68 protein-coding genes, 1 pseudogene and 1 CRISPR repeat array (1 of these 70 cut by a window edge) are annotated in these 52,771 nt (G+C 64.1%); of the genes and pseudogenes, 37 read left to right on the forward strand and 32 right to left on the reverse strand.

Going from position 1 to position 52,771, the window contains the following annotated elements:
* Positions 1 to 113 precede the first annotated feature (113 nt).
* A complete protein-coding gene (locus KQ310_RS02290; protein ID WP_259720174.1) occupies positions 114 to 461 on the forward strand; it encodes an alpha-ketoglutarate-dependent dioxygenase AlkB in 348 nt (115 codons plus the stop codon).
* Positions 462 to 750: 289 nt separating this feature from the next.
* Positions 751 to 1,829: direct repeats of the CRISPR family, unit length 36 nt; unit sequence GTTTCCAATCAATAGGTGTCGCCAACGAGTGGCGAC.
* Positions 1,830 to 2,008: 179 nt separating this feature from the next.
* Here the strand turns inward: KQ310_RS02290 and cas2 are convergent.
* The 3 genes from cas2 to csx18 are packed head-to-tail and all read right to left on the reverse strand — an operon-like array spanning position 2,009 to position 3,551.
* Positions 2,009 to 2,272: a CRISPR-associated endonuclease Cas2 gene (gene cas2 / locus KQ310_RS02295; protein ID WP_259720175.1), complete on the reverse strand. Its 264-nt coding sequence runs from the start codon at positions 2,270 to 2,272 to the stop codon at positions 2,009 to 2,011.
* 26 nt (positions 2,273 to 2,298) lie between these two features.
* Positions 2,299 to 3,294, reverse strand: coding sequence for a CRISPR-associated endonuclease Cas1 (gene cas1, locus KQ310_RS02300; protein ID WP_259720176.1), 996 nt, complete (start codon positions 3,292 to 3,294; stop codon positions 2,299 to 2,301).
* A complete protein-coding gene (csx18, locus tag KQ310_RS02305; RefSeq protein ID WP_259720177.1) occupies positions 3,291 to 3,551 on the reverse strand; it encodes a CRISPR-associated protein Csx18 in 261 nt (86 codons plus the stop codon). The genes cas1 and csx18 overlap by 4 nt, the downstream gene beginning before the upstream one ends.
* Before the next feature lie 43 nt (positions 3,552 to 3,594).
* On the opposite strand from csx18, the gene KQ310_RS02310 reads away from it, so the two are divergent.
* The 3 genes and pseudogenes from KQ310_RS02310 to KQ310_RS02320 all read left to right on the forward strand — a co-directional run.
* The gene (locus KQ310_RS02310) at positions 3,595 to 3,915 is read left to right on the forward strand and encodes a CHAT domain-containing protein (protein WP_259720178.1); all 321 of its coding nucleotides are present in this window, start codon (positions 3,595 to 3,597) and stop codon (positions 3,913 to 3,915) included.
* Positions 3,916 to 3,967: 52 nt separating this feature from the next.
* Positions 3,968 to 4,201, forward strand: a complete 234-nt coding sequence (locus KQ310_RS02315; RefSeq protein WP_259720179.1) for a hypothetical protein — start codon at positions 3,968 to 3,970, stop codon at positions 4,199 to 4,201.
* A gap of 1,629 nt (positions 4,202 to 5,830) precedes the next feature.
* Positions 5,831 to 6,694 (forward strand): annotated as a pseudogene (locus KQ310_RS02320) (transposase); the annotation flags it as partial.
* 219 nt (positions 6,695 to 6,913) lie between these two features.
* Here KQ310_RS02320 and KQ310_RS02325 read toward each other — a convergent pair.
* Positions 6,914 to 7,321 carry a hypothetical protein gene (locus KQ310_RS02325; RefSeq protein WP_259720180.1) on the reverse strand — a complete coding sequence of 136 codons (408 nt, stop codon included), beginning with the start codon at positions 7,319 to 7,321 and terminating at the stop codon, positions 6,914 to 6,916.
* A gap of 438 nt (positions 7,322 to 7,759) precedes the next feature.
* Here KQ310_RS02325 and KQ310_RS02330 point away from each other — a divergent pair, with 438 nt between their 5' ends.
* Both KQ310_RS02330 and KQ310_RS02335 read left to right on the forward strand, forming a co-directional pair.
* Positions 7,760 to 8,020: a type II toxin-antitoxin system Phd/YefM family antitoxin gene (locus KQ310_RS02330; protein WP_259720237.1), complete on the forward strand. Its 261-nt coding sequence runs from the start codon at positions 7,760 to 7,762 to the stop codon at positions 8,018 to 8,020.
* Between the two features lie 8 nt (positions 8,021 to 8,028).
* Positions 8,029 to 8,430: a type II toxin-antitoxin system VapC family toxin gene (locus KQ310_RS02335; RefSeq protein ID WP_259720181.1), complete on the forward strand. Its 402-nt coding sequence runs from the start codon at positions 8,029 to 8,031 to the stop codon at positions 8,428 to 8,430.
* A 172-nt stretch (positions 8,431 to 8,602) separates the two neighbouring features.
* Here KQ310_RS02335 and KQ310_RS02340 read toward each other — a convergent pair whose 3' ends face one another.
* Positions 8,603 to 9,193, reverse strand: coding sequence for a hypothetical protein (locus KQ310_RS02340; protein ID WP_259720182.1), 591 nt, complete (start codon positions 9,191 to 9,193; stop codon positions 8,603 to 8,605).
* Positions 9,194 to 9,389: 196 nt separating this feature from the next.
* On the opposite strand from KQ310_RS02340, the gene KQ310_RS02345 reads away from it, so the two are divergent.
* The 8 genes from KQ310_RS02345 to KQ310_RS02380 all read left to right on the forward strand — a co-directional run bounded on the left by KQ310_RS02345 (position 9,390) and on the right by KQ310_RS02380 (position 12,626).
* On the forward strand, positions 9,390 to 9,542 hold the full coding sequence (locus tag KQ310_RS02345; RefSeq protein WP_259720183.1) for a hypothetical protein: 153 nt from the start codon (positions 9,390 to 9,392) through the stop codon (positions 9,540 to 9,542).
* A 12-nt stretch (positions 9,543 to 9,554) separates the two neighbouring features.
* Complete coding sequence (locus KQ310_RS02350) at positions 9,555 to 9,857, forward strand: transposase (RefSeq protein ID WP_311134685.1); 303 nt, start codon at positions 9,555 to 9,557, stop codon at positions 9,855 to 9,857.
* 3 nt (positions 9,858 to 9,860) lie between these two features.
* Positions 9,861 to 10,562 carry a hypothetical protein gene (locus KQ310_RS02355; protein ID WP_259720185.1) on the forward strand — a complete coding sequence of 234 codons (702 nt, stop codon included), beginning with the start codon at positions 9,861 to 9,863 and terminating at the stop codon, positions 10,560 to 10,562.
* A 38-nt stretch (positions 10,563 to 10,600) separates the two neighbouring features.
* Positions 10,601 to 10,798, forward strand: coding sequence for a nucleotidyltransferase family protein (locus KQ310_RS02360; protein ID WP_259720186.1), 198 nt, complete (start codon positions 10,601 to 10,603; stop codon positions 10,796 to 10,798).
* A 180-nt stretch (positions 10,799 to 10,978) separates the two neighbouring features.
* Entirely contained in the window at positions 10,979 to 11,593 is a 615-nt protein-coding gene (locus KQ310_RS02365) for an ISAs1 family transposase (RefSeq protein WP_259720187.1), read from the forward strand.
* Positions 11,594 to 11,598: 5 nt separating this feature from the next.
* Positions 11,599 to 12,135, forward strand: coding sequence for an ISAs1 family transposase (locus KQ310_RS02370; protein WP_259720188.1), 537 nt, complete (start codon positions 11,599 to 11,601; stop codon positions 12,133 to 12,135).
* Positions 12,136 to 12,187: 52 nt separating this feature from the next.
* Positions 12,188 to 12,352: a DUF86 domain-containing protein gene (locus KQ310_RS02375; protein WP_259720238.1), complete on the forward strand. Its 165-nt coding sequence runs from the start codon at positions 12,188 to 12,190 to the stop codon at positions 12,350 to 12,352.
* Positions 12,353 to 12,458: 106 nt separating this feature from the next.
* Complete coding sequence (locus tag KQ310_RS02380) at positions 12,459 to 12,626, forward strand: 2-oxoisovalerate dehydrogenase E1 subunit beta (RefSeq protein ID WP_259720189.1); 168 nt, start codon at positions 12,459 to 12,461, stop codon at positions 12,624 to 12,626.
* Between the two features lie 813 nt (positions 12,627 to 13,439).
* Here the strand turns inward: KQ310_RS02380 and KQ310_RS02385 are convergent.
* Complete coding sequence (locus KQ310_RS02385) at positions 13,440 to 13,670, reverse strand: hypothetical protein (RefSeq protein ID WP_259720190.1); 231 nt, start codon at positions 13,668 to 13,670, stop codon at positions 13,440 to 13,442.
* Between KQ310_RS02385 and KQ310_RS02390 the strand changes: the two genes are divergently transcribed.
* Positions 13,669 to 13,953, forward strand: coding sequence for a type II toxin-antitoxin system HicB family antitoxin (locus KQ310_RS02390; RefSeq protein ID WP_259720191.1), 285 nt, complete (start codon positions 13,669 to 13,671; stop codon positions 13,951 to 13,953). The genes KQ310_RS02385 and KQ310_RS02390 overlap by 2 nt on opposite strands.
* A gap of 34 nt (positions 13,954 to 13,987) precedes the next feature.
* On the opposite strand, the gene KQ310_RS02395 is transcribed toward KQ310_RS02390, so the two are convergent.
* A complete protein-coding gene (locus tag KQ310_RS02395; protein ID WP_259720192.1) occupies positions 13,988 to 14,113 on the reverse strand; it encodes a hypothetical protein in 126 nt (41 codons plus the stop codon).
* A gap of 191 nt (positions 14,114 to 14,304) precedes the next feature.
* Between KQ310_RS02395 and KQ310_RS02400 the strand changes: the two genes are divergently transcribed.
* Positions 14,305 to 15,534, forward strand: coding sequence for a S9 family peptidase (locus KQ310_RS02400; RefSeq protein WP_259720193.1), 1,230 nt, complete (start codon positions 14,305 to 14,307; stop codon positions 15,532 to 15,534).
* 163 nt (positions 15,535 to 15,697) lie between these two features.
* Positions 15,698 to 16,222: a dCTP deaminase gene (gene dcd / locus KQ310_RS02405; RefSeq protein ID WP_259720194.1), complete on the forward strand. Its 525-nt coding sequence runs from the start codon at positions 15,698 to 15,700 to the stop codon at positions 16,220 to 16,222.
* A gap of 49 nt (positions 16,223 to 16,271) precedes the next feature.
* On the opposite strand, the gene KQ310_RS02410 is transcribed toward dcd, so the two are convergent.
* Entirely contained in the window at positions 16,272 to 16,547 is a 276-nt protein-coding gene (locus KQ310_RS02410; protein ID WP_259720195.1) for a hypothetical protein, read from the reverse strand.
* Positions 16,548 to 16,685: 138 nt separating this feature from the next.
* Between KQ310_RS02410 and KQ310_RS02415 the strand changes: the two genes are divergently transcribed.
* The 3 genes from KQ310_RS02415 (at position 16,686) to KQ310_RS02425 (ending at position 21,559) form a co-directional block, all read left to right on the forward strand.
* Positions 16,686 to 18,164, forward strand: coding sequence for a glycosyl hydrolase family 57 (locus tag KQ310_RS02415; RefSeq protein WP_259720196.1), 1,479 nt, complete (start codon positions 16,686 to 16,688; stop codon positions 18,162 to 18,164).
* Between the two features lie 26 nt (positions 18,165 to 18,190).
* Entirely contained in the window at positions 18,191 to 21,019 is a 2,829-nt protein-coding gene (locus KQ310_RS15810; protein WP_311134686.1) for a cyclic nucleotide-binding domain-containing protein, read from the forward strand.
* Positions 21,020 to 21,154: 135 nt separating this feature from the next.
* Positions 21,155 to 21,559 (forward strand): molecular chaperone DnaJ, encoded by a 405-nt coding sequence (locus KQ310_RS02425; RefSeq protein WP_259720197.1) that lies wholly within the window; start codon positions 21,155 to 21,157, stop codon positions 21,557 to 21,559.
* Positions 21,560 to 21,605: 46 nt separating this feature from the next.
* Here the strand turns inward: KQ310_RS02425 and KQ310_RS02430 are convergent, their stop codons facing one another.
* The 7 genes from KQ310_RS02430 to KQ310_RS02460 form a co-directional block, all read right to left on the reverse strand.
* Positions 21,606 to 21,884 carry a DUF427 domain-containing protein gene (locus KQ310_RS02430; protein ID WP_259720198.1) on the reverse strand — a complete coding sequence of 93 codons (279 nt, stop codon included), beginning with the start codon at positions 21,882 to 21,884 and terminating at the stop codon, positions 21,606 to 21,608.
* 296 nt (positions 21,885 to 22,180) lie between these two features.
* Entirely contained in the window at positions 22,181 to 22,324 is a 144-nt protein-coding gene (locus tag KQ310_RS02435; protein ID WP_197149257.1) for a chlorophyll a/b-binding protein, read from the reverse strand.
* Between the two features lie 921 nt (positions 22,325 to 23,245).
* A complete protein-coding gene (locus KQ310_RS02440) occupies positions 23,246 to 23,494 on the reverse strand; it encodes a thioredoxin family protein (RefSeq protein ID WP_259720199.1) in 249 nt (82 codons plus the stop codon).
* A gap of 130 nt (positions 23,495 to 23,624) precedes the next feature.
* The gene (locus KQ310_RS02445; protein ID WP_259720200.1) at positions 23,625 to 24,686 is read right to left on the reverse strand and encodes a permease; all 1,062 of its coding nucleotides are present in this window, start codon (positions 24,684 to 24,686) and stop codon (positions 23,625 to 23,627) included.
* The gene (locus tag KQ310_RS02450) at positions 24,683 to 25,003 is read right to left on the reverse strand and encodes a helix-turn-helix transcriptional regulator (RefSeq protein WP_259720201.1); all 321 of its coding nucleotides are present in this window, start codon (positions 25,001 to 25,003) and stop codon (positions 24,683 to 24,685) included. The genes KQ310_RS02445 and KQ310_RS02450 overlap by 4 nt, the downstream gene beginning before the upstream one ends.
* 298 nt (positions 25,004 to 25,301) lie before the next feature.
* Complete coding sequence (locus KQ310_RS02455) at positions 25,302 to 25,718, reverse strand: type II toxin-antitoxin system VapC family toxin (protein ID WP_259720202.1); 417 nt, start codon at positions 25,716 to 25,718, stop codon at positions 25,302 to 25,304.
* A 2-nt stretch (positions 25,719 to 25,720) separates the two neighbouring features.
* The gene (locus KQ310_RS02460; protein WP_259720203.1) at positions 25,721 to 25,999 is read right to left on the reverse strand and encodes a FitA-like ribbon-helix-helix domain-containing protein; all 279 of its coding nucleotides are present in this window, start codon (positions 25,997 to 25,999) and stop codon (positions 25,721 to 25,723) included.
* A 108-nt stretch (positions 26,000 to 26,107) separates the two neighbouring features.
* Between KQ310_RS02460 and KQ310_RS02465 the strand changes: the two genes are divergently transcribed.
* From KQ310_RS02465 to KQ310_RS02500, 8 genes are all read left to right on the forward strand, one after another.
* Complete coding sequence (locus tag KQ310_RS02465) at positions 26,108 to 26,404, forward strand: hypothetical protein (protein ID WP_259720204.1); 297 nt, start codon at positions 26,108 to 26,110, stop codon at positions 26,402 to 26,404.
* A gap of 24 nt (positions 26,405 to 26,428) precedes the next feature.
* Positions 26,429 to 27,568, forward strand: a complete 1,140-nt coding sequence (locus KQ310_RS02470) for a DNA methyltransferase (RefSeq protein ID WP_259720205.1) — start codon at positions 26,429 to 26,431, stop codon at positions 27,566 to 27,568.
* Entirely contained in the window at positions 27,537 to 28,871 is a 1,335-nt protein-coding gene (locus KQ310_RS02475) for a type IIL restriction-modification enzyme MmeI (protein ID WP_259720206.1), read from the forward strand. The genes KQ310_RS02470 and KQ310_RS02475 overlap by 32 nt, the downstream gene beginning before the upstream one ends.
* Before the next feature lie 28 nt (positions 28,872 to 28,899).
* Complete coding sequence (locus KQ310_RS02480; RefSeq protein WP_259720207.1) at positions 28,900 to 29,217, forward strand: hypothetical protein; 318 nt, start codon at positions 28,900 to 28,902, stop codon at positions 29,215 to 29,217.
* The gene (locus KQ310_RS02485; RefSeq protein ID WP_259720208.1) at positions 29,214 to 29,549 is read left to right on the forward strand and encodes a hypothetical protein; all 336 of its coding nucleotides are present in this window, start codon (positions 29,214 to 29,216) and stop codon (positions 29,547 to 29,549) included. Before KQ310_RS02480 ends, KQ310_RS02485 begins: the two co-directional genes overlap by 4 nt.
* A gap of 84 nt (positions 29,550 to 29,633) precedes the next feature.
* Entirely contained in the window at positions 29,634 to 30,680 is a 1,047-nt protein-coding gene (locus KQ310_RS02490) for an ArsJ-associated glyceraldehyde-3-phosphate dehydrogenase (protein ID WP_259720209.1), read from the forward strand.
* Complete coding sequence (arsJ, locus tag KQ310_RS02495) at positions 30,677 to 31,957, forward strand: organoarsenical effux MFS transporter ArsJ (RefSeq protein WP_259720210.1); 1,281 nt, start codon at positions 30,677 to 30,679, stop codon at positions 31,955 to 31,957. The genes KQ310_RS02490 and arsJ overlap by 4 nt, the downstream gene beginning before the upstream one ends.
* A complete protein-coding gene (locus KQ310_RS02500) occupies positions 31,954 to 32,250 on the forward strand; it encodes a hypothetical protein (protein ID WP_259720211.1) in 297 nt (98 codons plus the stop codon). Before arsJ ends, KQ310_RS02500 begins: the two co-directional genes overlap by 4 nt.
* A 21-nt stretch (positions 32,251 to 32,271) precedes the next feature.
* Here KQ310_RS02500 and KQ310_RS02505 read toward each other — a convergent pair whose 3' ends face one another.
* A complete protein-coding gene (locus KQ310_RS02505) occupies positions 32,272 to 32,487 on the reverse strand; it encodes a chlorophyll a/b-binding protein (protein ID WP_259720212.1) in 216 nt (71 codons plus the stop codon).
* A gap of 89 nt (positions 32,488 to 32,576) precedes the next feature.
* On the opposite strand from KQ310_RS02505, the gene KQ310_RS02510 reads away from it, so the two are divergent.
* Positions 32,577 to 33,716, forward strand: coding sequence for an SLC13 family permease (locus tag KQ310_RS02510; protein ID WP_399237457.1), 1,140 nt, complete (start codon positions 32,577 to 32,579; stop codon positions 33,714 to 33,716).
* Entirely contained in the window at positions 33,656 to 33,907 is a 252-nt protein-coding gene (locus KQ310_RS15925) for a hypothetical protein (RefSeq protein WP_399237459.1), read from the forward strand. The genes KQ310_RS02510 and KQ310_RS15925 overlap by 61 nt, the downstream gene beginning before the upstream one ends.
* Before the next feature lie 13 nt (positions 33,908 to 33,920).
* Here KQ310_RS15925 and KQ310_RS02515 read toward each other — a convergent pair whose 3' ends face one another.
* The 3 genes from KQ310_RS02515 to KQ310_RS02525 are packed head-to-tail and all read right to left on the reverse strand — an operon-like array spanning position 33,921 to position 36,037.
* The gene (locus tag KQ310_RS02515) at positions 33,921 to 34,148 is read right to left on the reverse strand and encodes a hypothetical protein (protein ID WP_259720213.1); all 228 of its coding nucleotides are present in this window, start codon (positions 34,146 to 34,148) and stop codon (positions 33,921 to 33,923) included.
* Between the two features lie 11 nt (positions 34,149 to 34,159).
* The gene (locus tag KQ310_RS02520) at positions 34,160 to 35,494 is read right to left on the reverse strand and encodes a sodium-dependent transporter (RefSeq protein WP_259720214.1); all 1,335 of its coding nucleotides are present in this window, start codon (positions 35,492 to 35,494) and stop codon (positions 34,160 to 34,162) included.
* Between the two features lie 3 nt (positions 35,495 to 35,497).
* Positions 35,498 to 36,037, reverse strand: coding sequence for a DUF368 domain-containing protein (locus tag KQ310_RS02525; RefSeq protein ID WP_259720215.1), 540 nt, complete (start codon positions 36,035 to 36,037; stop codon positions 35,498 to 35,500).
* A gap of 128 nt (positions 36,038 to 36,165) precedes the next feature.
* Between KQ310_RS02525 and KQ310_RS02530 the strand changes: the two genes are divergently transcribed.
* From KQ310_RS02530 to KQ310_RS02540, 3 genes are all read left to right on the forward strand, one after another.
* Positions 36,166 to 36,603 carry a hypothetical protein gene (locus tag KQ310_RS02530; RefSeq protein ID WP_259720216.1) on the forward strand — a complete coding sequence of 146 codons (438 nt, stop codon included), beginning with the start codon at positions 36,166 to 36,168 and terminating at the stop codon, positions 36,601 to 36,603.
* Positions 36,604 to 36,687: 84 nt separating this feature from the next.
* Positions 36,688 to 37,938, forward strand: coding sequence for a 1-deoxy-D-xylulose-5-phosphate reductoisomerase (locus tag KQ310_RS02535; protein WP_259720217.1), 1,251 nt, complete (start codon positions 36,688 to 36,690; stop codon positions 37,936 to 37,938).
* Positions 37,939 to 37,981: 43 nt separating this feature from the next.
* The gene (locus KQ310_RS02540) at positions 37,982 to 38,335 is read left to right on the forward strand and encodes a ferredoxin (protein WP_259720218.1); all 354 of its coding nucleotides are present in this window, start codon (positions 37,982 to 37,984) and stop codon (positions 38,333 to 38,335) included.
* Here the strand turns inward: KQ310_RS02540 and KQ310_RS02545 are convergent.
* The 5 genes from KQ310_RS02545 to KQ310_RS02565 all read right to left on the reverse strand — a co-directional run bounded on the left by KQ310_RS02545 (position 38,316) and on the right by KQ310_RS02565 (position 43,085).
* A complete protein-coding gene (locus tag KQ310_RS02545) occupies positions 38,316 to 39,455 on the reverse strand; it encodes a YheT family hydrolase (protein ID WP_259720219.1) in 1,140 nt (379 codons plus the stop codon). The two genes, KQ310_RS02540 and KQ310_RS02545, sit on opposite strands and share 20 nt — an antisense overlap.
* Positions 39,456 to 39,568: 113 nt before the next feature.
* Entirely contained in the window at positions 39,569 to 41,065 is a 1,497-nt protein-coding gene (locus tag KQ310_RS02550) for an NAD(P)(+) transhydrogenase (Re/Si-specific) subunit beta (RefSeq protein WP_259720220.1), read from the reverse strand.
* Positions 41,065 to 41,355, reverse strand: a complete 291-nt coding sequence (locus KQ310_RS02555) for an NAD(P) transhydrogenase subunit alpha (protein ID WP_197154600.1) — start codon at positions 41,353 to 41,355, stop codon at positions 41,065 to 41,067. Before KQ310_RS02555 ends, KQ310_RS02550 begins: the two co-directional genes overlap by 1 nt.
* Positions 41,352 to 42,683 carry a Re/Si-specific NAD(P)(+) transhydrogenase subunit alpha gene (locus tag KQ310_RS02560; RefSeq protein ID WP_259720221.1) on the reverse strand — a complete coding sequence of 444 codons (1,332 nt, stop codon included), beginning with the start codon at positions 42,681 to 42,683 and terminating at the stop codon, positions 41,352 to 41,354. Before KQ310_RS02560 ends, KQ310_RS02555 begins: the two co-directional genes overlap by 4 nt.
* Positions 42,684 to 42,914: 231 nt before the next feature.
* Positions 42,915 to 43,085, reverse strand: a complete 171-nt coding sequence (locus tag KQ310_RS02565; protein ID WP_259720222.1) for a hypothetical protein — start codon at positions 43,083 to 43,085, stop codon at positions 42,915 to 42,917.
* A 310-nt stretch (positions 43,086 to 43,395) separates the two neighbouring features.
* On the opposite strand from KQ310_RS02565, the gene KQ310_RS02570 reads away from it, so the two are divergent.
* The 3 genes from KQ310_RS02570 (at position 43,396) to KQ310_RS02580 (ending at position 46,738) form a co-directional block, all read left to right on the forward strand.
* Positions 43,396 to 44,850 (forward strand): DEAD/DEAH box helicase, encoded by a 1,455-nt coding sequence (locus KQ310_RS02570; protein WP_259720223.1) that lies wholly within the window; start codon positions 43,396 to 43,398, stop codon positions 44,848 to 44,850.
* Between the two features lie 109 nt (positions 44,851 to 44,959).
* The gene (locus KQ310_RS02575) at positions 44,960 to 45,196 is read left to right on the forward strand and encodes a hypothetical protein (RefSeq protein WP_259720224.1); all 237 of its coding nucleotides are present in this window, start codon (positions 44,960 to 44,962) and stop codon (positions 45,194 to 45,196) included.
* Between the two features lie 102 nt (positions 45,197 to 45,298).
* Complete coding sequence (locus KQ310_RS02580) at positions 45,299 to 46,738, forward strand: FAD-dependent oxidoreductase (protein WP_259720225.1); 1,440 nt, start codon at positions 45,299 to 45,301, stop codon at positions 46,736 to 46,738.
* A gap of 58 nt (positions 46,739 to 46,796) precedes the next feature.
* Here KQ310_RS02580 and infA read toward each other — a convergent pair whose 3' ends face one another.
* Positions 46,797 to 47,066, reverse strand: a complete 270-nt coding sequence (gene infA / locus KQ310_RS02585) for a translation initiation factor IF-1 (protein ID WP_015108791.1) — start codon at positions 47,064 to 47,066, stop codon at positions 46,797 to 46,799.
* Between the two features lie 200 nt (positions 47,067 to 47,266).
* On the opposite strand from infA, the gene KQ310_RS02590 reads away from it, so the two are divergent.
* Positions 47,267 to 48,001, forward strand: a complete 735-nt coding sequence (locus KQ310_RS02590; protein ID WP_259720240.1) for a pseudouridine synthase — start codon at positions 47,267 to 47,269, stop codon at positions 47,999 to 48,001.
* Between the two features lie 75 nt (positions 48,002 to 48,076).
* On the opposite strand, the gene KQ310_RS02595 is transcribed toward KQ310_RS02590, so the two are convergent.
* From KQ310_RS02595 to KQ310_RS02625, 7 genes are all read right to left on the reverse strand, one after another.
* A complete protein-coding gene (locus KQ310_RS02595; RefSeq protein ID WP_259720226.1) occupies positions 48,077 to 48,292 on the reverse strand; it encodes a hypothetical protein in 216 nt (71 codons plus the stop codon).
* Between the two features lie 226 nt (positions 48,293 to 48,518).
* Positions 48,519 to 48,854 carry a hypothetical protein gene (locus KQ310_RS02600; protein WP_311134687.1) on the reverse strand — a complete coding sequence of 112 codons (336 nt, stop codon included), beginning with the start codon at positions 48,852 to 48,854 and terminating at the stop codon, positions 48,519 to 48,521.
* 26 nt (positions 48,855 to 48,880) lie between these two features.
* Positions 48,881 to 49,738 carry a fatty acid desaturase gene (locus KQ310_RS02605; protein ID WP_259720227.1) on the reverse strand — a complete coding sequence of 286 codons (858 nt, stop codon included), beginning with the start codon at positions 49,736 to 49,738 and terminating at the stop codon, positions 48,881 to 48,883.
* Entirely contained in the window at positions 49,735 to 50,688 is a 954-nt protein-coding gene (locus tag KQ310_RS02610) for an orange carotenoid-binding protein (RefSeq protein ID WP_259720228.1), read from the reverse strand. Before KQ310_RS02610 ends, KQ310_RS02605 begins: the two co-directional genes overlap by 4 nt.
* Positions 50,689 to 51,212: 524 nt before the next feature.
* Positions 51,213 to 52,175 carry an NAD(P)H-binding protein gene (locus KQ310_RS02615; RefSeq protein WP_259720229.1) on the reverse strand — a complete coding sequence of 321 codons (963 nt, stop codon included), beginning with the start codon at positions 52,173 to 52,175 and terminating at the stop codon, positions 51,213 to 51,215.
* A gap of 50 nt (positions 52,176 to 52,225) precedes the next feature.
* The gene (gene petM / locus KQ310_RS02620; RefSeq protein WP_197154579.1) at positions 52,226 to 52,324 is read right to left on the reverse strand and encodes a cytochrome b6-f complex subunit PetM; all 99 of its coding nucleotides are present in this window, start codon (positions 52,322 to 52,324) and stop codon (positions 52,226 to 52,228) included.
* Positions 52,325 to 52,350: 26 nt separating this feature from the next.
* A protein-coding gene (locus KQ310_RS02625; RefSeq protein ID WP_259720230.1) for a N2,N2-dimethylguanosine tRNA methyltransferase crosses the window boundary here: on the reverse strand, positions 52,351 to 52,771 show its final stretch. The gene runs 830 nt beyond the window's last position; the window shows 421 of its 1,251 coding nt (coding positions 831–1,251); its start codon lies beyond the right edge, outside the window — the gene reads right to left on this strand; its stop codon occupies positions 52,351 to 52,353.

Consider the following 52,771-nt stretch of genomic DNA (forward strand, 5'->3'; position numbering starts at 1 on the left):
CCTTGAGAAAGCTGATTAGGTCGAGATCGATTGCGGGAAGAGCGGTTTCGGGCACAGGAAGAGCGCGATTCCACCGACCTCAACCCATGCTGGCAGCCCCGGCCAGAGAGCTTGTGACACACTTTGAATCAGCCCTGGGGCTGGAGGCCAGGCCCCTGTTCGCCCAGCGCTGGGAGGAGGGCTGGGCGAAGCCGCTGCAGCAGTGGCGCGACAAACTCCTAGCGCCAATCGCCTCCCTCAGCCTCGGCGCAGCCCGCAGCTTTCGGCTCAAGCCGAAGACCCCCGGACTCCATCACGGCGACCCTCTGGCCTATGAACTGGGCGATGGGGATCTTCTGTCGATGGATCCCCCCACCCAGGCGGGGTGGCTCCACCAGGTTCCGCCGCGTCTGCGGGTGAAAGAGGAGCGGATCAACCTCACGTTTCGCGTCATCCGTCCGGAGGCGATCCGCCATGTATGACCGGCTGATCCCTGCCGTGATCAACACGTTTTCGCGTTCAGGAGAGTGCGAGCGCGACTTCCTTCTTCGCCAGCGTGATGCCGATATCCGCCTGCGTGAAAACTATGCAACCTCGGCTCCGGTGGCCTCAGAGCCCTATGGCAAGTCGATCCTCCGCACGGCCTATCTTCTGCGCTACCTCGGGCACTACACGCTGCAGCTCGGGGATCTCCTGAGCGATCTGGAGGGTACCGCCGCCGCCAATGTGCTCGCCCTTCCGGAGCTGCGCCTGGCGGCGCTGTGCGGTGGCCCCTGTCCGGAGGCAATCGCGCTGGCGAGTGGCGACAACACAAGCGATGTCCTTCTTCGACTCCTTCTTTAACAGGTTTCCAATCAATAGGTGTCGCCAACGAGTGGCGACTTGTGCAAGGAAAAATTGCTCCAGGTGTGTTCTGTAGGGGTTTCCAATCAATAGGTGTCGCCAACGAGTGGCGACTTGGCAAAGAACTACATCAAGAAGTTCCCGTCGTCGTTTCCAATCAATAGGTGTCGCCAACGAGTGGCGACGGGACTTAACATCCCTTTGTCCCATTGCTAGATCATAGAGTTTCCAATCAATAGGTGTCGCCAACGAGTGGCGACGTGGAAAATTGAACCACTCTTTCATCGAGCGCGTTGTTTCCAATCAATAGGTGTCGCCAACGAGTGGCGACAGTAAATCCATGACCGTGTCTACCGCTCAGCTCGCATTGGTAGTTTCCAATCAATAGGTGTCGCCAACGAGTGGCGACTGGATTCAATCACTAGCGAGTACTCAAAGGTCTTTGGCCAGTTTCCAATCAATAGGTGTCGCCAACGAGTGGCGACTTAGCCACGAGGAGGTGCTAGCTAACACGTTCCAAGTTTCCAATCAATAGGTGTCGCCAACGAGTGGCGACCCTTGATCCTAACAGATTGTCGTTGAGGCTGTGAGTAGTCGTTTCCAATCAATAGGTGTCGCCAACGAGTGGCGACTGGGTAGGAACTTGGACCAGTTCTTTTTCTTGTCTGCAGTGTTTCCAATCAATAGGTGTCGCCAACGAGTGGCGACTTAGGGTGCTGTGTGTGGGGCGTGGGTGTGTGTACAGTTTCCAATCAATAGGTGTCGCCAACGAGTGGCGACCTTTCCTAGTGCCAATGAATATTGTTACATCCTTAATGCAAACGTTTCCAATCAATAGGTGTCGCCAACGAGTGGCGACACTTGTCCCACCGTGGAGTAATCCATGTCTATCCAGTTTCCAATCAATAGGTGTCGCCAACGAGTGGCGACCCTGGCTAGACCATTGGCTAAGAAATTCACTGAGCGTTTCAGTTTCCAATCAATAGGTGTCGCCAACGAGTGGCGACTACGGCTCCGAAAAGCCTTGCGGCGCATGGTCGGCGTGAGCCGTTTGCGCGCAGCCCTATTCTGCCAAGCAGAAACCGTTCTGCCACTCTGTGTAAAATCTCGAAACCCATTGCGCCGCAGGGCAGCGCGCAGCCCCACGCCACCACTTGGGTTTTGAGGTCTCGTCAGTGCTGCGCGCTTACAGAATCGTGTCGCTCCATGTGGAGCTGGATGGTGTCTTTCCGAGCTGCACGACCTGTTGCAGACTTGAATCACGCAATGGCCACAGGCGAATGCTGTCCTGTTCATCATTAACGATTCGTCGGAGCCGATGCACCAGCACCTTTATTTCCTCCTCTCGGAGCCGGCACTCGAACACGCTCCACTGCACCCTCACGCCATAGCCTTCCAACAGGCTGGCAATCTTGCGTCGCCGTCGATTGCTGGGGCTGTCGTAGGCCACGATCCAGAGCTTATCTCTCAGGCCCTTCATCGTCGTCTGGGAACGGTGAGGCCCTGGCTTAGGTCGTAGACGAATCGCACAAAGGCTCGTGCCAGGCGATCCAACAACTCCCATCGAGGCCCTGCATGATCATCAGATAGCCGCACCGATTCAGACATGTAGGTGGACCAGCATCGCAGCCACAGCCGTCGCCCTTCCTCATTCAGGAAGATGCCGCTATCGCGAGCCTCGAAATGCTCCTCGACCCGAATCCTGCGCGTCCGGATCAGCCAGACATTGAATGGATCCACCAGTAACGTACGCAGCGGTTCGATCAGATCCGAAACCAGGGCCGCATGCCTCGGCGACCCGCTATGCAGAACTCCTTCGTAGGGATCCAGCCCCTGTAATTCGATCTGGGTGAGTTGGGCATTCCACAGCAGGGAGTACCCGAATCCACAAAGGGCATCAAACGGGGTGGTAGGAGGCCGGCGATGGCGCCCTTCGAACAGATATCCATTGACTCGTATCAGTCCTCCGAGAGCATCGAAGTACTCCGCTGCAGCATTGCCTTCCAGTCCCATCAGTCGTTCAAGACTCCGGGCCTTCGGCAGCTGTTGCAGATGCCACTGCAGCCGATCGATCGCCCCACTGATCCGTGCGTCTCTCTGCCTGCGGGTCAGTCGCTGCAGAAGAGTACGGCCATTGGCGACCTTACCCACCAGAAGGCTTGCTGCTGCCTGGAGTCGGTCGGACTCCCTGAGCAGCGCCTGATAGCGAGCGCGATGGCGATACCCCGCCTCCACCGGCTGCAACCGTCCATGGCACCAGCCATGCCGGCTCAGATAGGCAATCACCACCCCACGGGTCAGGCAGGCCCGGATCAACGGTGTTGTGAGCTGAAGGTTTCCCATCACCAGGATCTGATCGAGCATCGGCAGGCGGATCCGCTCCAGTTCCTCGCCCGCGCAGCGAACCACCACCTGCTCTCCCTCCACCCCTGCCGTTCCATGGGAGCGCAGCAAATAGAGGGTCCGCATCATGGTTCCCTTGACCCAGAGAGCTGCCGGTCGCCGCGCGGCGCCGGCCGCACCACGCGCCATGGGCGTTGCCGGCTGTGCTGTAACCAGCGAAGGACCCCTTCACCTGAGAGGCCTCCCAGGAAGGTGCTCAGGGTCAGCAGGAGGGTGAGCGTGATCACAGTTGCCAGCCCCAGGGGGGCAATCAGCAGGAGGGTGAGGCTGATCAGGCCATTCACCCCTGCCACCACCGCATGCACCAGCAGAGAAGGTCGGGTCATCCGCGCCGGAGAATCAAAGACCCAGGCTCAGGCCTGCATCGCGTTGCTGAGCAAGCCATCCTGCGAACGTCCGCTGTCGGATCGATCTCCTGCTGGGCTCGATCCCTGGATTTCAAGCATCCCTATTGGCGTTGCGATGGTTGGATGCTGGGGCTTCCGGCCATGGCGCACGGGGAGAGTCAGCATAAAAAAGCCCCGGGCGCGCTACTACAGGCTGCTCAAGGCCGGCAAAGGCAGGCAGGAGGCGCTGGTGCAGGTGCAGGAGGAGTTCCGCAGCACTCCCAAGCACAAGGAATGGAAGGATTACAAATACTGGGCGGCCTGGCAGCTAAGCGGTGCCAGGTCACCGATTCAGGGATTGTGATGGACACCTTCTGTGGTCAGCACCAGCTGGTTGTGGAGACGCCTTCATCAAGATGACGCCGCCACTGAAGCATCAACACAGTAACCCGAAGAACAGTGCCTTTGACAAGGCATGGAGAGATCGTATCGGCTGCTTCCATGCAGGCAAAATTAGGGACTCACTTGACGAGTCGAAGCAGTCCACCGAGCATCTTTTGGAGGTGGAGGGAACGATGAAATCTTGCTATTGGCAATGGAAAGCTAGTTCAATTGATGGCTTAAATCAGGAAGCTGCTAAAAGCTCTTGAAATGACTTGGAGCGAGGCTACGGCACGACTTGATGTAAGTGAAATTACTCCATTCAAGGCATGGCTATCGCACGGGGACAGCGGTATAATATGGTAGCTTATCGGACAACTTTATGGCTGGACTTCTGACGCAGTTCATTAAACTAGTCTTGTCGTGGGTGACGATTGCAAAGCATATATTGGCAGTTAACTTGCCTTTGGTGGCAGAGAAGATAGCATCGTCGAATTCCTTGGCCTTAGATTCATTGCCCCACCATGGCATCCGCCCCGATCCCCTTGCTTGACCAGCAGCGAAGAGAGCGGGAGCCTCATTATAGGAAACAGTTTTTATGGTTACGTCGTACTTCTCGCCACTGTATGTTTCGACAATAAAAGCTGACGCGGGTTGCTGCTGGACAAAAATGACGGTGAAGACACCAAGCATTGAAACAAAGAATGTTTTGTTGTCGGCAAGACTCTTGCTGCCAATTCTCCGAAAAGCGCACCAGGTCCCCACGGAAATGCTCCCAGTAAGTCACAGTTAAAAAGACTATCGCAGCTGGAAGAACAGAAGTCGCATCGATCCGCGAACCATGTCACAAAGGGTTACCTTTCAACGCATCAAAAGCTACGCAAAAGAGCCAATGTAGGCATGGTTAAGATCCAGGGATCGACTTTTTGTGACCTTGCAAGCTTACTTTATGTAGCCGAGCGCATCTCTGCGCTCCGAGGAGTAAGTGTTAATGGGTTCGATATCAATCGCTTTTCAACTACCTGCCAATCAGTGCATCCATGACCGTGGTTATGCTGCCGACATTTCGAAGTGACCTCCCGTCACGAAAGAGGACTCCGCGACACAGGACTGATGACAAGACGTAATAGGGTGAATTTGGCTCTATCGGTACCTTCTTGGTGGCTGACATAGTCGATACCAATCGCTTGTCAGAATCATAGAAACTTACATTGTTATAGAAGTACTCGGGTCCTTGGCATTTTAGTTTAAAGTCTTCCAGGTAGTAACTGATCCTCTTGCTGCCCATTGGCACGGGAGACTTGGAATAGGTGATTAGGGATCCCTTCCAGGACTTATCGGCTTCATTCCAGGCGAGGCCGGAATTATTCCAGGCTATTCCCCCCCCAGAGTTTGTGGCATAGATCCAGGTCTGGTTAGTCTGCGCCGCTGCAGGCGTTGGAAGCAGCCCGGCCAAAGCCAGCAAACCCACCAAGCTGTAGAGCATCCTGCTTCTTTATCAACTCAGCGCAACCTTAGTGAAATAAGACCTGCATTATCTGTCGTACTCACTACGGTTCGTCGGTGTCGCACGCACCTATTTCCCCCTCGCCCTCTACCGGCTAACGAACGGTCCCAGCTACTGATTTAACTCCATCTGGCACTATACTCCTCCCCTCTCTCTCCAGTTCCCCGAAGTGCTGGGTCGCTTCTGCTTCTTTTAGCCAGGCCGCGAATTCGAATCAATTCCTCATCGGCTTCGAAGCCAGGCCTTCGCCCGCTACTCGCTGCGGCTCTTAGGGCGACTCTGGAAAACCCCACCAACCTGCGCGACAATGGCCTTGTGATCGGTGACGCGGACAGGCTTCATGGGCGCCAAGCAGTTTGGTTTTGGTGATTACGAGCAGTCCATGGCCTAAAAGCGCACCCGGCGCGAGCGCTTTCTGTCTGAGATGGAGGCGGTTGTGCCGTAGAAAGCACTGATTGATCTGATCGAACCCCACTACCCCAGGACCAGCAGCAAGGGTGGCCGGCCGCCCTATCCGCTGGAAACCATGCTGCGGATCCATCTGCTGCTGCAGTGGTATGACCTGAGCGATTCGGCGATGAAGGATGCGCTGCTTGAGGTGGCGACCATGCGCCGCTTTGCCGGTATCGCCCTGATCACCGATCAGATCCCCGATGAGACCACGATCATCGCGGCTCCAAGCTCCACGTTTACGAGGGCGAAGCCCGAGTGTGCCGGAGGCACCAGAATAAGAAGCGGGAGAGGAATCCTGAGATGCACCAGACCAGCAAGGGCAAGCAATGGCACTTTGGGATGTAGCCGTAGGCCCGCGAAGCGGTAGGTCCACATAGGGGTGGTCAGCGTGAGCGGCCTCATTCACTCGGTGGAATCGACCTTCGCCAATGTTCATGACCTCACCCCAGCCGCTGAACTCCTGCACGGTGAAGAGATAGTGGTCTGCGCAGATGCGGGATACCAGGGGATTGAGAAGCGACCCGAGATGGAAGGCAGGGGTATCGGCTTCCGTACTGCCATGCGTCCCGGAATGCGCCGCGCGTTACCGGATACACCCGAGGGGAGGGTGGATGACCTGATCGAGACGGCAAAGGCTCACTTCCGCGCCAAGGTGGAGCATCCGTTCCGCGTGATCAAACGGCAGTTCGGCTTTCAGAAGACCCGGCTGCGGGGCATGCTCAAGAACCGCTGCAAGGTGAATGTGCTGGCAGGCCTCTACAACCTAGTCATGGCGCGCCATGAGTTGCTATGCAAGACATGATTGGGGGAGTGGTGTGCCCATTTGGGCCATACACCACCCCAAATGGGCACGATTAAGCGTCCATAAAGATGAAATCAAGCTCATGGATGCCCAATCCACCTTCAAATAGTGCATCCCGAACAAACCGCGGCTCCAGACCCTCTTTTAGGGCTCGTTGTCAAGAGGTTCCCTGGGGGTGGGCAGATGCCGTTGTCGAGCGGCTCGTGAAACTGGGCAGAGTCAGAACAGAGTGAATTCGACTTCCTCGCCCCAGGGTTCGTTGTCGGAATTCCTGGTTTCCCAGATCAGGGTTTTGCCGTCGAAGGATTTGATCTTTCGCTGTGTCTTCACGACATACTCATTGTCCCAGCTGCCGCTCCAGCGACTGCCGGGATGAAACGAGGATCCCGTGTACACAATCGACAGGGCACTTTGAATCCTTGCGGGATGCCATACGTACAGAGTCTTTCGGCCTGGGAGGTCGATGATCTTCACCCCGCAGACCTCCCCTGGCGCATCGCCGCACTTCGCAAGCATCGCCCCGCTGGGTGGGCGCTCGCCGGAAAAAGGGTCTTGGCCGTCTCTGCATTGGGCGAACCCAGGAAGTGTCAGCCCAGCAGCAACAAGCCCGATCAGAAGTCTTCTCATGAGGTGCTGGGTGGTGAGATTGGCAACCGCCCAATCTAGGTGACATGCCCCCCCTGTCAGGAAGGTTGTCGCCTGTACTCTTTAACCCTGCGGGGGCTTGAGATGATGATCAGTGCGGCGTTACATCGAGGCTGACAAGGCTGACATCCCTGGTGGCTGGCATGGTGCCGCCCATGCAAACCGTGACGCGCTTAGCCATCCCTGATGGGATGCCAGTGGTTGTCTGGCGCAAGGCCCGGAAGATCAGCCACGCCACTGCGCAACGGCTGATGAGAGCCGCCGGCATCGAACCCTGTCGCGGGGGGATCTCCGGCAGCCGCAGTCCCGTGGCGTTCCTATCCACTAATCAGGTTCGAATGCTGGACGCCATAAGCCCGCCTGCATAGCTGATTTAAGGATTAGTCGACTAAGCTGGTTGAGGCATCTGTACCGGTGGCCATGCGTCAGGTGAACATGCACGAGGCCAAGACGCACCTTTCCCGCCTGGTGGAGGAAGCGGCGGCAGGTGAGTCGTTTGTAATCTGCAAGGCCGGCCGGCCGATGGTGCGCGTCACCCCCCTCGATGAGGGCACCGCCGCACCGGCGCAACCACGCCGACTGGGCCTGCTGCGGGGACAGTGCACCGTGCCCGACGACTTCGATCAGATGGCTGCCGGCGAGCTCGCCGATCTGTTTGAAGGATCTGGGCAAGGCGGCTGAGCGGCGCCATGCATCTCCTGCTTGATACCCATCTGGTGGTGTGGGCCATGGGATCTCCCGAGCGGTTGCCCGCTGGCCTGACCGAGATGCTGGAAGACCCGCTCAACACCCCGGTGTTCAGCGTGGCCAGTCTGTGGGAACTGGTGATCAAGCAGGCCCTGGGGCGGCCTGATTTCAACGTGCAGCCCGCGGTGCTGCGCAGGGCCCTGCTGGATGGGGACTGGCAGGAGTTGGCGATCGAAGCCCGCCATGCCCTGGCGGTGGCCCAGCTGCCGCCCCTGCACCGCGATCCTTTCGATCGGCTGTTGCTTGCCCAGGCTGCTTCCGAGGGGCTGCTGCTGATCACGGCAGATACCCAGTTGGCGAGTTATCCGGGGCCGGTCCGGTTCATGGCCGCTACCGCGATGTGAATTCACACCGGGCACTGGCCAGATGCAGTTCGGCCAATGGCTCGAGGGTGTGGCTGCGCTCCAGATCAGAGCTGAGCAGGATCACCTGCCCTCCCTGATGGGAGGTCTGAGTGAGCATCTTGTGAATCCACCCCTGCCGATCGTCTTCTGAGCTCCGCTCAGGTTGGTTTGCTCAGGCGGGGGCGATGGTCGCTGGAACCGCAGCAGCGCGTGCAAATGCCTGGGCTGCAGTGGATTGCGACGACCATGGGTAGCTGCGCAGATGAACTTCCAGCGAGTGACCCATGCTCAGCGCCATGCTGCCCGCATCGATTCCGAGCTGGTGGCCCCGCAGGCTGTAGCCGTGCCGGAAGCTGTAGGCCACCGCCCGCTCCCCCCGCTCCACCATCCGCTCCACCAGGGATTTCCAGCCTGCCTGCCGCTTGAGGTAGGTGCCCACCGCATCGGCGGCCCCGGGCCCGTTGCCCAGGGGTGGGAGCTCCAACAATCCGCTCTGCCAGCGCTGCAACAGGTTCCAGTCCATCCGCCGACCGTCCCAGTCCGTCAGCTGCAACGGATGGATCCGCCTTGGCGCCGTCATGCCGCCACCGCTCCGCTTGCGGTAGCTGCACCACCAGATCAGCTCACCGCTACCCGCCTCCCGCCGGACGGAGAGGTGCTTGAGCTCGATCGGCCGCAAGCCCAGCTCCGCAAGCAGTCGCAGCACATCAGCCCAACGTCGTCCCGGCGCATCGGCAGGCAGGGACTCGATCAGCGCAAGCACCTCGAGGTCGCTCAGCGGATCTCCTTTGTGGTGACCCGACGCCGTCTCGGAGGCTGTTGCGCGTAGATCACCCAGTGCCTCTCCACAGCCGCCCGTGAATCTGCCCGGATCCCAGTGACAGCAATGGATCCGGGCGAGAGAATGGGGCATGCAAAGGCCCAAAACCTTCCGCCCCTGGGTTCCGGGACAGACCTCCTTGCTGCCGGCCTCACCGAGTGAATGGCTGTCGGCTGACCATCAGGTGTATTTCCTGCTGGACCTGGTGGATGGGCTGGATCTCTCGGCGATTGTGATCCCTGCTCAGGCCAAGGATCCGCGTGGCGAAAAGGGTTTTGACCCGCGGATGTAGCCGCAGGCTTCCGTGCAGCGGTTGACCCTGTTACTGCTTTACGCCTACTGCATCGGCGTCGTCTCCTCCCGCCGGATCGAGCGATCCTGCTACGAGGATCTGGCCTTCCGGGTGCTCACCGGTAACCAGCAGCCTGACCACAGCCGCATCAGCGAGTTCCGCCGCCGAAACCTTGAGGTGCTCAGCGAGCTGTTTGTGCAGATCCTGCGGCTCTGCCAGACCGCCGGCTTGGTCAGCCTGGGCCATGTGGCGCTTGATGGCACCAAGGTGCAGGCCAATGCCTCCAAGCACAAAGCCATGAGCCATGAGCCATGAGCCATGAGCCATGAGCCGATGGTCAAAGCCGAGGCGCAGCTGGAGAAGGAGATCAAGGAGCTGATGCGCCGGGCCGAGCTCCTCGATGCGCAGGAGGATGGCAAGTACGGCAAGGGCAAGCTGGGCAGTGATCTGCCCGAGGAGTTGCGCCGCCGTCAGGACCGGCTGGAGAAGATCCGTCAGGCCCGTCAAGCGTTGGAAGCAGAAGCCGCCGCCGCCGCTGCCCGTGATCGCGCCAAACAGGCAGGAGAGGCAGAGGCTGCGGCGGCTGATGCCGCTGCCTCAGACGCGGATGCCAGCGAGCAACACAAGCTGCGCGACAAAGCGGTCAAGGCGCAGGAGAAAGCAGAAGCCGCCAAAGATCTGGCGATCGAGAAGGCCAAGGAGGCAGGTCTTGAGCCACAGGGGCTGGAGCCACAGGCAGCTGATGCCATGCCCCATCGCGGCTTGGCCCATCGGGTCGATGGCAGCCCCACGGCCGCTGCGCAGCGGAATTTCACTGATCCAGGCAGCCACATCATGAAGAGCGACGGCAACCTGCTGCAGGGCTACAACTGCCAGGCGGCAGTCGATGGCGACCATCAGGTGATCGTGGCGATGGGCGTCAGCAACCAGTCGCCGGATCCGGAGCACTTGGTGCCCATGCTGGAGCGCACCATCGCCAACACCGCTCAGATACCCAGGACGTTCATCGCTGCCGGGTAGCCTCGGAGGGAAGTTCCCCGGGGCTACCCGGCGGTTCGGTGTCTCGTGGCGACGCCCGCCCCGATAGCGATGTCGACGTGTGGGTGCGGCTTCATCCGCTCACCCCCTACCCCCTGGTGCGCCTCAAGCAGGAGCTGGAAACGTTGCTGAGCACGTCTGTGGATGTGGTCCGGTTGCGCGAGCGCATGAACCCCTTCCTCAAGCAGCGCTTCATTGACGAAGGCCTGCGGCCATGACGAATCAAGGACCCATCTCAAGTTGAAACGGAGGTGGGCAGGGATCTTCTTGATGTGATCTGCATGCAGTTTCTGGCCATTGGAGAAGCTCTCAAACCAGGGCCTATTAGAAGTGTGTCCCAGTAGTGCTGGCCGTCCCCATTCATCTGCGTTGTCCTGCGTGGGAACCGCTCCTCAGCCTTGGGATCCCAGCTCGCAACGCCAGCCACCGCAACCGATCTGATCAGCTTCCTCAAGGCGCTGCCCGATTGCCGCATGCGCCGGGGGATTCGCTTCCCGCAGTGGTGGATGCTGTTGGTGGCGATCCTTGCGATCCTGAGCAACCAGGGTTCGCTGGTGGGCATGGAGCGATTCGCCAAGCGCCACCGTCAGATGCTCAACGAGCTGCTGGGCACTGATTTCGGCAAGTCCCCGTCGGATTCCACCTTTCGGCTGCTGTTGGCTCAGCTCGATGTGGAGGGATTTGAGGGCCTGCTGCAGCAGTGGATGGCAGCCCAGCCTGGCGTGGCAGAAGGATTGAACACCCTGGTCTGCGACGGCAAGACCCTGAGGGGTTCGATCGATGAGAACGCTTCTGGCGCAGCGCGTTTCATCGCCCAGGTGAGCCTCTATTCCAACAGCCTCGGCGTGGCCATTGCCCAGAGCACCTACGCCACTGATGCTGGCGGAGAGATCCAGGCCCTGCGCAAGCTGCTGGATCGTGTTGAGCTCGATGGGGTGCTGGTGCAGGCAGACGCCCTGCATGCAAACCGCCCTTTTTCCTCTATCTCGAACAGCGTGACGCCGACTTCCTGATTGCAGTGAAACACAGTCGTCGCAAGGGTTTTCAGGTGATTAGAGATCGACTGACCTACGGCAGGCGGGTGCCGCTCAAAACCAGCAGGCGAGAGGTGGATCACGGGCGCGACATCACCTGGACCCTGTGCGGCATGCCGGCTCCGGCGTGGGTGGTGGAGAACTGGCCCGGCAGCGCCACGGTGATCGCCGTGCGCAGCAAAGGCATCCGAGAGGGCAAGCCTGTGGATGAAACCCGTTACTACGTCACGAGTTTGCGCGCTGGCTCCAGGGCCTTGCTGCAGCACGTGCGTGATCGCTGGAGCATTGAGAACAGCTGGCACTGGCCTCGCGATACCCAGCTGCGGGAAGACGCCCACCGTTACCGGGAGGAGAACGGCGTTCAGATCCTGGCCACGCTCAGAAGCATGGCCATGAATGCACTGCGGCTGGATGGGTTCTGGTCCATCGCTGAAGGTCTCGCCGCTCTGTCGCACGACATCAAGGGATTGCTGCGGCTACTGGGCTGGCAAGAACCACTGCAGTCACTAGCCTCTGGATAACTTCTAATAGGCCCTGGCTCTCAAACGGTTTGAACGTCACTGGCCTGGTCGTCTGCAGGCTGAATTCCCATCGGTGGATTGGAAGGGTGCCATGGAGTTTCGCGATGTGATCGCCCATCAATACTTCGATCTCGATAGTGCGCAGGTGCTGCTGATCTGTGAGCAATCCCTTCCTGCACTGATCGCGGCTGTTCGGACCTTGCGGCAGAGCCAATGAACAGCCGGCCCTGGGCCGCCAGCTGCTGGGGCATTGATCGCGTAGCTGCAGGCAGGGGTGCAGCATCCCGCCCACCACTGCAAGATTGGTGCCACTGGAGGGCACCATGCAGAACATCCTTTTCGTGCTGGAGGAAGCGGAGGATGGCTCCTACCGGGCCAGCGCAGCAGCCGCTGCGATCCACACCGAGGCCGACACCCTTGAGGAGCTCCACCGGGAGATTCGCGACGCTGTCGTCTGCTATTGCGATCCCGGCCAGGGGCGCCGCCCCTGATCCGCCTCCATCACGTCAGGCAGGAACTGCTGGCCCTGTGAGGATCTACCGCAGGGACGTGGCCAGCTAACTCAGCTGCTCAATCGAAGGGCGGATCGACAGCAAGCACACCTTTGAGGGCTGGGCCTTTGGGCCACTCCCCAGTTCGCGCGGGTCAGATCCGCTGCTGCCAGGTCGCCACCGAACAGCGTGTCCTGCCCACCCGCTTCACGTGTTCGCTGGCGCGGTGACGCCCGTTGCTGGCGGAGGTGTGACGGAGGGTGGCACTTGTCGATCGTGACTCCCTCTCGCGTTGGTTATGCCCATCCCCCTTCCGGTCCACGCCATGGCCTCCTGCCAAAGGCTGCAACACTGTGATCCGCTTTGATCCCCTCAAGCGTCTCCGCACCATTGAGCAGCGAGGTCTGGACTTTCTTGATGCTGAACGCATCTTTGCGGGGCGAACCGTGGAGTTCGAGGACCGCCGGTGCGACTGTGGTGAGGTACGGACCGTCTGACTGGGACTCCTGGAAGGTCGTATGGTCGTGATCGTCTATACCCAGCGTTTCTTTTCGTCAGATCATTTCGATGCGTAAGGCCAATGCAAGAGAGCAACTGCGTTTACGCCACCACTTCTACTGAGGATCCGATCCTGTCGGACCTTCCGCGTGTGGATCCACATGAGATCCTGCCCGAAGAGTATGTCGAGATCCCGGAGATCACCGAAGCTGATCTCGCCCGTGCTGTGATCAAGGGGCCACGCACGCTCGATCAGCCTTAGTAGCTCTGCTTCCCCTCGATAACTACCCGCACCCCACCCCTTTGCTGCTCGCGTCATTGCTTCAGCAGCTCGTCGCGCTCGCGGTCGCTCAGCTGGTCGCCGCCGATGAGGGAGTAGACGCCGTTGCCGTAGGCGGTGATGCCATTGCCGGTGAGCACCTTGCCCACCACCGCTTCCCAGGACTCGCCGGGCCACGTCCTGCGCTGGGGCCGGGCATGGGGGCATCCTGGCTGGGTTGCGACGGGGGTGGCACTGGTGAAGAGGACGTTCTGCCGCCAGGTCATGCTGCTCACCCGTCCATGGGCCAGAGGTGACAAGGTCTCTACGATGATTGGCCTGGAGGTGTCAAAGCCTGTGCGTACTTTCTCAGCAGTGATCGAGCGCTGCCCGGACAAGCGTCTGCTGGTGGGGTACGTCCCGGGCTTTCCGGGTGCTCACAGCCAGGGCGAAACCCTCGACGAGCTTCAGGCCAATCTCCAGGAGGTGATCGCCATGCTCCTGGAAGACGGCGAGCCGACCTTGGAGAGTGATTTCGTGGGTCTGCAGCAGATCATCGTGCCGGCCTGATCGTGGGCACAACGCCGGTCGCTGCACCACGGTTTCAATGCACAACGGCCGCGATATCGCTCCTCCCTTGCTCCGCCATATCGCCAAAGACATCGGCATGACGCTGGTCGTATTCCCTGTCGCTCAGGTCGCCGTTGCCGGTGAGCACCCGGCCCACCATTCGCTTCCCGCGCTCCAGGCCATGTCACGCGCCGGGCGATGGACTGCCTCAGACGCTGGCAAGTGGGGGAGGGGTACGGGGGCATGGAGCCTCCCTGGTCAGAACCGCTGCTGAACGGATGGCACCCCCCTCTGCAGCTCTCTGTTGCCTGATGATCAAGCGCGCGCCTGATCGTCCTCGCTTCGCCTTAGGTGATCCTCCCGATGGGCATCTTCTTTCCAGATCCACTTTTTGAGCGCTTTGCGGTCCGCGCCCTGTCGCACGCGCTCTATGGAGGTGCGGACTTCGGCGAGTGCTTCGTCACGGCGTCGCAGATTGCCAAAGGGGATCCGGACAGCTGGTTTCACGCCTGGACTGCCACCGCTGATCGCGTCTTTGCCATTGCCGACGCCTGCGCTGCGGCCGGTCGCTCGGTGAGTGCCCGTGAGGCCTACCTGCGCGCCAGCAACTATTACCGCACCTCCTACCTGCCGCTCTTCGGTGCGCCCGTGGAGGCCCGGCTGGTGGAGGCTTTCGACCGGGAGGCCGAGGCGTTCGCCCGGGCGGCCGAGCGCATGGTGCCGGCCGTGGAAGCTGTGGAGATCCCCTACGAGGGCACGAGCCTGCCCGGCTACTTCCACCGTGCCGATGATTCGGGCCTGCCGCGCCCCACGCTGATCGCCACCAACGGCTACGACGCCACTGTGCACGAGGCGCACTTTGCCCATGCCGTGGCCGCCGTCCGCCGCGGCTACCACTGCCTCACCTTCGACGGCCCCGGCCAGGGCCGGCCCCTCATCCACCAGGGCCTGGTGTTCCGCCCCGACTGGGAGGCCGTGGTGGGCCCGGTGGTCGACTACGCGCTCTCCCGCCCGGACGTGGATCCGCAGCGGATCGCGCTGACCGGCTGGAGTTTCGGCGGCTATCTGGCGCCCCGTGCGGCCAGCGGCGAGCACCGCCTCGCGGCCTGCATCGCCGATCCCGGCCAGTGGGACCTCCTCGAAGCGCTGCGCATGACCATGCCGCTGCCCCCTGCCGTGCGCGAACGCCTGCCCGAGATCGCTCCCGCCGATCTCGAAGCCCTCGAAGCCCAGATCCGCTCCAATCCCTACCTGCATTGGACCTTTCGGCGGGCCCTCTGGGTGCACGGCCTCGAGTCCCTCGCCGATTACTTCCGGATCGCCGGCGCGTACAGCCTCAAGGGGCGCGCGGAACGGATCCGCTGCCCCACATTCGTGGCCTGGGCGGAGGCGGATCCGATCGCGCGCTTCGCGGATCAGCTGTATGCCGCGCTGCAGTGTCCTCGGACCCTCGTGCGCTTCACCACCGCCGAGGGCGCCGGCGGCCATTGCGAGGAGACGGGGCGCTCCCTGTTCCACCAACGTGCCTACGACTGGCTGGACGCTGTGTTCACCAGCCCCCGCACACCTGACCCAGGCTGATCGCGTCGCACACGCCGTGTCGTCTCCTCGGTGCCGGCTGATGGCTTCAGCCGATGGGGATCGCCGCCATCCCGGACAGCCCGGCGGAGCTGATGGCGCTCAGCCTGGGAGTCCGGGCCGAGCGCTTGAGATAATCCACAACCGCCCACCCCCATGGAAAGTCATGACCGTTCTGGGGAGAGAGGCGATCCTGCAGGCGATCCAGCAGGGCTCGATCACGGTCACCCCGTTCGATCCCGAGCGGCTGGGTGCCGCCTCGCTCGACCTCACCCTCGCCCCCACCTTTCGCGTCTTCCGCAAGGTTCACGCGGTGATCGAAGTGCGTGAGCACACCGATTACAGGCAGCTCACCGAGAAAATCGAGGTGCCCGAGGGCCAGCACATCCTGATCATGCCGGGCGAAACGGTGCTCGGCATCACCCAGGAGCGGCTGCGCCTGGGCCCCGGGCTGTGCGGCTGGCTGGAGGGTCGCAGCCGTTTCGCGCGGCTGGGCCTGATGGTGCACATCAGCGCCCCCTTCATGGGGCCGGGGATCGACAGCCAGCAGGTGCTGGAGATGAGCAATTTCGGCCCTGCTCCCCTGGCTGTGCATCCCGGCACCGCGATCTGCCAGTTCGTGTTCCAGAAGCTGCAGGGCAGCGAGAGCTACGCCGGCCTCTTCGCCGGCCAGACGGAAGACTCCTTCTGAGCGCCCCTGCTTTCATGCAACTCCCTTGGTTGCTCCAGGTCGGCTGAGATCAGAAAATCCCCAGGGTTTTCTTCTTGCAATACCCCGCCCCAATGTTCATCCAGCCCGAGTCACAGGGCTTGCCGTCGGTGGGTTTCACCTCGTAATCGATGGGTGAATTGCAATGCTGCTTCAGGTCATTCACATACCCAAGCGGGCACTCGTCATAACCCGGCAGTTTGGGAATCCGCTTCTGAGCCAGTGCTGGCCCCGGCGCCAGCAGCGGCAGGGCCAGAGGCGGCAGGGTCAGAAGCACAGCGGCCAGACCCAGGGGTAGCGTCTGCACTGGCTGAGCAAGCAACTGATCAAACCCTAGGAGTTTGTCGCGGGTCTCGCCACTTGCCGGCGCCGATGTCCTCAATCACGAAGACTGCGGAAGGGGGCGAGCAGCTCGGGGCCAGCTGGGGTGAGCAGAATGGGGACCATGCAGACCAGACAACCACCAACCCCCCTGCCGCCGATCGCTGGCTCTGAAGCCGAGATCCTTGCGCTTGTTCAGGATTCCGGCCCGGTTTTCCTGCCGCACACCAATCTCCAGCTGGAGCAGATCCGTTCAGGCTTTGCCTGCGCGCTCCACATGCATCAGCCCACGATTCCAGCCGGGGCGCATGGCGAACTCATCTCCCATCTTCAGTACATGTTGGAGCACCCGGGCGAGGGCGATAACCACAACGCCGAACCCTTTGCCCAGTGCTACAGGCGCCTCGCTGACATCATTCCCCAGCTGATTCAGGAGGGCTGCAACCCTCGGATCATGCTGGATTATTCGGGCAACCTGCTCTGGGGCGTTGAGCAGATGGGCCGCCACGACATCCTCGAGGCCCTCCAGAAGCTCGCCTGCGATCCCACCCTCCAGCCCCATGTGGAGTGGCTCGGCACCTTCTGGAGCCATGCGGTGGCGCCCTCCACGCCCATCCCCGACCTGAAGCTGCAGATCCTGGCCTGGCAGCATCAGTTCGCGGCCCTCTTCGGTGAGGAAGCCTTGCAACGGGTGAAGGGCTTTTCACCTCCGGAAATGCACCTGCCCAACCACCCCGACACGCTCTATGAATTCGTGAAGGCCCTCAGGGAGTGTGGCTACCGCTGGCTGCTGGTGCAGGAACACAGCGTCGAGAACCTCGATGGCTCCGGCCTGTCTCAGGAGCAGAAATTCATCCCCAACCAGCTCGTGGCGCGCAGCTCCAGTGGCGAAGAGGTCTCGATCACGGCACTGATCAAAACCCAGGGGTCCGACACCAAGCTGGTGGGCCAGATGCAGCCCTGTTACGAAGCCCTGGGGCTCGGCCGGCAAGTGCTGGGAGACACCACGATTCCTTCACTCGTTTCCCAGATTGCCGACGGGGAGAATGGTGGCGTGATGATGAATGAGTTCCCGCCAGCCTTCATTCAGGCCCATCACACCATTGCTTCCGATGGCAGTGAACCGGGCACGGTGGCGATCAATGGCACGGAATACCTCGAATTGCTGGAGGCCGCTGGTGTGTCAACCCAGGATTTCCCGCAGATTCAAGCGGTGCATCAGCACAAGCTGTGGCAACAGCTGAGCGGATCGCCTACCCCCGCCGCCATTCAGGCGGCGATCGCCCACCTCCAGGCCACCGATCCCTCCTTCTCGATGGCCGGCGCCTCCTGGACCAACAACCTCAGCTGGGTGGAGGGCTACGCCAACGTGCTGGAGCCGATGAACAGCCTCAGTGCCCAGTTTCACCAGGTGTTTGATCCCCTGGTGGCTCACGACCCCGCCGTGACCCAGACCCCGCCCTATCAACAGGCCCTGCTCCATCTGCTGCTGCTGGAAACCAGTTGCTTCCGCTATTGGGGACAAGGCACCTGGACCGAGTACGCCCGCGAGATCCATCGGCGTGGCGAAGCCGCGATCGCCGGCGCCCTGGCCCATCGCTAAGGTCAGCGCCTCCGGTGCTTCACAGCGTGGACGGTCAGGTGACGGAACGGCGCATGCATCTGGTGCGGTGGGCACTCACCACCGGCTGGCTGCTGATCATCGCCTCGCTGCTCTACGACCCGTTCACGCCGCGCTTCACCGAGCCAGACCACCCCTGGAGCCCGCTTCGCCTGCCGGCCGATTGTGTGCCGGTGCAGGGCACCTGCCTGACGGAGACCCCCTATCCCCTGGGAACCACCCTGTTCTGGGGGCTGGTGGTGCCGGCGGGCGTTTTTGTGCTGCTGGTCTTCGGCCATGAACTCTGGCGGCGCATCTGCCCGCTCTCCTTCCTCTCCCAGATACCTCGGGCCCTGGGGCTGCAGCGCCAGATCGCCCGGGTGAATCCGAAAACCGGTGAGAAGCGCTTCCAGCTCGCCAAGGTGCAGGGCGATTCCTGGCTGGGCAAGCACTATTCCCAGCTGCAGTTCGGCTGGCTCTATGTCGGGCTCTGCGGCCGCATTCTCTTCTTCAACGCCGACCGACTGGTGCTGTTCGCCTGGCTGAGCTTCACCATCGTCTGCGCCATCGCCGTGGGCTGGCTGTATGGCGGCAAGAGCTGGTGCCAGTACTTCTGCCCGATGGCGCCGGTGCAGAGCATCTACTCCACCCCCGCCGGTCTGCTGGGCAGCAGGGCCCACATGGCCGCCACCCCGATCACCCAGTCGATGTGCCGCACCGTTCAGCCCGATGGCGCTGAACAGAGCGCCTGCGTGGCCTGCCAGCAACCCTGCATCGACATCGACGCCGAGCGCACCTACTGGGCCCGGCTGCCCACCCCTGCCTTCGCCTTCGAGCGCTACGGCTATGTGGGATTGGTGCTGGGCTACTTCCTCTATTACTACCTTTACGCCGGCAACTGGGACTACTACTTCTCGGGAGTCTGGCTGCGTCAGAGCGACCAACTCGCCCTGCTGCTGCGGCCAGGTTTTGTCCTGTTCGGCCAGCCGATCGATGTGCCCAGGCTGGTGGCCGTTCCCCTGTTCCTGGGGCTGTGCACCTGGCTGGGGGTGCTGGTGGGCCGGGCGATCGAGTCGGGGCTGCGGGGGCAGGTGCGCCGCCGGGGTGCTGAGCCCGATCGGGATCGCATCCGCCACCGGGTCTTTCTGGTGGCCACCTATCTGGTCTTCAACTTTTTCTTCCTGTTCTCCGGCCGGCCTCTGATCCTGCTGCTGCCGGCCTGGGTTCAGTACCTCTACGACGTGATCCTGGTGGCGCTGAGCACCCTCTGGCTCTACCGGGCCTGGGGGCGTTCGCCAGCCCTTTACGGCCGCGAAAACCTGGCGGAGCGCTTCCGCAAGCAGCTGGCCCGCATGGATCTCGATGTGGGCCGCTACCTGGATGGTCGCTCCCTCGCCGATCTGGGCACCGAGGAGGTCTACGTGTTGGCCAAGGTGCTGCCGGGCTTCACCGGCCACAAGCGTCTGGAGGCCTACAAGGGCGTGGTGCGGGAGGCCCTCGAGGAGGGCTTCGTCAATGCCGCCAGCAGCCTGGATGTGCTCAAACAGATGCGCCTGTCGCTCGGCATCAGCGACGACGAGCACCGCCAGCTCCTCGATGAACTGGGAGTGGAGGATCCCGGCCTGCTCGATCCCGACAGTCGCCGCAGCCTTGAAGACCAGATTCGCCTCAGCGGCTATCGCAAGTCGCTGGAGCGATTGATGCTGGTTCAGAGCCTCGGTGATGGCGGCGTTCGAGGTGATGCCGCCGGCGATGGGGCGGCCTTGCGGGCGCTGCGGCGGGAGTTCGGCATCTCGCTTCGAGAGGAGGAACGGGTGCGGGGCGACGTCTCCCCCAGGGCCGCTGCGATTCGCAAACTGGAGTTGTTGCTGGAGCGGCTGCCGGCCCTCACGGACGGCTACCGGGCCTTGCATCAGAGCGCCCTGAGACACCAGTCGGTCGTGCTGGACCTGGTCGATGACCGTCTCCAGTTGCGCAAGGAACTGACGCTGCGGGCCATCCTCGCTGGCCTGGTCACCCTTCAGGAGGATCCGGTGGTGCCGGCCCTGGTGCAGCGCCTGCAGGCCATCGCGCCGCTGGGGTTGCCTGAACTGGTTCAGGCGGACGACTGGGCGGGACGCCTGCCCGCCTCGGTGGCCGAGGCCCTCGGCCGGCCCGGCGGCGAGATCGCATCCTGTCCCCTGCAGGTGCCCGTGGTCGACACGCTCACCTTCCTCGACAGCCTGGCGGCTGATCCCAGCCCCACCCTGGCCGCTGCCGCTCTGTTCCTCAGCGCCTGCCTGGATGCTGAACGGGCCCGGTCCCTGGCGGCCCAGGTGGGCGGCAAGGCCAGCCCACCCCTGCTGGCCCAGACGGCCCAGGCCGTTGGCGCCCTGCAGGGCCCGCCGGCCCTGAGGGATTGTCCGGAGCTGGAGAAGCGGGTGTTCCTGGCCACCAGCGATTTCTTCCGCCGCAGCGATGCCGACACCCTGGCCGCCCTGGCCGAACAGGCTGATGTGCGCACCTTCTCCCGCGGCGATCTGATCACCGAGGCCGGCGACACCTGCCGTGAGCTCCTGCTGTTGATCGAAGGCCGGGCCCTGGTGCGCCACCGCGTGGGCGAGCGGGAGTGGCTGGAGGACATGGAGCCCGGCCGTGTGCTTGACGAACTGGAGGTACTCACCCACAGCACCTCGGAGAGCACGATCGTGGCCGAAGCCGATGGCACCCGGGTGCTGGCGGTGCCGGTGGATTCCTTCGATGCAGTGCTGGAGCGCGATCCCGACTTCGCCCGCCGGGTGCTCGAACTGGAGAGCGGCCAGCTGCAGCGGCTGATGCGGGCTTCGGCCGACTCGCCTGCTGGCGGCCTCAGCTCCTGACGCTCTCGTCGCTCGGTTCTGCCCGATTCAGCAGGGCCTGATAACGATCTCGATCCGCTTGTCTGTGCGCCGATTCTTCATCTGCCGGGGTGTGTGATGGAGGAAACTGGATCCATCAGTGATGCCTGTGTTGTGATGCCCCAGACCCTGCGAGAGCGATCGATGCCTCTGGTGGTGTCCCGTTCCTCCACGGCGGAGCCACCCCGGTCCGAACCTGACCCGGGGGAGGTTCCCCGGGGATTCGGTGGGTTCGGAGCCGAACGGAGCAGCAGGCGCAGGAAGAGCAGCAAGAAAAAAGGTCCCTCCCTCAGCCAGGCCGACTGGGGCCCCCTTGGCAAGCATCCAGACCTGGACGCGATCGTGGCGCGTCAGCGGTTGCATCTGCCCCTCTCGGGTCGGATCCGGGAAAGTGATGTCACCCGGGCCTGGAAGAACGCTGCGGCGGAACACCATCCCGATCGGGGCGGTGCGCACGACACCATGCAGCGTGTCAATGGTGCCCGGGATCTCCTGCTGGGCCGAGGACTTGAAGGCGGTTGATCGCCGTTGTGCTGGCCACCCCGGCTCAGATCAGCTTCAGATCAGTTCAGCTGACCACGACGCCCTTCCAGAACGCCACCCGGCCGCGGATCTCCTCGGCAGCACTCTTGGGATCCGGATAGAACCAGGCGGCATTGGCATTCACTTTGTCGCCCACCACCACGTCGTAGTAATGCGCTTCTCCCTTCCAGCCGCAGACGCTGCGGTGAGATGACGCACGGAAACGGTCGGCCTTGAGGGCCTCGGCCGGGAAGTAGGCATTGCCTTCCAGCTTGACGATGTCGTCGCTGCTGGCCAGGACGGCGTCATTCCAGCGGGCTTCCATGGGGAACGGGCAAGGGGATCTTCATCCTGAAGCCTGATGGCCCCTAGCGGCGCCGCGGGGTCTGAGCAGCAGAGCATGGGGAGGGATGGATCGACTACTGAAAACAACGAAAACCCCAAGGCAGTGCCCTGGGGTTTTCTGTGAGTCGTGCCCGGGCGAAGCCTGGAACAATCAGCGGGAGTTCGTCGGTGCCAGATCACTGGGACGGGTGAGCACAAAGGTCACCATCCCGGTGAGCAGAATGACAACTCCAATCAGGCCGGCAATGGCAGCGGTGTAATCGGTGCTCATGGCGATCAACCGAGGCCGATCTGGGAGAGGATGCCCTGGCCGGTGAGGAGCTCGGTGCCCAGGCCGATCACGAAGCCGAGCATGGCCAGGCGGCCGTTCCAGGTCTCGGCGAAGGCCACGAAGCCGAAGCGGGAAGAGGAGTCAGTCATGGGTGTTTCGGTTTGTTGCGAGAACTGTAACAGAGTTTGAAGCTGTCAGGGCGGATGCGTTTCCCTGGCCGACGCCGACGCCGACGCCGAGCCGATGCCGAGCCGATGCCAACGCCGAGGCAGAGCCGTCCGGCCTGAGGGATGTTGGGTTGTTGGGTCTGAGCAGTTCTGCTCCGATCGGGTCCTGATCGGAGGCCCTTGCTAATACTGGAAAATCTTCAACAGGCCTTGGCCATGACCAGAACCCGTACCTTCTGGCTGCCGATGGCCGTGGGACTGGCCCTCTGCCTGGCAGCGCCTGGATTGGGACTGGCCAGGCCGAATCCAGGCGGTCTTGGCGGGCCGGCCTCGGGGGCTGGAGTGGCTCCCGGGGCAGGGTTTGGAGCGGCGGGGGCAGGACTGGATCGTGAACCTGGCGTGGGGGCCGGGGGCGTCGGTGGGCCGGCCTCGGGTGCGGGTGTCTTGCCAGGGGCCGGTTTCGGCGAAGCTGGCGCCGGGCTGGAACGGCGTCCGTTCGAAAACCCTGGTGGCGTCGGTGGGCCTGCGTCTGGTGCCGGTGTTCGGCCGGGTGCCGGATACGGGGCTCCAGGAACTGGGCTCTACAGACGCTGAAGCATCGGTCGCAAGATCACCCGCAACATCACCATCCCCGCCTGGCTGCAACCAGCTCTCTGGCTGCAACCAGCACGGAAGACGGGGGCATGGTCGTTCCCCTTTCCCGCTCTGCTCCCACCTCCGCCGCTCGACGACGCCAAAGGCCTGATCGATCGGCCAGTTAGAGGGGGTGCGCCGCGTGCGTCCTATGGCAGCCGGCCTCAGCTGAACCTGCTGTCTTGATGAACCTGTTGTTCATCTGCTGCCTGGGCCGGCGTGGGCCGGCGATGACGGCTGTTTCGGTGGCGTTCATCCGGGTGAACGCGATCACCGGCCTATTGATGCTGCGCTGAGCAGGGATCGGACCTCCTCGGCAGCGGGCACCCGACCAGCCACCACAACCTGTTCATCGATCACCAGGGCAGGCGTGCGCATGACGCCGTAGCCGGCGATAGCGACGGGATCGTGAATCATTTCGATGCTGGTGTCGATGCCGAGTTCAGCCGCCCCGTTGCGGGCGTGTTCTTCGAGGGTGATGCATTTCCTGCAGCCACTGCCGAGAATTTTGATGTCCATGTTGTGCGGGAAGAAGGATCAGGAAAACAGGATCTGGAATGCAGTGTCAGAAAAGCAGTTTCAGGAAAGCAATGTCAGAAAAGCAATGTCAGAAAAGCAGTTTCATGAAAGAAAGACCATGAAAGCAGGATCAGGCAAGCAGGGCATTGAACAGATAGCCAATCAGCATGATCCCCACGCCAGTGACCGAGAAGAAGGCGGCCAACAACGGGGGTTGGAGTACCCGACGCAGCAGGATCAGCTCCGGCACCGACAGGGCCACCACACTCATCATGAAGGCGAGAACCGTGCCCATCGGCAGTCCCTTCTCATAGAGCGCCTGCACCATCGGCATCACACCTGCCGCATTGGAATAGAGCGGAATCCCGAGCCCCACGGCCACCAGAACGCCGAAGGGGTTGTCGCGACCGGCGTAGCTGGCGAAGAAGTTGGTGGGCACCCAGCCATGAATCAACGCCCCCACCCCGATGCCCACCAGCAGATAGGGCCAGATCTGCCGCAGGATCGAGCTCACTTCCTCGGCGCCCATCTGCAGCCGCTGCTCAAACGACAGACCCTGGGAAAAATCCACGGCGTGGCCATGCAGCTTGGTCTCGTAGACAAACGATTCCACCCAGCGCTCGACACGCAGACGGCCCAGCACCCATCCCGCCAGGATGGCGATCATCAGGCCGGAACTGACGTAGATCAGCGTGATCTTCCAGCCGAACAGACTGAACAGCAGCCCGATCGCCACCTCGTTCACCATCGGGCTGGCGATCAGGAAACTCATCGTTACCCCCAGCGGAATTCCCGCGGCCAGAAAACCGATGAAGGCCGGCACCGCACTGCAGGAGCAGAAGGGTGTGATCACCCCGAGCAGGGCGGCCAACACGTTGCCGATCCCTTCGCGGCGTCCGGCCAGCAGGGCCCGGGTGCGCTCCACACTCAGGTAGGAGCGCAGCACCGTCACCAGGAAGATGATGCCGCTGAGCAGCAGGGCGATCTTGATCGAGTCGTAGAAGAAGAAGCGCAGGGTTTCGCTCAGCCGCTGCTCCGGATCCAGCCCCAGCCAGCCGAACAACACCGCGTCCCAGAGCGATTCGTTGATCCGGTAGAGCAGCAGCCAACCAGCCACCAGGCCGGCCAGCAGGGCGACATGGCCCGGCCGGCTGGTGCGCAGCCACCGCATCGCTGGGGTGACGTTGTTCATCGGCAGGGGGTGGCGGGCTTGCTGCACTGGGCGCCAAGCTCCGCCAGCCAGTCGCGCAGCTGTTCGATCGCTTCGGGGCGCAGCTGGTAGTAGATCCAGCGGCCCTCCTGCCGGTCGGCCAGCAGCCCCGCCTGCTTGAGCACCTTGAGGTGAAAGGAGAGCTTCGACTGGGCCAGGCCGAGATCGGCAGTGAGATCGCAGACGCAACGCTCGCCGCTGCCCAGCGCCTCGATCACCTGCAGGCGCAGGGGCTCGGCGAGGGCCCTGAGCAGAGCTCGGGCCTGCTCAGACTGGAGAGGCGTGGTGGCGACGCCCATGGAATCGACCCTGCCTGGTCCATCAACGCTAGTTGCTTGGTTGGAGGCAGGCGATGAAGACGGAGTTCAATGGCCCGGCGTCGCCGCGGCAGGGCCTCCTCCATCAAGCGCCGGATGGCAGGCCCCGTCTTGCGCTCACCGGTGAGCTCCAGGAGGTCCTGACTCTCTTGATCCAAGAGATCCTCGCTCCCGTTCCTGTTGGAGGGTGAATGGTTCGGATGCCGAAGCTTCTTGGCGCCAGTGGCGCCTTCGATCCACGTCCTGCGGCGTTGCCCAGGATGCCTCTGGTCAACGCTGGTCAAGGGGTGTTCCAGGGGTTGATCAGCTCCAGGCCGAGGTCAACGAAATCGCCCACGTTGCGGGTGGCCAGTTGGGCGCCCTGCGCCAGGGTGATGGCCGCGATCACCGCATCGGCCGTGGCGATCGGCCGCCCCAGCTGCTCCCGTCTGCTCAGCAGCTCGCCATACCAATGGGCGGCCTCCCGGTGGAAGGCGAACACCCGATCGCTCAACAAGGACGGCACCAGCGCCTCCCAGCTCCGCTGCAGAGCGTCTCGTCTGCGACCCTCCGGCAAACGGGCGATGCCGTGCAGGATCTCCGCCTCGTTCATCGCCGTGATGCCCACTTCCGCTGGATCGAGGCCATCGGCCCAGGCCAGCACCACCGGATCGGGCTGAGGCTTCATCAGCTCGGCGATCACGTTGGTGTCGAGCACGATCACAGCCGACCCTCACGGCCGTTGTCGTTGCCGAATGGCTCCGGCCGGGCCGGTGAGGTGCGCTCAGGCAGCTCCAACTCCACTCCGCCGAGGGCCGCGAAATGGGCCTGGATGCGACGGCCCAGACCAAGGCCGCCCGAGGAGCCAGCCGTTGCTCCCACCGCCTGGCGCAGGATCGTGCGCGCTTCCTCCTCCATCGAGCGTCCGTGGCGGGCGGCCTGAAGGCGCAACTCGGCCTTGGTGGCTTCGTCGAGGTTGCGAATCGTCAGGCTGGCCATGGCGGACTCTTTGCAAGCAATGCACTCAATGCCATCAACGCTAGCGGGCCGCACCCCAGCAGAATCCCAGCTGCCGAAGCACAATCGGCCGTACTGACGTCCACCCCGTTGATCACACCCCAGGCCCTGCAGACCTTCGCCGACTGGGTGGCCTCGATCCGGGGCGATGAGGACAGCGAGGCACAGACCTACGTGAACCGGCTGCTCCAGGCCTGGGGCTGGGCCGATGCGGTGGAGGCGGGCACCACCTTCGAGCGCAAGATCCCCAAGGGCAGCCTGGCCGGCGGCATGGGCAATGCGGACGCCCTGATCGAGGGAACACGCGCCACGGTGCTGATCGAGATGAAGAGCCGGGGCAAGGCGCTCGGGCCCAACTTCCCGCAACTGCAGCGCTACTGGATCTAACTCACACCCAAGCCGCTCTATTCGATGCTCTGCAACTTCGACGAGCTGTGGGTCTACGACTTCAACCAGCTCGTGGACGAGCCCCTGGTGAAGCTGCGGGTGGCGGATCTGGCCAGCCAGTCGTCGTCCCTTGCCTTCCTCAGCAAGAGCGAGCAGCCGGTGCACTTCGGCCTTAACCAGATCGAGGTGACCGAGGCCCAGGCCCGCAGCATGGGGGAACTGTTCGGGCGGTTGCGGAAGCGGGGCGAGGCAAGCGGAGCCTTCACGGCCCTGGAGGCCCAACGGTTCGTGCTCCAGTGCGTGCTCAGCCTGTTCGCCGAAGCTCGGGGCTTGCTGCCGAACCTGCCGTTCACGCTCGCCCTGGACGCCTGCCAGGGGGGCCAGAGCAGCTACGACGTGCTCGGCAACCTGTTCGGCGAGATGAACACCCCCGGCGTCACGCCCGGCGGGCAGTTCCGGGGAACGCCCTACTTCAACGGCGGGCTCTTCGCCCACATCCCTCGGCTTGAGCTGCTTTCCGATGAGCTGGATCTGCTCAGTGCCAGCGCCGAGGAGAACTGGCAACGGGTGCGGCCCAGCATCTTCGGCAACATCTTCGAAGCCAGCAGCGACCCGAAGACCCGCCACGCCCACGGCCAGCACTTCACCAGTGAGGTGGACATGCTGCAGATCATCCGGCCCACGATCGTGGAGCCCTGGGAGGAGCGGATCACCCAGGCCGGCAGCATCGCCGAACAGGAGGGCCTGCGGCAGGCGTTGACGCAGTACCGCGTCTGCGATCCGGCCTGCGGCTCCGGCAATTTCCTCTATATGGGCTACAACGCCGTGAAGGATCTGGAGGTGGCGATCCTGCGGCGCATCGACGAACGGCGCAAATCCGAAGCCAGGAAGGACCAGGGGGTTCTGGGCCTGGTGACGCCGTTGCAGTTCTACGGCATGGACACCAGCCCATTCGCGGTGGAGCTGGCCAGGGTGACGCTGATGATCGCCCGCAAGGTGGCCAACGATCGCCTGGGGCTCACCGAACGGGACCTGCCGCTCGACAACCTCGATGCCAACATCAGGGTGGCCGATGCGCTGTTCACCCCCTGGCCGGAGGCGGATGCCTATGTGGGGAACCTACCGTTTCTAGGTGGGCAAGAATATCAGGATAGAGCTAGATGATGCATATGTGGATCGGCTATATGAGTACTTCCCGGAGATAGGTGACAGTGTAGATTTCTGCGCTTATTGGTTCAGGATCGCACAAAATAACCTAAAGAGTGATGGGAGAGCAGGACTTGTTGCCACAAGCTCAATACGGCAGGGAAAGAGTCGAAGGGCCGCTCTTGATTATCTCCGAGACAACGGTGGACATATCCACTCTGCAATCTCGTCGCAACCCTGGTCAGGGGATGCAAAAGTTCATGTGAGCATCGTGAATTGGAGCATCCAGGAACCATCAAGATTTTATCTTGATGGGGAAATAGTAAGCTCGATCAGCACCTCACTCAGTTCCAATCTTGATACCTCTAAAGCGCTGGGACTAAATGCCAACAAGGGAATTGCCTTCCAAGGAGTGATTCCAGTTGGTGTAGATGGATTTGCGATTAGCCCTGAACAGGCTGCCGACTGGATTGACAGTGACCCTAAATGCGCAGAAGTCCTAAAGCCATTCCTAACAGCGGATGACTTGGCCGCCGTGCCATTGGCAACGCCAAGAAGATGGATCATTGACTTTAATAACATGACTCTCGAAGCCGCCGAAACATACAAAGCTCCTTTCTTGCATGTAAAAACTTACTCGAAGCCATTTCGAGAAGATAATCGACGCGAAGTAACACGAGTCTACTGGTGGAAATTTGGCGAGAAAAGGCCAGCAATGCGTGAAGCAATTAAAGCCAATGGTGGAGCCTTTTGTTTTCCGCGTCACTCAAAGTGGTTTATCCCCCTTACTGTTGCCCCCCTCCTCCTGCTGCCAGGCGACTCAACTACGGTTATCGCCTCATCTGATCTTTACATCTTGGCAGTCTTGTCTTCCAGTCCTCACAGAGAGTGGGTCAATGCCCAGGCTTCAACCCTTAAAGCAGACATACGCTACACACACACAAGCTGCTTTGAGACTTTCCCTTTTCCTCAGCAAGTCGACCATGCAGTGGTCAACGCACTGCGCAGGGTAATGGCGGAACTGAACACCTTTCGAGACGAGATAATGACTCAAAGAAATTGTGGAATTACTGATCTTTACAAGTCATATCTTGCTCGACCCGAGCGACGCGGCCTTGTCGATCTGGAGCCCGCAAGCCAGCTCGCCAAGTTCCACCAGGCGCTTGATGCCCTGGTGCTCAAGGCTTACGGCTGGAAGGCCAGAGAAGACATCCTCAGCAACCTCCTGGACCTGAACCTGGAGCTGGCGGAACGGGAGGCGGCCGGGGAGACGGTGGTGGGGCCGTGGGCGCCTGGCAGCCACCAGGGCAGGTTGCCATAATGGGGACACCCCACATTGGGCAGCATCCATGGCCCCTGTCGAGCGGATCGTCAAGGCTGACCAGGCCGGCAGGCTCAACCTGGGCCGCAAGCTGGCCGGACGTGCCTATCGGGTTGTCGAACGCGGCACCAGCTTCGTTCTCGAGCACGTCGAGACCGTCCATGTCCCCGCAGAAGAGGCATGGCTCTACCGCAACGCCCAGGCCCTGGCCTCCGTGAAGCGGGGCCTGCAAGAGATCGCTGCAGGAGAGTTCGCCTCCGGACCCGACCTCGACGCAGCGCGCCAGCTGGCCGCGACGACGTTCCCTGTTGAAGAGGGTCCGGATGACGCAACCGATGCCGGATGAACTTCAAGATCCAATGGACACCCGAAGCTGAACCTCAGTTCAACGCCCTTCAGGCCTCGGCAGAGAAGGCTGTGCGCCTGGGCAGAAAGACGAAGCCGTTCAGCCTGTTCAAGCAGGTGGAGGGCTGCATCAACAAGCTCAGAACCCAGTGGCCCAGGCATCAGGGTCTGCACACCCACGAAGTCACCTCTCTGAACAATCCCCTGAGGCCAGGCGAGACGATCTTTGAGGCCTACGCCCAGAACCACACACCCGGCGCCTACCGGGTGTTCTGGTGTTACGGCCCTGAGAAGGGCCAGATCACCATCGTGGCCATCACGTCCCATCCTTGAGGCATGGGCCTAAGGGCGGGTGCTCCCCAACACCCACCCATCAACCAACTTTGATCTAAGTTTCCAGAGCTTGCCCCTGCCTTCATGAAGATCGGCATCAACGGCTTCGGCCGCATCGGCCGCCTCGTGTTCCGCGCCCTCTGGGGCCGCCCAGGCGTTTCAGTGCTGCACGTCAACGACCCGGCCGGGGATGCCGCCGCCGCCGCCCACCTGCTGGAGTTCGACTCGGTGCATGGCCGCTGGCCCCAAGCGGTGCAGGCGGATGCAGACGGCTTCCACGTGGCCAACCAGCCCGTGGGCTACAGCCAGCACAAGGATCCCGCCGCCGTGCCCTGGGCCGCTGCCGGCGTGGACCTGGTGCTCGAATGCAGCGGCAAGTTCAAGACCCCCGCAACCCTCGAGCCTTACTTCAGCGCGGCGGGCCTGAAGCGGGTGATCGTGGCCTGCCCGGTGAAGGGCGTGATCGCCGGAGAGGAAGCGCTCAACATCGTCTACGGAATCAACCACGACCTCTACGACCCAAGCCGCCATCGCCTGCTGACCGCCGCCTCCTGCACCACCAACTGCCTGGCACCGGTCGTGAAGGTGGTGCACGAGAGCTTCGGCATCCACCACGGCTCGATCACCACCCTGCACAACATCACCAACACCCAGGTGGTGATCGACAGCTTCAAGAGCGACCTGCGCCGGGCCCGCTCCGCCAGCAGCTCCCTGATCCCCACCACCACCGGATCAGCCAAGGCGATCGGCCTGATCTTCCCGGAATTGCAGGGCAAGCTCAATGGCCACGCCGTGCGGGTGCCGTTGCTGAATGCCTCGATCACCGATGCGGTGTTCGAGCTGGAGCGCGCGGTGAGCGCCCAGGAGGTGAATGGCGCCTTTGCCGCCGCCGCCGCCGGCCCGCTGCAGGGAATCCTGGGCTATGAGGAGCGGCCGCTGGTGTCGGTCGATTACCTCAACGACAGCCGCAGCTCGATCGTCGATGCCCTCTCCACCATGGTGACGGGCGGCACCCAGCTCAAGGTGTTCGCCTGGTACGACAACGAGTGGGGCTACAGCTGCCGCATGGCCGATCTGGCCTGCCACGTGGCTTCCCTGGAGGGGGCGGCCGCGGAGGGTGCAGCGGGATGAGGCAGCTGACCGCCCTCCAGCAATACGGCATCGTGACGGCCAACTACTGGGCCTTCACCCTCACCGACGGCGCCCTGCGCATGCTCGTGGTGTTCCACTTCCACCAGCTCGGCTACTCCACCCTGGAGATCGCCTTCCTGTTTCTGTTCTACGAGTTCTTCGGCATTCTCACCAACCTCTACGGCGGCTGGCTGGGGGCCCGCTTCGGGCTGCGGCTCACGCTCTGGGCGGGCACCTTGATGCAGGTGGGCGCCCTGCTGATGCTGATTCCCGTCGCCGACGACTGGCCCCGCTGGTGGAGCGTGGCCTACGTGATGGTCGCCCAGGCAATCAGCGGCATCGCCAAGGACCTCAACAAGATGAGCGCCAAGAGCGCCATCAAGACCGTGGTGCCGGAAACCCCCGACGACCACAGCCGCGGCGAAGCCCAGCTGTTCCGATGGGTGGCGATTCTCACCGGCTCCAAGAACGCCCTCAAGGGGGTGGGCTTTTTCCTGGGCGGAGTGCTGCTAGCCACGATCGGCTTCAATGCCGCCGTGGGCGCCATGGCCGCCGGTCTGTTCCTGGCCTTCCTCGTCACCCTGGTGCTGCCGGGTGAAATCGGCCGCATGAAGGAGAAGCCGGCCTTCAAGGCCCTGTTCTCCAAGTCGAAGGGGATCAATGTGCTCTCAACGGCGCGCTTTTTTCTGTTCGGCGCCCGCGATGTCTGGTTCGTGGTGGCCCTGCCGGTGTTCCTGCAGGCGGCCCTGGGCTGGAAGTACTGGGAGGTGGGCGGTTTCATGGGGCTCTGGGTGATCGGCTACGGGATCGTGCAGGGCTCCGCGCCGGCCCTGCGCCGCAGCTGGGGGCAGAGCGCTCCGCCGGGGGTGTCCGCCGTGCAGTTCTGGAGCGCCATCCTCACGGCCATCCCGGCCCTGATCGCCGTGGCGCTGTGGCAGGAGGTGGCCCAGCCGGGGGTCGCGATCGTGGTGGGGCTGGCGGCCTTCGGCGTGGTGTTCGCGATGAATTCCTCGATCCACAGCTACATGGTTCTGGCCTACACCGACGCCGAATCGGTGAGCCTCAACGTGGGCTTCTATTACATGGCCAACGCCGCCGGCCGGCTGGTGGGCACGTTGCTCTCCGGTGCCCTGTTCCTGGTGGGCGGGATGCAGGCCTGTCTGTGGTGCTCGGCGCTGCTGGTGGGGCTGTCGTGGCTGAGCAGCCTGCGGCTGCCGGTGCCGCCGCGGGGCGTCCACGCCGCCGCCAGAGTGCAGTGCCTTCCACCACAGCCATGACGCCGACCCGTGAGCAAATCCTCGCTGCCTCCGCCGGCTGGGTGGCGGTTGTGCTGAACGTTCTCCCTGGCCTCGGTGCCGGCTACCTCTACCAACGCCGCTGGACGGCGTACTGGATCACCTCGGCTCTCGCCACTGCCTGGTTTGTGGCGGGGGCGGTGTTGGGCCAGAACACCGATGCGGCAGCCGAGGCTCAGAACCAGCTGGTGGGCCTGATCGGTCTGGTGCTGCTGGCAGCCGTCACGGCAACAGAGGCTGGCCTGGCCGTGAAGCGGGTCCGTCCGAGCAGCTGACGATGGGTCTGCGCAGCGGTCTCAGCCCAGGTACCAGCGCAGCAGCGCCAAGACCTGCCCGGCTGGCCCATGGCCGGTGATCCACTCACCACAGACAGCAGCAGCAAAGCCGAGCATGGCGACGCGACCATTCAGCCGCTCCACGCCGGCCAACGCCGTTGTATTCCAGGGTCGTGCTGTCGTGAGTCCTTCGCCGAACCGCTCGAGCGGCTCGTAGTGGAACGAACGGTTGGGCAAGGGGGATCTGCGCAGGTGCTCAGAGCCTATGGGGCCAGCCTGTGCCTTGTGGTTCCCCGGCCTGCTGGTTCGGCGCGGTCCTCTTTGAGGTGATTTCACTCTCCGGCTGGATCACCCTGGCGGTGCTTGTCGCCGCCATCGTGGTGTTCGTGGGCGGCTGGCTGGCGCCGGAAATCGTGGCCTTGCTCGCCGCCGGCATTCTGATCGCCACCCGGGTGCTCGAGCCTGGCCAGGCTCTGGCCGGCTTCGGCAGCCCCGCCCTGATCACCCTGGTGGGCATGTTCGTGCTCTCCGAGGGGTTGCTGCACAGCGGGGCCCCTCGATCGCCTGCGCGAGCTGCTCGGCTCGCGCCGCATCCGCTCGCCGCAGCGTCGTGTGGCCCTGCTGGCCAGCGACGTCTCCGCCAATCTCGGCTACGGCGAATTCCACCTGTTCTCGTTCACGGCCATCGGCCTGCCGGTGTGGTTGAACGGCAGCCTCTCCTCTATCTGCTGCTTGCCTCCCGCTTCCTGCCTGACCGCGGCCTCAACGGCGGTGGCACCCTCACCGAACTCACCCGCCAGGGTTACCTCACTGAGGTGGTGGACCTGGCCGGCACCCTGCTCGACGCCCCGGAGAACGACGACCCCTCCGCCATTGCCAAGGGCATCCGCCTCACCGAGGTGCTGCTCCCCGGCGGTTCGAAGCTGGCAGGCACCACCCTGCGCGATCTGCGCTTCCGCCAGCGTTTCAACGCCACCGTTCTGGCGGTGAAACGCGCCAACACCACGTTGCAGGACAGGCTCCCCTCGACGCCATCCGCGGCCTGCAGGAGAACAGCGAGCTCGTGGTGCTCGACGAACTGGAGAACGACCTTGCTGGCGGTGCTGCTCGTCTCCGGCCTTGGGCTGATCTCCCTGGTGGCGGCGGTGCTGCTGGCGGTGGGGGTGCTGGTGATCGGTGGCTGCCTCGATGCCAGCAGTGCCCTGAGCGCTATCCGTTTGGACGTTTACCTGCTGCTCGGGGGGCTGTTCAGTTTCAGCGCGGCGCTGCAGCAGGGCGGCCTGGCCCAGCTCGCGGCCGATGCCTTGCTGATCCGGGGCTCGAGCCCTGGCCGGTCTATGGCGCCCTGGTGGCGGTTTACGCCGTCACGCTGGTGGGCCCCGAATTGCTCAGCATCAGGGCCACCGTGCTGCTGCTGCTGCCGGTGGTGGCCAGGCTGGCCGAAGGGCTGCACCAGCCTCCCTTGATGTTCATCTACGTGGTGGTGTTCGCCGCCAGCCAGAGCTTCCTCTCGCCGATCGGCTACCAGACTAACCTGTTGGTCTACTCACCGGGTAACTACCGCTTTCTGGATTTCCTGCGCTTCGGCTGGCCGTTGTCTCTGCTCTACTGCCTGCTGATTCCACTGGTGATCCTGCACACGGTTCCGGAGGGCTGATCCGCACGCTCGGCTAGGGCCGTTCCCGTCCCGCCATCATCACCTCGATCTTGCGGATCCGCTTGAGGGTCGTCTGCCACACCTCCAACTGAAAGGCACGGCTGGGGTCGCCGCCGGCCACGGCCTGACTGCACGCCTCGACCAACTCCTCCAGGTCTTCCCGGCGCTCGAAGGCCTCCCAGAGCTGGCGCTCCAGCCTGGCCCGTTCAATGAAGTTCCAGCGCTGCAACCAGGAGGCCATCGGATCGGGCTTCAACCAAACCACATCTTCGCCAGATCCAGCACCGACACGCTGAGGCCCACCGCAATCGCCGGCACCGAGATCCAGCGCAGACTGAACAACAGGGCACTGCGTAGGGCCGGCGGGGTGCCGCAGCCCTGGAGATCGCTCAGGAAGCGTGCCGGTGCCTGCCAGCTGAGCAGCAGGGCGATCAGCAGCCCACCGAGGATCAGCAAGACACCGCCAAACAGGGCATCCATCACCTCCAGGGCACCGGTGCTCAGGGCCGGCGGCAGCCCCAGCACGGCCACCAGCGCCACGCAGGTCCACACCGCCTCGCGGCGCCTCCAGCCCAGCCCATCCACCAGCGAGCTCACCGGCACCTCCAGCAGCGACACACTTGAGGTGATCGCGGCGATGTAAGCCAGGCCGAAGAACAGCACCGCCACCAGCCGTCCAGCAAGTCCAATCGAGGCCAGACCTGTGGGCAGGGCGATGAACAGGGTCCCCACCGTGCTGCCGCTCACCACATCACCCAGTCCAAAGCTCGCCACCAGCGGGAAGGTGACGCAACCGGCCATCAGACCCACTGCCGTATCCATCCCCACCACACTCAAAGCTTCGGCAGGCAGTCCACTGCGGCGGTTCAGGTAGGCGGCATAGGCCAGGATCGCGCCGATGCCGGTGCCGATCGAGAAGAAGGCCTGGGTGAAGGCATTGCGGATCGTTGTGGGCTCCAGCAGCTTGGCCGCGTCCCAGCGCAGCAGGAACTGGTGGTAGCCGGCGCCGGCGCCCGGCAGAAAGGCGGCCCAGATCAGCAGGCCCAGCAACAGCACGAACAGGGCCGGCATGCCCCAGCGGCTGAGCCGTTCGATGCCGCCCCGTACACCGGCCGCCACCACAACACCAGTGAGGGCCAGGCTCACCAGCAGGCCCAGCACTGCGCCACCGCCGCTGCTGATCAGCCCGAAAAAGGCTTCCGAGGCCGCCATGTCGGCCGGCAACCCCACCAGCAGGGCGTGCAGCAGGGTGCGGCCGGTCCAGCCCATCAGCACCGCATAGAAGGCCAGGATTCCAAGCGCCGCCACCAGGAACAGCAGGCCCAGCGGTGCCCAGCGGCGACCGCCGGCGGTGATCGGCGCGATCAGCGGCGCATGGCTGGTGCTGCGGCCCAGCACCATCTCCGCCACCAGCACCGGCAGGCACACCACCAGCACGATCACCACATAGAGCAGCACGAAGGCGCCACCGCCCCCCTGGGAGGCGCGGTACGCGAAGCCCCAGAGGTTGCCCAGACCCACGGCGCTGCCCGCGGCAGCGAGCACGAAGCCAAACGAGGAACTCCACGACTCAGAGGCCCGTGCCATCGCTCAGCCCCCCATCTCCTCAACACCTGCCCGCTGCTGCAGCTGCTCGATCCCGACCACCAGCGCCACCCCGACCGCCATCGCCACCAGCCCCTGCCAGCCCCAGTGGGCGTGACGGGCGATCAGCACGATCGCGCCGATGATCAGGCCGAAGAAGAAGGCGAACAGCAGCACCGGCTGGAACTCGTACAGCCAGGTGATCGGCCGCACCAGCAGCAGCACCGAGGCCGCAAGACCTGCCAGGAGGGGCACCAGAAAGCTCAGGTGCACCCGCGCCGCCGCGGCGCTCCAGTCGCCTCGGCGCAGCAGGGCCAGCAGGCCCAGATCGAAGCCGGCGATGGCCTCGAGCAACTGGCCGTAGATGCCGAGGATGAAGGCCATGCTGGCGCCGGACACGCCCGGGACCACATCGGCGGCGCCCATGGCCACGCCGCAGGCCACCACGTAGGGCAACGAGGGTTGCGGTGACGCGGCAGGGGCATCAGGCCGGGGCGTGGCCGGCGGTTCGGGGGACTCGGAAGGGGCAGGAGGAGACGCTTGCATCGCGGGAACAACGGGGCCGGCGGGCCGCAGGTGGGCGCATCTTGCCGTGGCCGGCAACGGTTCGACACCGAAGAAGGGCAGGCCTGTCCCAACGGCTCACACTGCGAATTGACCCTGACGACCCGACCATGAAGGCTGGACGAATCACCGTGTTGTTCTTGAGTGCCGTGCTCGGCCTGGGCTTCGCCTCCTGGAGCACCGGCACAGCCCTGGCCCGCAACGGGGCCGACGATGGCCCCGGCCACGACCAGCTGGACGACCGAGGCGGCAGCCGGCCGGAGGCCATCAGCGACGATCCCATCAGCGATGACTCCCAGTCCAGCAGTGATGACTCTCAGGTCGGCACCCCGGCTGCCGGGGCTGCCTCCAACGACGACGGCGGCAGCAAGCGCAACAAGGGCAAAGACGACAAAGGCAAGGACAGCAGCAAAAGCAACAAAGACAGGAGCAACAAGGGCAAGAACGACAAGGGCAAGGACCGAAGCCGCGACAAGTCTCAGGACAGGGAGCAGCAGAACGATCCGCAGAAGCAAGACCGACAGGAGAAGCGGGACAGCCGCCGCTGATGCCCCAGCTGACACCACAGCCTCCGCTGACCCCACAGCCGCCCTCCCAATGGGAGACTGGCCGCGCTCCACGCCGATCCGCCTGTGAAAGCCCTCAGCGTGCTGGGATCCACGGGTTCGATCGGCACCCAGACCCTCGAGATCGTTGAGGAGTTTCCGGATCGCTTCCGAGTTGTGGCCCTCACCGCCGGCCGCAACCTCGACCTGCTGATCGATCAGATCCAGCGTCACGCCCCGGAGGTGGTGGCCCTGGCCGATGGGGAGCTGGTGGCGGTGCTGCGCGAGCGGCTGCAGGCCCTCGAGCCCGGTGCCAGACCTGCCCGGTTGCCGGAGCTGCTGGGCGGCCCGGATGGGCTCTGCGCCGCCGCCGCCTGGCCCAGCGCCGATCTGGTGGTGACCGGCATCGTCGGTTGCGCCGGCCTGCTGCCCACCCTGGCGGCGGTGCGGGCCGGTAAAGACCTGGCCCTGGCCAACAAGGAAACCCTGATTGCCGCCGGGCCTGTGGTGCTGCCCGAGCTGGCCAGGAGTGGCTCGCGGCTGCTTCCGGCCGATTCCGAGCACTCGGCCATCTTCCAGTGCCTGCAGGGCACCCCCTGGGCCGACACTGCCCGGCTCAGCACGGGCGTGCCCACCCCCGGTCTGCGCCGCATCCAGCTCACCGCCAGCGGCGGCGCCTTCCGCGACTGGGACGCCGCCGATCTGGCCAGGGCCACTGTGGCCGATGCCACCAGCCACCCCAACTGGAGCATGGGGCGCAAGATCACGGTGGATTCGGCCTCGCTGATGAACAAGGGTCTCGAGGTGATCGAAGCCCACTACCTGTTTGGGCTGGATTACGACCAGATCGAGATCGTGATCCACCCGCAGTCGATCATCCATTCGATGGTGGAGCTGGCCGATTCCTCGGTGCTGGCCCAGCTGGGCTGGCCCGATATGAAGCTGCCGATCCTCTACTGCCTCAGCTGGCCGGAGCGGCTCGAGACCCCCTGGCGCCGGCTTGATCTCACTGCGGTGGGCCAGCTAACGTTCCGCGCCCCCGATCCGGCCAAATACCCCTGCATGGAGCTGGCCTACGCGGCCGGCCGCGCCGGCGGCACCATGCCGGCGGTGCTGAACGCCGCCAACGAGCAGGCCGTGGCCCTCTTCCTCGACGAGCAGATCCACTTCCTCGAGATTCCGCAGCTGATCGACGTGGTGTGTGATCGCCACCGGGCCGACCTCAGGGCCGATCCCTCCCTGGACGACGTGCTGGCGGTGGACGCCTGGTCGCGCGAGGCGGTGCGTGAGGCTGCAGCCCGGCGGAACGCCAAGGCCCCGGCGGCAATGCCGGCTTGATGGCTGCCCCGAAGCCCCACGCCCCGATGACGTCCACAACGCCATGACCCCTCTGCCGCAGGTCGCCCACCACCTGCTGCTCTGCGCCACCCCCACCAAGGCGCTCTGCTGCGATCCGGCCGTGGGCGCAGCCAGCTGGGACACCCTCAAGCGCCTGGTGCGGGAGCTCGGCCTGGAATCGCCTGGGCGCCCCGAGGGGATCGTGCTGCGCACCAAGGCCGATTGCCTACGCATCTGCAGCGACGGGCCGATCCTGCTGCTCTGGCCGGAAGGGATCGTCTATGGCGGCGTGACGCCCGAGCGGATCGAGCGGATCCTGCACGAGCATGTGATCGGCGGGCGACCGATCGAGGCGTGGATCCTGCAACGGCAGCCGTTCAGCCCTGCGCTGCGCTGAAGTCGAGCAGCCAGCGGGCCGTGAGCCAGTCGCCCCAGCAGCCGGGTGGGCGGCGGTGATCCTCGCTGCCATGGAACCCGTTGTGGCCGCCGCCTGAGGTGAGCGTCACCTCGATCCCAGCAGAAGCCCGCCTGGCAAGCCGGCGGGTGGCCTCCACCGGCACCCAGGGATCATCCACCGCGTGCAGCAGCCGCGTCGGCGGCAGTGCTTCCCCCGCCAGCAGGCGCGGCAGGGGGCTGGCTGCGGCGTAGTAGTGCTCCACCGAGCCATAGCCCCAGCGGGGCGCCGTGATCGCCGCATCGAAGGCGCGGATCGTGCGGCACCGCTCTGCACCCTCAAGAGCCTGGCGCTCCTGGGGCGTCACCCCGAAGGGATCCTCGACGGTCTGGCGGCAGAGACGCTCCAGCAGCCAGCGTTGATAGAGACGGTTCCGGGGCCGCTCGATCTGGCGGGAGCAGGCATCCAGATCCAACGGGCTGCTGATGCAGACCAGTCCATCCAGCACAGGTTCACTGCCAGCGCCAGAGGCCTGGCCCGCGCCATCGAGGCAGGCATTGAGCAGCATCGTGCCGCCCAGGGAAATCCCCGCCCCCAGCAGGGGCAGCGGCCGGCCGGCCAGGGGCCCGGTCTGGGTGGCCTGTCCCAGCTCCTCGGCCAGGCGGCGCGCCTGGGCGATCACCGGCAGCAGGTCACTGCTGCAGCGGCCCGCGTACGTGCCGCCGGCCAGGCGGCGGCCGGCACCGGCACCGCGCAAGTTGAGCCGCAACACCGCAAAACCGGCCGCCTGCAGGGTCAGCCCCATCCGCCGCAGGCCCTCGCGATCGCTTGATCCACCCAGGCCATGCAGCACCAGCACCAGGCCACGGGCGTCTGCCTTGGTTGGGGCCCCATCGAGCAGCGCCAGCAGGCGGTCGCCGGAGCCGGATCTGGCGCGATCAGGAGACGGGGAAGACGATCGGCAGGGCAGCGCTCCCACCGGCCACTCAAGCGGCAATCCCCGATCCAGCGGCAGTTTCGGCGTGTGAAGCGTGTCCCGCAGCGTCTGCAGATCGCCGCCAATCCAGGGGAAGCGCTGGCGGAAGGGCGGCTGCGACAGATCGGCGGGCGAAGCGGAAGCCACGCATCATTGCGAGGGACACCTGCCGATCATGGAGGCCTGCGCTGGCGAGGCACCCCCTTCCCGGTCTCTGAAGGTCGAGATCCAGCGCGATGGTTCCGTGCTGGATGTCGACGTCAAAGGGATACCGTTTCCTTGACCTTGCCGACCCCCAACGCCCGCAGTTCGGTGAGCAGGCCATTGAGCACGGCCTTGGCATCGCCGAACACCATGGCCGTCTGGGGCAGCTCGAACAGGGCGTTGGCGATGCCGGCGTAGCCGGCGCCGAGGCTGCGCTTGACCACGAACACCTGGCGGGCCTGATCCACCTCCAGCACGGGCATGCCGTAGAGGGGGCTGCTGGGATCGGTCTTGGCCTGGGGGTTCACCACGTCGTTGGCGCCGAGCACGATCACCACATCAGTGGCGGGGAACTCGGGATTGATCAGATCCATCTCCACCATCTGCTCGTAGGGCACATCCGCCTCCGCCAGCAGCACATTCATGTGGCCCGGCATGCGGCCCGCCACCGGGTGGATGGCGTAGCTCACCGAGACACCATGGGCCTCCAGCAGCTTGGACAGCTCCCGCAGGGCGTGCTGGGCCTGGGCCACGGCCAGGCCGTAACCCGGCACGAACACGACGCGCTCGGCGTTCTCGAGGGCCATGGCGCATTCTTCAGGGCTGCAGCTGACGATGCGGCTGTAGCTGGTGGCGTCTCCACCACCGCCACCACCAGCCGGCGCTGCGGCACCCAGGGCACCGCCGAACAACACCGAAACCAGCGATCGGTTCATCGCCGTGCACATGACCTGGGTGAGGATCAGGCCAGCGGCGCCCACCATGGCGCCGGCCACGATCAGCAGCTGGCTGCCCACCACGAAACCGGCGGCAGCGGCGGCCACGCCGGAATAGGAGTTGAGCAGGGAGATCACCACCGGCATGTCGGCACCGCCGATCGGCAGCGTCACACCGATGCCCAGCAGGCTGGAGGCCAGCACGAGCAGTAGCAACGGCCAGCCGCCGGGATCGGAGCTCAGGGCCAGGGCGCCCACCAGGCAGACCAGGGCCAGGCCGATGTTCACGCCATGGCGCAGGTTGCTCTGGGTCCAGGCGGGGGTATCGAGCCAGCCCCGCAGTTTGGCCATCGCCACCAGGGAGCCACTGAAGGTGATCGCTCCCACCAGCAGCGACACCACGATCGAAGCAGCCGCCACCCAGCCCCCGTCGTCGAGCCCCTCATACCGGGACACTCCGAAGGCCACCAGCAGCGAAGCCATGCCGCCGCAGCCGTTGAACAGAGCCACGGTTTCGGGCATGGCCGTCATCGGCACCCGTTGGGCCATCACCAGTCCCAGCAGGCCACCGGCCGCACTGCCGGCGGCGATCCACAACCAGGCGGTGGCATCAGGCTGTAGCTGGATCAGCAGACCCAGCACGGCCAGTCCCAGGGCCAGAGCCGCCAGACCATTGGCAAAACGGGCCGAGCGCACCTTGGCCAGCCCCTTGATGCCCAGGGCCAGCAGCAAGACCGACACCAGGTCAATGGCGTCGCCCACGACCTGCGGCGGCAGTTGCCGCAGGGATTCCAGGCTGGAGGAGAGCAGCGAGGCAAGCGAATGAAGTGTGGCCATCAGCGGTCTCCCCGGCGGCGGAACATGGCGAGCATGCGATCGGTGACCAGAAAGCCACCGATCACGTTGAACAGGGCGAAACCGAGCGAGAGCGAGCCCAGCAGCAGCAGGGCCGGCTGATCACCGGCGCGGACGATCAGGGTGAGGGAGGCCAGCACCGTGATGCCGCTGATGGCGTTGGCGCCGCTCATCAGGGGGGTGTGCAGCGTCGGCGGCACCTTGCCGATCAGCTCCAGTCCCAGCAGGCTGCCGAGCAGCAGCACCCAGAGGGCGTTGGTGATGTCGATCATCGGGAGGCTCCCACGGTGGATTCCAAGGCGTCAGGGTGGGGGGCGGCAGGTTCGGCGGTGCTGGATTCAGCGGTGATCGATCCAGCAGTGCTGGAATCAGTCGTGCCGGCTCGCGCACTGGCGACTTCGGCTTTGGTCGCCGTGCCGCTGCTCAACACCTCGGGATGCAGGCAATCTCCCCGGCTGATGAACAGGCAGCCGGACAGGATCGGATCCTGTGGATCGAGCTGCTGGCGGCGTTGCTCTGCGGCCTCCCCAGGGGAGGCGGGCTCGGCCAGATACTCGATCAGCGCCAGCAGGTTGCGGGCGTAGAGGGCGCTGGCGTGGTTGGCCACGCTGCTGGGCAGGGCATCGGCACCGATCAGCAGCACGCCGTTGCGGTTCACCGTTTCACCGGCAACGGTGGCGGCGCAGTTGCCCCCCTGGGCCACCGCCAGATCCACCACCACAGAACCGGGGCGCATGCCATCCAGCATGGTTTCGCTGATCAGCCGGGGCGCCGGACGGCCAGGCACCTGGGCCGTGCAGATCACCAGATCTGAGACGGCCAGCTGCTCGGCCAGCTGCTGGCGCTGGGCTTCGAGAAACGCTTCGCTGGCCGCCTGGGCATAGCCACCGGCTTCGGCGGGACGCTCCTGCTGGGCCGGAGGCTCAAGGAAACGTCCGCCCAGGGATTCCACTTGTTCTTTGGCGGCGGGCCGCACATCGCTCACGGTCACCACGGCACCAAGACGGCGGGCTGTGGCCAGGGCCTGCAGGCCCGCCACGCCGGCGCCAAGGATCAGGGCACGGGCGGGCTGAATCGTGCCGGCGGCCGTCATCAGCATCGGCATGTAGCGATCCAGCTGGCTTGCCGCCAGAAGCACCGCCTTGTAGCCGGCGATGTTCGCCTGGGAGGAGAGCACGTCCATCGACTGGGCGCGGCTGATGCGGGGCAGCAGTTCGAGGGCGATGGCCGAGGCCCCCCGCTCTGCCAGCAACGCCACCAAGGCATCTGCGCCGTAGGGAGCCAGCAGGCCGATCAACAGGGCCTCGGGCTGCAGGCGAGCCAAGGACTCAAGCGGCGGCGGCTGCACGCACAGCACGATCTCCGCTGCCTCCCAGGGAAGGGCCTCCGGCGTGCAGAGCTCGGCGCCGGCCTCCTGGTAGGCCGCATCGCCATAGCCAGAGGCTTCTCCAGCCCCGGCCTCCACGCTCACGGCCAGTCCCAGTCCACAAAGCCGGCGGACGGTTTCCGGCGTTGCCGCCACCCGACACTCACCGGCCTGCCGCTCACGCGGCACCAACAACCTCGTCAATGGAGCCTCAGCAAAGGCCTGCCTACCCATTAAGGAGAACCAGGTGCGGCGATGGCAGCCCGCTGTGTGGAGTCGCCCACCAACGGGGTCCTCAGTGGATCCATCCACTACAGCCGCAGTCAGTGAGGAGGGGGAGTGACGACAGGCCGTGATGACAGGCAGTCTTGACAGGCAGTCTTGACAGGCCGTGGACCATGCCCCCTTGCCTGTCCAGCCTCGTCGCAAATCCGTCTCACAACGAGCACAGACATGGCTCGGGGCTCAGAACAGGGGCAGCAGCTCCTGTTCCAGGCAGAGCGCCTGGCAAGGCCAGCCCTGGCGCCGCAGCATGCGGGCCCGCAGGATCATCGGATCGATGTCGCACTCGAGCCGCCAGCAGCGCTCCAGCACGGCCTGCTCCTCGGTGGGGAAGAAAGGCGAAGGTTCGGGCATGACGCCAGGGCAGAACGGAAACGAGCGGCTCGCGCCCAAAGGAAAGAGCAGGCCTGGTTGCTGAGAACGGTTGCTGAGAGAATCGAAGCGAGAAAACCGAGGAGAAAGAACCGAATCAGCCGCTGGGGAAGGGGCTGCAGTTCCTCTGGCGATTCGGTTGAGGAGTCGGTTGACCCGGTTGGTCAAGTCACTGCCGAAAAACGGCCTGATGCAGATCAGAGCCCCTTTTGGCCGGAACATAGGCAGAACTGACAAGAAACCTATAGGAAACATTGCTCAAGATCCAGCGCGACGGCAGCAGAATCGGCCGATGAACTCGCCGTCGTTCGATCTGGGGCCGCAGCCGGGCAGCCTGGCCTGCTTTGCGGTGCAACCCCGCCAGTGGCAGGTGCTGTTGCTGCAGCTGCTGCGTCGCCGCCTGCTGCAGCCTCACCCCAATGGCCACGATGTGCTGGTCAACGCTGGTCCCGGCGCCGGCAAGACGCTTGGAGCCCTGCTCGGATTTCAGCGACTGCACCGGGACGGCCAGCTCAGCCGCTTTGTGGTGTTCTGCCATCGCAGCTCGATTGCCGGCCAGTGGCAGGCTTCCTCGGCCCGCCTGGGGCTGCGGCTGGCCCTCTGGGATCCCGAGCAGCCGCAGCGGAGCGCCGACAGCCACGGTCTTCTGATCACCTATCAGACCGCGAGTCGCCATGGCGAACGGCTGGAGGCACTGCTGGCGGATCCTGGGCTGGGTTCCTGGATGGCGATCGCCGATGAGGTGCACCATCTCGGGCTCGATCCGGACGAGCCGGAGGCCAGTGCCTGGGGACAGGCCTTCACCCGGCTCACCGTCACAGCCAGCCTGCGGCTGGGGCTCACCGGCACCCCCTTCCGCGCCGACAACCTCGCCTTCTGTGCCGCCCGCCGGGTGCAGGCCAGCGAAGGCGACAGGACGGTGGAGCGGATCGTGCCCGACCTCAGCGTCGAACCGCGGGAGCTGATCGTGGCCGGTGATGTGCGCCCCCTGGAGTTCCGCTTCCAGGACGGTTGCGTCGATCACGGCCGCCGTCCCGACGATCCCGACGGCGAAACCTCACCTCTTTCGGCCGAAGAACGGGAGAGCTGGCGGGCCCGCAACCTGCGGCGTGCCATCCAACTGGGGGATCCCAGCAGCATTGCCCTGCAACTGCTGATCCGGGCCCAGCGCAAGCTGGAGGAGGTGCGGCAGGAGCACCCGGATGCGGGCGGTCTGGTGATCGCCCGCGACATCGCCCATGCCCGCCGGATCACCGGGTTGCTGGAGGAGCAGGGCGACCGCGTGCAGCTGGTGCACTCGCAGGATCCCGATGCCGCCGATCGCCTGCAGGCTTTTCAGCGCGGCGAGGGCCGCTGGCTGGTGAGCATCGATATGTGCGCTGAGGGTTTCGATGCGCCGCGGCTGCGGGTGGTGGCCTACCTCACCACGGTGGTGACCCGCAGCCGTTTCCTGCAGGGGATCACCCGGGCGGTGCGCATGGACAGCAGCCGCGCCGCGCTTGAGCCGGTGCCGCGCCAGTGCTCCTACGTGTTTGCGCCGGCCGATCCCCTGCTGATGCGCTACGCCCGCAGCTGGTCGCTGAGCGAGCCTTATCTGATCCGCAGCCGCAGCAGCGAGCTGCCCCAGGCCACTGCCGGAGCGATCCCCTCAGCCAATCTGCCGATGCAGGCCCTGCGCGATCGGGCTGGGGAGGTGATCCGGCTGAGCGGCCCCCAGCTTCCTGATTTTTTGCGCCGCAGTGCTTGACATGCAGATATGTGATACAGGTGGTATGGCTTGATTTACGACGTTGTGTCAACCGACACCACGAACCAGCCGATGGACGGGCAGCGTGTGCGCATCCGCCCATCAATCCATGGACGCCTCGGTGCATCGACGCCTCACGGTGGCCGTCTGCTGGGCCCTCGCGCGACGGGCCACCCTTGACGCTCTTGAGCATTACGAAGACAGTTTTGCCCTGAATGAGGAGTTCCGCGAGTGGCTCCTCTGCCTTGAAGAACATCCTGAAATGCTCGAGGCCAATGTGCTGATGGTGCCGAGACAGCTGGGCGAAGGTCAATATCCCGAAACCGATGGCCTGCTTGAGATCTGACTGAACTCAGGTCACCGACTTAGTTCACCGACTCGGGCAATGGTGTCCACAACGCGCTCAGCCATCCCTTAGGCTCAACTCATAGTCATTCCGCCTAAGCCGATGGGAACGCCGCCGTCCGTGGACCCACCGTCTCAAGACGCACCCTCACCCGAGAACCTGGTGATCGTGGGTTCCGGGCCGGCCGGTTACACCGCGGCCATCTATGCCGCCCGCGCCAACCTCAGCCCGGTGCTGATCACCGGCTTCCAGGACGGCGGCATCCCCGGTGGTCAGCTGATGACCACCACCCATGTGGAGAACTTCCCGGGCTTCCCCGACGGCATCCTTGGCCCGGACCTGATGGACCGGATGAAGGCCCAGGCGGTGCGCTGGGGAACTCGGCTGGTGGAGGCTGATGCCACCGCCATCGACCTCTCCAGCCGCCCCTACCGGATCACCGCCGAGGGTCAGGTGATCCAAACCCAGTCCGTGATCCTGGCGACCGGGGCCAGCGCCAACCGCCTCGGCCTGCCGGAGGAGGAGACCTTCTGGAGCCACGGCATCAGCGCCTGTGCCATCTGTGATGGAGCCACGCCCCAGTACCGCGACGCCGAGCTGGCCGTGGTGGGAGGCGGTGATTCCGCCTGCGAAGAGGCCGTGTACCTCACCAAATACGGCAGCCACGTCCACCTGATCGTGCGCACCCACAAGCTGCGTGCCAGTGCCGCCATGGCCGATCGGGTGCTGGCCAACCCGGCGATCACGGTGCACTGGAACCGCCAGGTCGTGGGGGCCAGCGGCAACGGCTGGCTGGAGTGCCTCACCCTGGGCGACACGAGCACGGCGGCCACCGATTCAGGCAGCACAGGCCAGGGCGCCAGGGAGGAGCTGGCCGTGCGCGGCCTCTTCTATGCCATCGGCCACACCCCCAATACCCGTCTGGTGCGCGGCCAGCTGGACCTCGATTCCCTCGGCTACCTCGTGACCCGCCAAGGCCGACCCGAAACCAGCCTGGAGGGCGTCTTCGCTGCCGGCGACGTGGCCGATGCGGAATGGCGCCAGGGCATCACTGCCGCAGGCAGCGGCTGCCAGGCCGCCTTGGCCGCGGAGCGCTGGCTCACCCACCACGATCTGGCGGTGACCGTGAGCCACGATCCGGTGGATCCAGCTCCGGCCGGTGAACCGGTGCGAACCGTCACCAGCGACGGCGACAATTTCGATCCCGATGCCCTCTGGCAGAAGGGTGGCTTTGCCCTGCGCAAGCTCTACCACGACAGCAACAAGCCTTTGCTGGTGGTCTACACCTCACCCACCTGCGGCCCCTGCCACGTGCTCAAGCCCCAGCTGAAGCGGGTGCTTGAGGAACTCGGCGGGCGCGCCCAAGGTGTGGAGATCGACATCGACGCCGATCAGGAGATCGCCGTGCAGGCTGGCGTCAGCGGCACCCCAACGGTGCAGCTGTTCTTTGACAAGGAGCTCAAACAGCAGTTCCGCGGCGTGAAGCAGCGCAGCGAATTCAAGGCCGCGATCGAATCCTTGCTGGGTGCGCCGGTGGGCTGAGACAACAACAGGTCAAAGCTGAGCCTGATCCGGATGGGCTCAGCTCTGAACCATCGCCTCAGCGGCGACGGGGGCCGCCGGGTCGATTGCCGCCCGGCCGGGGGCCGGTGGCTCCGGCGTTGCGCTCGCGGTAGGTGATGCGGCCGCGGGTGAGGTCGTAGGGGCTGATCTCCACCAGCACCTTGTCGCCGGCGAGGAGTTTGATGCGGAACTTGGTGAGCTTGCCGGCCGCACGGCACAGACATTGGTGCCCAGCGGGCTGCTCCAGGGTCACCAGATAGAAGCCGTTGCCCTGTTCCTTCTCAATCACTCCCGAGGTTTCAATCATGCGGCGGTGGCGTGGCAGACGAAGATCACTGCTCTGAGTCTAGATCTCGCCCTTCCGGCCCGCTCCGCCCCCACCGGGGAAGAGGCCAATGGCCCTAGGGTCACTGCGCTTTCGCCCGGATCCCCGCTGCGCCCCATGGTTCTGCCTCCTCTGTCGATGGATCTCGGACTTCTGCTGATCGCGATCGGCGCGGTCAACCTCTGGCAGGCCCGCCTCTGACCCACCTGCTCTTTCACAAGCCCTATGGGGTGCTGAGCCAGTTCACGCCGGAACCTGGAAGTCGCTGGGATTGCCTGGCCTCCTTCATTCCGGTGCCGGGCGTCTATGCCGCCGGGCGCCTCGATGCGGACAGCGAGGGCCTGCTGCTGCTCACCGACCACGGCCCCCTGCAACATCTCCTCACCGATCCAGCCTGGGGCCACTGGCGCACGTACTGGGTGCAGGTGGAAGGTGAACCCAGTGCCGAGGCGCTGCAGCGACTGGTCGAGGGTGTGATGCTGCAGGGAAAGCGCACCCTGCCGGCCCGCGCTCGGGCACTAGCGCCGCCGCAACTACCGGAGCGGGTGCCGCCGATCCGGCATCGCCTCGCCATTCCCACCGCCTGGCTGGAGCTGCAACTGCGGGAGGGACGCAACCGGCAGGTGCGGCGGATGACCGCGGCAGTGGGCTATCCAACCCTCCGCTTGGTGCGCGCCTCCATCGACCTGATGGATGAACAGCCTCTCCTGGACCTGAGCGGCTTGGATCCCGGCCAGTGGCGTGCACTGACCCCAGAGGAAGATCGGCGTGTGCAGGGGCTGTTGCGTCAACGCGCGACGGGGCAGCCACAGCTCCTTGCGCCGTCAGCAGGCAGGCGCTCCCCAGGCCGGCGCTCCCCAGGACGGGGCGGACGGGCCGGCGGCGGGAAATCGGGCCGAGCCGGCGGGGGCGGATAAGGGGGCTTGGCTGTGGTGCGTGCGGTTCCTGCGGCTGCTGAAGCCACAACCTCAACCTCAACCTCAGTCCCAACCTCAGCTGATGACGTCGCGCAGTTCACGCACCGTTTGGAGCTGGCCGTAGTAGTAGTTCGCCCGGCAGCGACGATCCGGATCCTCGAGGGTATCGAGAGCATCGAAACCGAGGCTCTGCCAGAGCTCATGGCCGCAGGCCCGGTTGATCTCCTCGGTGGCTTCCTGCTCGAGATTGGCGAGGCGGCGCTGAAGGTTCTTGATCTGCGAAATCGACATCCGACCAACCGCACAAGTAATGATTTTACCCGGCCGTCCGAGTTGTCCTGCCCATTTTGCAGAGATGGCTTCGCCATTTGCAGATATCGATCCTCGGGCGGCAGAGATGGTTCCGTGTGAAGGAAGCCACGGCTGGGAAGATTCGGTGCAGAACCTAGGGATGGAAAGGTTTGATGCAGAAGGTTTGATGCAGAGAGTTCGGCCGCATCAGTTCGGCGTGGACGCTTCAGAAGAGAGACATGGCTTTGATCTTGGCCAGCTTTTCATCGCCAAGACCCTCAAGTTCTTCGAGGGAAATCAATCCTTCCTTCAGAAGGCTGGCAAAGACGAAGAGAATGCCATCGAGCCGGAAATCGAATCTGCCTTCGATCTGATAACGCTGCGTGCTGAGAAAATCGTGCAGATTCCAGACGGAATCGATCGAATCGAGGCGGCCAGACTGAACTCTGATCGCCTCGATCAAGACGTGCACGGCCCGCAGCTGGGCACGATCCAGCGCCCCGCGAGCAATGCCCTGTTCCTGCTCGCTCCAACCGGTCACAATTGATTCGTTCATGTTCATGGTCTTGAAGAGGCTGTCGGCTGGAGTCAGATCTGCTTCGCCCACCTTGAAGAAGATCGTAACGGATTGGCGGTTGCAAGCGCGCTGGACCGCCGCTCAGGAAGTTCAAACCAGGCCAGATCCGGCCACTGGTGGTGCTCTCGGTGATAGCCGAAGTGGTAGCAGGCCAGCAGAGATAGCGGCGCTGAAAGGTTCAGGCTCTCAATGGCAGCCAGGCCCTGGGTGTGGCGATGTTTGCGGTGGGGGAAATAGGTCCCGAAGGCGAACATTTGCAGAGAACTCAACAGCAGCGGCAGGCTGTAGAACAGCAAGACCTTGCTGATCGCGGAGATCACGCTGCTGGCAGGGCTCATGTCGTTGGCAGCGCTCATGCCGTTGGCAGCACTAACGCTGCTGGCTATGCCTGTGCTGATCGCAGCCACAGACATCACCTGCGCGACGAGGGCCAGAAGGGTCCAGCCGCCGAGCAAGCGCGTCATCTGGGGCCAGGACAGATACCCCGCCATGAAGCGGATGTACCAGCTGACCACACCACTGTTGGGATGGGGAGGGCCATCCGGATCGAGGACGCTGCCTGGGGCCAGGTGATGGTGATGGTGGTTGCGGCAGCAGGCGCGATAGGGCAGGGCCGCATAGAGCTGCAAGGCCAAGGCACCGATCCTGTGATTCCAGCGCTTTCGCTCTGGCCAGAGGGTGCCGTGCATGGCGTCGTGGCCGACGATGAACAGGCCTGTCTGCAGGAAGGTGCGTCCGAACACGGCCAGCAGCACCAGCTGCCAGGACAGCCGGGACAGATCCACCACCACAAGGCCGGCCAGGCTGAACAGCCAGGCCAGCAGGATCGTGAATGCCAGCAGCAGGCCGGTTCGGGTGGCAGGCCTCAACGGGCGAACTTGAGCAGTTCGGCGGGGGACGCCAACAGATCGATGGCCACGAAATAAATCTTGCCCTCCGGGTTGAGCAGGAAACGCCAGGCCACGTTCATGCCCACGTTGGCCCCGAACCAGGGGGTCTGAACTTTGCCGGTCACCTTGATCTGGGTGAAATCCCCATCGGTGGGTTCGGCATAGCCCCGCTCGGGTAACAGGCGCAGGTTCTGGCATTCTTCCCGGAAGAAGCGCAGGATGGCATCGGTCCCCACGATCGGCTTCTGGAAAGGGGGCTGGAGCGCACCATCCGGCAGAAAGAGGCCGATGAGGTTGTCGAAATCGTTGGCGTTGAGCAAATCCATATAGGAATTCACCGTGGGATTGATCACCCCTTCGATGAACACCTTCTGGCGCTGGTCTTCCGGTGTGGGAGCCGCGATCGGCTCCATCACCCGCTGACCCTCTCCCTTCTGAGGATCGAAGCCCATGTCCACCACGAAGTTGCGCAGCAGGGTGATCTGCTGGCCCTGCTCTACACCCTTGAGGGCGGTGAGAACCGACGAGGCGTTGGCGGAGAGCTGGTAATCCTTGGGAATCGGGGCCACCAGGCCTGCGGCCATCCACTCACCGAGCTGATACCAGAAGCCCAGCTTGATATTCACCGACCAGTTGGAATAGGCGCGGCCGATGGTGGTGTCGCTGCGGTTGGCCAGATCACACATCACCTGGGTCTGCTCCGCCGCCCCCATCGCCTTGATCTGGTTGAGCACCGGCTCGGCAAACTGCATGCGTGCGGCGCCTGGGGCCGCCACCGTGATCGTGGTGCCCATCTCGAGATAGGCGTACCAGATCAGGGCCAACTGATCTTCCGCGCTCAGCAGGCGGAAGCGGGCCGTGATGGCCGGAACCACATCGGCCGAGAGGGTTTCGGGAAAGATCTGAGTGGCTCGTTGAAGCGTAAACATCGGCAATTTATCCGGTTAACTGCACATCCACCATTCTAGACCATGCCCCGTCCCTGAGAAGCACCCTCCCAGAAAAGCAAGAAATCCAATGACAACGTTACGTGATAACCGCAAGCCCCGTCGAATGCCCCGTCTCGGCGTGGCCATCCTGGGCCGATGCAACCGATCGTCTGGGCATGAATCAGGCCGATGGAACTCAGGCGGGCCAGGATCGGCCGCAGCGGATTGATCAGACGGCTTTGGATCAGGCGGTTTTGGATCAGAGACCGCTTTGGGTCAGGCGGCTTTGGGGCAGCCGGATGTGGATCAGGCGGATTTCTGTCAGGCCAGATTCGAGGCAGGTCAGATCAAATAGGCCAGATTCAAGTCGATAAGATCAAGCCAAGCCAGAATGACTATTGATCATCTAGAAAAGAAGGATCAAAGACAGGCAAGGACGTTCTGATCTGTAACTCGACGGCTCTCCAGGGATCCTTCAGGCTTCGCCCGGTTCCGACCAGCCAGGCTGGCTCTGAAAAGCAGGTTCAGAAAGGCAGCTTCTTCTTAGCATTCTTATCCAAGTCAGCGTCCATGTCGCGCAGGCGCTTGAGAATGGTGTCGTAATACTCCTTCAAATAATCCTCCAGCTTCGTGGTGTCGGCAGGGTCGAGGCCGAAAGCGGCATAGCTCTCCTCCATCGGCGCATCCAGCGGCCGGCCGCCGCCGGTCACCTCGGCAAAGGCGAGGCGCTCGGCCACGTTGAGGCTGGCCTCGAAGAAACTGGCCACCCCCTGCATCCCCTTCAACAGCAGCGGCGGCACCCGGAACACCCGTGCCTCGCGGCCGCTGTAGCGCTCACACAGTTGGGTGATCTCGCCGGTGTTCCAGGCCCTTGGCCCCACCACCGCGAAGGCCTTCCGCACGGTCTGGGGCCGCTCCAAAGCGGCCACGGCAAAGGCGGCCAGGTCCTGGGTGTTCATGTAGGCGATCGGCGTGGGAACCCCGCTCACCCACACGGTCTGGCTTTCGAGCACCGGGATGGCGAACTGGCTGATCAGGCCCTGCATGAAGGCCACGCCCCGCAGGATCGTGTAATCGAACTCGGAGGCCTCCAGCCAGGCCTCGGTGCAGGCCTTGATGTCCATCAGCGGCACGCTGCGATGCAGAGCCGCATCCAGCAACGACAGAAACACCAGGCGTTTGACGCCGGCGCGGCTGCAGGCAGCGAACAGGTTCTGTTTGCCGGTCCAGTCGATCTCGTAGGCGCTGCCGGGATCGGTGGCCCGCGCCGTGGCGGCGTCGATCACCGCCTCCTGGCCTTCCAGGGCGTAGTCGAGGCTGCCGGGATCCATCAGATCCCCCCGGGTGAGTTCGCAGCCCCATTCCTGCAGGAACGATGCCTTGCGGGGGGAACGGACCATGCAGCGCACCTGATGGCCGGCATCCAGGGCGCGCCTGGCGATCTGACGGCCAAGTGTGCCCGTTCCACCAACAACCAGAACCTGCATGGAGGATGCGCTACCAGGCAGAGCCTACGAGCGCATCGGTAGCCGATGCGTCAGTCGTTCAGCAGCTTCAGCAGCAACACGCCACCGGCAAGCCCCACGGGGATGAGCACCCAGAACAGGGCAGCGGTGCCAAAGATTTCAGAGGCCATGACCAGGGCTGGAACGCAAGCCGAATCTACTTAGCAGTGTCCCGGCAGAAGTGGCCCGGCTCGGCAGGCCGGCGCGCATCAGCCTGAGCCGCACGCGCCACCTCCAGCAGCACGGGCCAGGGGGCATCGCTGCGGAGCTGGGCTGCCATCACACCGCTGGCCCAGGCGCCGTGGCCCAACTGGCGCAGACGCTGGATCATCACCTCCAGCCGGGGTGGACCGCCTCCCAGCCGGCGGCCGATCTCCGCGGTGGGCCAGCAGCGCGCCACGGTGGCCAGATCGGCCTGCAGGCGCTGCAGCAGCTTCAGGCTGGCGGGTTCCAGGAGAGTCCCCAGAGCCGGCAGCGGCAACAAGGTCATCTCCGCAAGCGGCATCGATGCCTCTGCCCCAGGGGCCATGGCGCCGAGCACGTCGGGATCCTGCAACGGCCCGATCCAGAGGGGGCCG

The organism is Synechococcus sp. CS-1328 (assembly GCF_025128095.1).
Taxonomy (GTDB): Bacteria; Cyanobacteriota; Cyanobacteriia; order PCC-6307; family Cyanobiaceae; genus CBW1002.

Excerpts from the sequence above, each read along its gene's own strand:
- cas1 (WP_259720176.1), bottom strand. The coding sequence starts at position 3,294 with ATGATGCGGACCCTCTATTTGCTGCGCTCCCATGGAACGGCAGGGGTG.
- csx18 (WP_259720177.1), bottom strand. The coding sequence starts at position 3,551 with ATGACCCGACCTTCTCTGCTGGTGCATGCGGTGGTGGCAGGGGTGAAT.
- KQ310_RS02315 (WP_259720179.1), top strand. The coding sequence starts at position 3,968 with ATGACGCCGCCACTGAAGCATCAACACAGTAACCCGAAGAACAGTGCC.
- KQ310_RS02325 (WP_259720180.1), bottom strand. The coding sequence starts at position 7,321 with ATGAGAAGACTTCTGATCGGGCTTGTTGCTGCTGGGCTGACACTTCCT.
- KQ310_RS02330 (WP_259720237.1), top strand. The coding sequence starts at position 7,760 with ATGCGTCAGGTGAACATGCACGAGGCCAAGACGCACCTTTCCCGCCTG.
- KQ310_RS02335 (WP_259720181.1), top strand. The coding sequence starts at position 8,029 with ATGCATCTCCTGCTTGATACCCATCTGGTGGTGTGGGCCATGGGATCT.
- KQ310_RS02355 (WP_259720185.1), top strand. The coding sequence starts at position 9,861 with ATGAGCCATGAGCCGATGGTCAAAGCCGAGGCGCAGCTGGAGAAGGAG.
- KQ310_RS02380 (WP_259720189.1), top strand. The coding sequence starts at position 12,459 with ATGCAGAACATCCTTTTCGTGCTGGAGGAAGCGGAGGATGGCTCCTAC.
- KQ310_RS02390 (WP_259720191.1), top strand. The coding sequence starts at position 13,669 with ATGCTGCTCACCCGTCCATGGGCCAGAGGTGACAAGGTCTCTACGATG.
- KQ310_RS02385 (WP_259720190.1), bottom strand. The coding sequence starts at position 13,670 with ATGACCTGGCGGCAGAACGTCCTCTTCACCAGTGCCACCCCCGTCGCA.
- KQ310_RS02395 (WP_259720192.1), bottom strand. The coding sequence starts at position 14,113 with ATGGTGGGCCGGGTGCTCACCGGCAACGGCGACCTGAGCGACAGGGAA.
- dcd (WP_259720194.1), top strand. The coding sequence starts at position 15,698 with ATGACCGTTCTGGGGAGAGAGGCGATCCTGCAGGCGATCCAGCAGGGC.
- KQ310_RS02415 (WP_259720196.1), top strand. The coding sequence starts at position 16,686 with ATGCAGACCAGACAACCACCAACCCCCCTGCCGCCGATCGCTGGCTCT.
- KQ310_RS02425 (WP_259720197.1), top strand. The coding sequence starts at position 21,155 with ATGCCCCAGACCCTGCGAGAGCGATCGATGCCTCTGGTGGTGTCCCGT.
- KQ310_RS02430 (WP_259720198.1), bottom strand. The coding sequence starts at position 21,884 with ATGGAAGCCCGCTGGAATGACGCCGTCCTGGCCAGCAGCGACGACATC.
- KQ310_RS02435 (WP_197149257.1), bottom strand. The coding sequence starts at position 22,324 with ATGACTGACTCCTCTTCCCGCTTCGGCTTCGTGGCCTTCGCCGAGACC.
- KQ310_RS02440 (WP_259720199.1), bottom strand. The coding sequence starts at position 23,494 with ATGGACATCAAAATTCTCGGCAGTGGCTGCAGGAAATGCATCACCCTC.
- KQ310_RS02445 (WP_259720200.1), bottom strand. The coding sequence starts at position 24,686 with ATGAACAACGTCACCCCAGCGATGCGGTGGCTGCGCACCAGCCGGCCG.
- KQ310_RS02450 (WP_259720201.1), bottom strand. The coding sequence starts at position 25,003 with ATGGGCGTCGCCACCACGCCTCTCCAGTCTGAGCAGGCCCGAGCTCTG.
- KQ310_RS02460 (WP_259720203.1), bottom strand. The coding sequence starts at position 25,999 with ATGGCCAGCCTGACGATTCGCAACCTCGACGAAGCCACCAAGGCCGAG.
- KQ310_RS02470 (WP_259720205.1), top strand. The coding sequence starts at position 26,429 with ATGCTCTGCAACTTCGACGAGCTGTGGGTCTACGACTTCAACCAGCTC.
- KQ310_RS02480 (WP_259720207.1), top strand. The coding sequence starts at position 28,900 with ATGGCCCCTGTCGAGCGGATCGTCAAGGCTGACCAGGCCGGCAGGCTC.
- KQ310_RS02485 (WP_259720208.1), top strand. The coding sequence starts at position 29,214 with ATGAACTTCAAGATCCAATGGACACCCGAAGCTGAACCTCAGTTCAAC.
- KQ310_RS02490 (WP_259720209.1), top strand. The coding sequence starts at position 29,634 with ATGAAGATCGGCATCAACGGCTTCGGCCGCATCGGCCGCCTCGTGTTC.
- arsJ (WP_259720210.1), top strand. The coding sequence starts at position 30,677 with ATGAGGCAGCTGACCGCCCTCCAGCAATACGGCATCGTGACGGCCAAC.
- KQ310_RS02500 (WP_259720211.1), top strand. The coding sequence starts at position 31,954 with ATGACGCCGACCCGTGAGCAAATCCTCGCTGCCTCCGCCGGCTGGGTG.
- KQ310_RS02515 (WP_259720213.1), bottom strand. The coding sequence starts at position 34,148 with ATGGCCTCCTGGTTGCAGCGCTGGAACTTCATTGAACGGGCCAGGCTG.
- KQ310_RS02520 (WP_259720214.1), bottom strand. The coding sequence starts at position 35,494 with ATGGCACGGGCCTCTGAGTCGTGGAGTTCCTCGTTTGGCTTCGTGCTC.
- KQ310_RS02525 (WP_259720215.1), bottom strand. The coding sequence starts at position 36,037 with ATGCAAGCGTCTCCTCCTGCCCCTTCCGAGTCCCCCGAACCGCCGGCC.
- KQ310_RS02530 (WP_259720216.1), top strand. The coding sequence starts at position 36,166 with ATGAAGGCTGGACGAATCACCGTGTTGTTCTTGAGTGCCGTGCTCGGC.
- KQ310_RS02540 (WP_259720218.1), top strand. The coding sequence starts at position 37,982 with ATGACCCCTCTGCCGCAGGTCGCCCACCACCTGCTGCTCTGCGCCACC.
- KQ310_RS02550 (WP_259720220.1), bottom strand. The coding sequence starts at position 41,065 with ATGGCCACACTTCATTCGCTTGCCTCGCTGCTCTCCTCCAGCCTGGAA.
- KQ310_RS02555 (WP_197154600.1), bottom strand. The coding sequence starts at position 41,355 with ATGATCGACATCACCAACGCCCTCTGGGTGCTGCTGCTCGGCAGCCTG.
- KQ310_RS02560 (WP_259720221.1), bottom strand. The coding sequence starts at position 42,683 with ATGGGTAGGCAGGCCTTTGCTGAGGCTCCATTGACGAGGTTGTTGGTG.
- KQ310_RS02565 (WP_259720222.1), bottom strand. The coding sequence starts at position 43,085 with ATGCCCGAACCTTCGCCTTTCTTCCCCACCGAGGAGCAGGCCGTGCTG.
- KQ310_RS02570 (WP_259720223.1), top strand. The coding sequence starts at position 43,396 with ATGAACTCGCCGTCGTTCGATCTGGGGCCGCAGCCGGGCAGCCTGGCC.
- KQ310_RS02575 (WP_259720224.1), top strand. The coding sequence starts at position 44,960 with ATGGACGCCTCGGTGCATCGACGCCTCACGGTGGCCGTCTGCTGGGCC.
- KQ310_RS02580 (WP_259720225.1), top strand. The coding sequence starts at position 45,299 with ATGGGAACGCCGCCGTCCGTGGACCCACCGTCTCAAGACGCACCCTCA.
- infA (WP_015108791.1), bottom strand. The coding sequence starts at position 47,066 with ATGATTGAAACCTCGGGAGTGATTGAGAAGGAACAGGGCAACGGCTTC.
- KQ310_RS02595 (WP_259720226.1), bottom strand. The coding sequence starts at position 48,292 with ATGTCGATTTCGCAGATCAAGAACCTTCAGCGCCGCCTCGCCAATCTC.
- KQ310_RS02600 (WP_311134687.1), bottom strand. The coding sequence starts at position 48,854 with ATGAACATGAACGAATCAATTGTGACCGGTTGGAGCGAGCAGGAACAG.
- KQ310_RS02610 (WP_259720228.1), bottom strand. The coding sequence starts at position 50,688 with ATGTTTACGCTTCAACGAGCCACTCAGATCTTTCCCGAAACCCTCTCG.
- KQ310_RS02615 (WP_259720229.1), bottom strand. The coding sequence starts at position 52,175 with ATGCAGGTTCTGGTTGTTGGTGGAACGGGCACACTTGGCCGTCAGATC.
- petM (WP_197154579.1), bottom strand. The coding sequence starts at position 52,324 with ATGGCCTCTGAAATCTTTGGCACCGCTGCCCTGTTCTGGGTGCTCATC.